The 57,671-nt window shown below is 68.9% G+C and carries 53 protein-coding genes and 3 tRNA genes (1 of these 56 running past the window's edge); 33 read left to right on the top strand and 23 right to left on the bottom strand.

The features are described 5' to 3' along the window. The 3 genes from RF650_RS06595 to RF650_RS06605 all read left to right on the top strand — a co-directional run. The coding region (locus RF650_RS06595; RefSeq protein ID WP_368814314.1) for a transposase at positions 1–151 on the top strand (151 nt) is incomplete at its 5' end. 666 nt (positions 152–817) lie between these two features. Next, positions 818–1,321: a Fur family transcriptional regulator gene (locus RF650_RS06600; protein ID WP_368814458.1), complete on the top strand. Its 504-nt coding sequence runs from the start codon at positions 818–820 to the stop codon at positions 1,319–1,321. A 72-nt stretch (positions 1,322–1,393) separates the two neighbouring features. Further along, positions 1,394–2,920, top strand: coding sequence for a catalase (locus RF650_RS06605; RefSeq protein WP_098054830.1), 1,527 nt, complete (start codon positions 1,394–1,396; stop codon positions 2,918–2,920). Positions 2,921–3,117: 197 nt separating this feature from the next. Here RF650_RS06605 and RF650_RS06610 read toward each other — a convergent pair whose 3' ends face one another. The 4 genes from RF650_RS06610 to RF650_RS06625 are packed head-to-tail and all read right to left on the bottom strand — an operon-like array spanning position 3,118 to position 6,622. Continuing rightward, positions 3,118–4,320: a DUF2334 domain-containing protein gene (locus tag RF650_RS06610; protein WP_368814459.1), complete on the bottom strand. Its 1,203-nt coding sequence runs from the start codon at positions 4,318–4,320 to the stop codon at positions 3,118–3,120. Between the two features lie 50 nt (positions 4,321–4,370). Continuing rightward, a complete protein-coding gene (locus RF650_RS06615) occupies positions 4,371–5,021 on the bottom strand; it encodes a family 16 glycoside hydrolase (protein WP_064846679.1) in 651 nt (216 codons plus the stop codon). Continuing rightward, complete coding sequence (locus RF650_RS06620; RefSeq protein WP_206069185.1) at positions 5,018–6,358, bottom strand: glycosyltransferase family 2 protein; 1,341 nt, start codon at positions 6,356–6,358, stop codon at positions 5,018–5,020. The genes RF650_RS06615 and RF650_RS06620 overlap by 4 nt, the downstream gene beginning before the upstream one ends. A gap of 3 nt (positions 6,359–6,361) precedes the next feature. Next, entirely contained in the window at positions 6,362–6,622 is a 261-nt protein-coding gene (locus RF650_RS06625; protein WP_143467430.1) for a hypothetical protein, read from the bottom strand. 351 nt (positions 6,623–6,973) lie between these two features. On the opposite strand from RF650_RS06625, the gene RF650_RS06630 reads away from it, so the two are divergent. Continuing rightward, on the top strand, positions 6,974–7,987 hold the full coding sequence (locus RF650_RS06630; RefSeq protein WP_368814460.1) for an o-succinylbenzoate synthase: 1,014 nt from the start codon (positions 6,974–6,976) through the stop codon (positions 7,985–7,987). A 60-nt stretch (positions 7,988–8,047) separates the two neighbouring features. Here RF650_RS06630 and RF650_RS06635 read toward each other — a convergent pair whose 3' ends face one another. The 3 genes from RF650_RS06635 to RF650_RS06645 form a co-directional block, all read right to left on the bottom strand. Beyond that, complete coding sequence (locus RF650_RS06635; RefSeq protein ID WP_368814461.1) at positions 8,048–9,364, bottom strand: MFS transporter; 1,317 nt, start codon at positions 9,362–9,364, stop codon at positions 8,048–8,050. A 111-nt stretch (positions 9,365–9,475) separates the two neighbouring features. After that, entirely contained in the window at positions 9,476–10,054 is a 579-nt protein-coding gene (locus RF650_RS06640) for a hypothetical protein (RefSeq protein ID WP_368814462.1), read from the bottom strand. Next, positions 10,051–10,359, bottom strand: coding sequence for a transposase (locus RF650_RS06645; RefSeq protein ID WP_368814463.1), 309 nt, complete (start codon positions 10,357–10,359; stop codon positions 10,051–10,053). The genes RF650_RS06640 and RF650_RS06645 overlap by 4 nt, the downstream gene beginning before the upstream one ends. A gap of 336 nt (positions 10,360–10,695) precedes the next feature. On the opposite strand from RF650_RS06645, the gene RF650_RS06650 reads away from it, so the two are divergent. The 8 genes from RF650_RS06650 to RF650_RS06685 all read left to right on the top strand — a co-directional run bounded on the left by RF650_RS06650 (position 10,696) and on the right by RF650_RS06685 (position 21,385). Then, the gene (locus RF650_RS06650) at positions 10,696–12,921 is read left to right on the top strand and encodes a PhoX family phosphatase (RefSeq protein ID WP_206398570.1); all 2,226 of its coding nucleotides are present in this window, start codon (positions 10,696–10,698) and stop codon (positions 12,919–12,921) included. Positions 12,922–13,164: 243 nt separating this feature from the next. Continuing rightward, positions 13,165–14,877 (top strand): nitrite/sulfite reductase, encoded by a 1,713-nt coding sequence (locus RF650_RS06655; RefSeq protein WP_064846686.1) that lies wholly within the window; start codon positions 13,165–13,167, stop codon positions 14,875–14,877. Continuing rightward, entirely contained in the window at positions 14,874–15,683 is an 810-nt protein-coding gene (locus RF650_RS06660; RefSeq protein WP_242670598.1) for a phosphoadenylyl-sulfate reductase, read from the top strand. The genes RF650_RS06655 and RF650_RS06660 overlap by 4 nt, the downstream gene beginning before the upstream one ends. Continuing rightward, the gene (cysD, locus tag RF650_RS06665) at positions 15,680–16,597 is read left to right on the top strand and encodes a sulfate adenylyltransferase subunit CysD (RefSeq protein WP_239317983.1); all 918 of its coding nucleotides are present in this window, start codon (positions 15,680–15,682) and stop codon (positions 16,595–16,597) included. Before RF650_RS06660 ends, cysD begins: the two co-directional genes overlap by 4 nt. A gap of 2 nt (positions 16,598–16,599) precedes the next feature. Beyond that, on the top strand, positions 16,600–17,940 hold the full coding sequence (locus tag RF650_RS06670; RefSeq protein ID WP_368814464.1) for a sulfate adenylyltransferase subunit 1: 1,341 nt from the start codon (positions 16,600–16,602) through the stop codon (positions 17,938–17,940). Between the two features lie 101 nt (positions 17,941–18,041). Further along, the gene (gene menD / locus RF650_RS06675; protein ID WP_368814465.1) at positions 18,042–19,985 is read left to right on the top strand and encodes a 2-succinyl-5-enolpyruvyl-6-hydroxy-3-cyclohexene-1-carboxylate synthase; all 1,944 of its coding nucleotides are present in this window, start codon (positions 18,042–18,044) and stop codon (positions 19,983–19,985) included. Positions 19,986–20,096: 111 nt separating this feature from the next. Beyond that, the gene (locus tag RF650_RS06680; protein ID WP_368814466.1) at positions 20,097–20,843 is read left to right on the top strand and encodes an SDR family oxidoreductase; all 747 of its coding nucleotides are present in this window, start codon (positions 20,097–20,099) and stop codon (positions 20,841–20,843) included. 53 nt (positions 20,844–20,896) lie between these two features. After that, positions 20,897–21,385: an MFS transporter gene (locus RF650_RS06685; protein ID WP_368814467.1), complete on the top strand. Its 489-nt coding sequence runs from the start codon at positions 20,897–20,899 to the stop codon at positions 21,383–21,385. Between the two features lie 174 nt (positions 21,386–21,559). Here the strand turns inward: RF650_RS06685 and RF650_RS06690 are convergent, their stop codons facing one another. The 4 genes from RF650_RS06690 to RF650_RS06705 form a co-directional block, all read right to left on the bottom strand. Further along, positions 21,560–22,306, bottom strand: a complete 747-nt coding sequence (locus RF650_RS06690) for an amino acid ABC transporter ATP-binding protein (protein WP_064846722.1) — start codon at positions 22,304–22,306, stop codon at positions 21,560–21,562. Between the two features lie 234 nt (positions 22,307–22,540). Further along, positions 22,541–23,335 carry an amino acid ABC transporter permease gene (locus tag RF650_RS06695; RefSeq protein WP_064846689.1) on the bottom strand — a complete coding sequence of 265 codons (795 nt, stop codon included), beginning with the start codon at positions 23,333–23,335 and terminating at the stop codon, positions 22,541–22,543. Positions 23,336–23,426: 91 nt separating this feature from the next. Then, positions 23,427–24,194: an ABC transporter substrate-binding protein gene (locus RF650_RS06700; protein ID WP_368814468.1), complete on the bottom strand. Its 768-nt coding sequence runs from the start codon at positions 24,192–24,194 to the stop codon at positions 23,427–23,429. Between the two features lie 84 nt (positions 24,195–24,278). Next, a complete protein-coding gene (locus RF650_RS06705; RefSeq protein ID WP_098054813.1) occupies positions 24,279–25,703 on the bottom strand; it encodes an isochorismate synthase MenF in 1,425 nt (474 codons plus the stop codon). A gap of 274 nt (positions 25,704–25,977) precedes the next feature. Between RF650_RS06705 and RF650_RS06710 the strand changes: the two genes are divergently transcribed. The 4 genes from RF650_RS06710 (at position 25,978) to RF650_RS06725 (ending at position 30,413) form a co-directional block, all read left to right on the top strand. Continuing rightward, positions 25,978–27,249, top strand: a complete 1,272-nt coding sequence (locus RF650_RS06710; RefSeq protein ID WP_311254069.1) for a geranylgeranyl reductase family protein — start codon at positions 25,978–25,980, stop codon at positions 27,247–27,249. 109 nt (positions 27,250–27,358) lie between these two features. Continuing rightward, the gene (locus RF650_RS06715) at positions 27,359–28,321 is read left to right on the top strand and encodes a polyprenyl synthetase family protein (RefSeq protein ID WP_085108442.1); all 963 of its coding nucleotides are present in this window, start codon (positions 27,359–27,361) and stop codon (positions 28,319–28,321) included. A gap of 95 nt (positions 28,322–28,416) precedes the next feature. Beyond that, on the top strand, positions 28,417–30,198 hold the full coding sequence (locus tag RF650_RS06720; RefSeq protein ID WP_368814469.1) for a sodium-dependent transporter: 1,782 nt from the start codon (positions 28,417–28,419) through the stop codon (positions 30,196–30,198). Beyond that, positions 30,195–30,413 carry a methionine/alanine import family NSS transporter small subunit gene (locus tag RF650_RS06725; protein WP_144998262.1) on the top strand — a complete coding sequence of 73 codons (219 nt, stop codon included), beginning with the start codon at positions 30,195–30,197 and terminating at the stop codon, positions 30,411–30,413. The genes RF650_RS06720 and RF650_RS06725 overlap by 4 nt, the downstream gene beginning before the upstream one ends. A 122-nt stretch (positions 30,414–30,535) precedes the next feature. On the opposite strand, the gene rarD is transcribed toward RF650_RS06725, so the two are convergent. Further along, the gene (rarD, locus tag RF650_RS06730; RefSeq protein WP_368814470.1) at positions 30,536–31,474 is read right to left on the bottom strand and encodes an EamA family transporter RarD; all 939 of its coding nucleotides are present in this window, start codon (positions 31,472–31,474) and stop codon (positions 30,536–30,538) included. A gap of 41 nt (positions 31,475–31,515) precedes the next feature. Continuing rightward, positions 31,516–32,949: a DUF6882 domain-containing protein gene (locus tag RF650_RS06735; protein WP_368814471.1), complete on the bottom strand. Its 1,434-nt coding sequence runs from the start codon at positions 32,947–32,949 to the stop codon at positions 31,516–31,518. A gap of 267 nt (positions 32,950–33,216) precedes the next feature. On the opposite strand from RF650_RS06735, the gene RF650_RS06740 reads away from it, so the two are divergent. Further along, positions 33,217–34,581 (top strand): SseB family protein, encoded by a 1,365-nt coding sequence (locus RF650_RS06740; protein ID WP_368814472.1) that lies wholly within the window; start codon positions 33,217–33,219, stop codon positions 34,579–34,581. A gap of 126 nt (positions 34,582–34,707) precedes the next feature. Here the strand turns inward: RF650_RS06740 and RF650_RS06745 are convergent, their stop codons facing one another. After that, on the bottom strand, positions 34,708–35,184 hold the full coding sequence (locus tag RF650_RS06745; protein WP_064846699.1) for a Fur family transcriptional regulator: 477 nt from the start codon (positions 35,182–35,184) through the stop codon (positions 34,708–34,710). 603 nt (positions 35,185–35,787) lie between these two features. Between RF650_RS06745 and RF650_RS06750 the strand changes: the two genes are divergently transcribed. Further along, complete coding sequence (locus tag RF650_RS06750; protein ID WP_368814473.1) at positions 35,788–37,689, top strand: sigma-70 family RNA polymerase sigma factor; 1,902 nt, start codon at positions 35,788–35,790, stop codon at positions 37,687–37,689. Positions 37,690–37,709: 20 nt separating this feature from the next. Continuing rightward, on the top strand, positions 37,710–38,609 hold the full coding sequence (gene htpX / locus RF650_RS06755) for a zinc metalloprotease HtpX (RefSeq protein WP_035960103.1): 900 nt from the start codon (positions 37,710–37,712) through the stop codon (positions 38,607–38,609). A gap of 230 nt (positions 38,610–38,839) precedes the next feature. Here the strand turns inward: htpX and RF650_RS06760 are convergent, their stop codons facing one another. Beyond that, positions 38,840–39,331, bottom strand: coding sequence for a YajQ family cyclic di-GMP-binding protein (locus RF650_RS06760; RefSeq protein ID WP_035960096.1), 492 nt, complete (start codon positions 39,329–39,331; stop codon positions 38,840–38,842). Positions 39,332–39,598: 267 nt separating this feature from the next. Here RF650_RS06760 and RF650_RS06765 point away from each other — a divergent pair. Further along, positions 39,599–39,680, top strand: a tRNA-Tyr gene (locus tag RF650_RS06765). A gap of 313 nt (positions 39,681–39,993) precedes the next feature. Here the strand turns inward: RF650_RS06765 and RF650_RS06770 are convergent. Continuing rightward, positions 39,994–41,034: an LLM class flavin-dependent oxidoreductase gene (locus tag RF650_RS06770; RefSeq protein ID WP_368814474.1), complete on the bottom strand. Its 1,041-nt coding sequence runs from the start codon at positions 41,032–41,034 to the stop codon at positions 39,994–39,996. A gap of 115 nt (positions 41,035–41,149) precedes the next feature. Between RF650_RS06770 and RF650_RS06775 the strand changes: the two genes are divergently transcribed. Further along, complete coding sequence (locus tag RF650_RS06775) at positions 41,150–41,548, top strand: co-chaperone YbbN (RefSeq protein ID WP_064846723.1); 399 nt, start codon at positions 41,150–41,152, stop codon at positions 41,546–41,548. 217 nt (positions 41,549–41,765) lie between these two features. Here the strand turns inward: RF650_RS06775 and RF650_RS06780 are convergent, their stop codons facing one another. Next, positions 41,766–42,479: a VIT family protein gene (locus RF650_RS06780; protein ID WP_368814475.1), complete on the bottom strand. Its 714-nt coding sequence runs from the start codon at positions 42,477–42,479 to the stop codon at positions 41,766–41,768. 190 nt (positions 42,480–42,669) lie between these two features. Beyond that, positions 42,670–43,668 (bottom strand): DNA-3-methyladenine glycosylase, encoded by a 999-nt coding sequence (locus tag RF650_RS06785; RefSeq protein ID WP_368814476.1) that lies wholly within the window; start codon positions 43,666–43,668, stop codon positions 42,670–42,672. 103 nt (positions 43,669–43,771) lie between these two features. Between RF650_RS06785 and RF650_RS06790 the strand changes: the two genes are divergently transcribed. Next, positions 43,772–45,520, top strand: a complete 1,749-nt coding sequence (locus tag RF650_RS06790; RefSeq protein ID WP_368814477.1) for a DUF2079 domain-containing protein — start codon at positions 43,772–43,774, stop codon at positions 45,518–45,520. Between the two features lie 468 nt (positions 45,521–45,988). Further along, positions 45,989–47,896, top strand: coding sequence for a DEAD/DEAH box helicase (locus RF650_RS06795; protein ID WP_368814562.1), 1,908 nt, complete (start codon positions 45,989–45,991; stop codon positions 47,894–47,896). Between the two features lie 241 nt (positions 47,897–48,137). Here the strand turns inward: RF650_RS06795 and RF650_RS06800 are convergent, their stop codons facing one another. Beyond that, positions 48,138–48,575, bottom strand: a complete 438-nt coding sequence (locus RF650_RS06800; RefSeq protein ID WP_368814478.1) for a hypothetical protein — start codon at positions 48,573–48,575, stop codon at positions 48,138–48,140. Between the two features lie 14 nt (positions 48,576–48,589). On the opposite strand from RF650_RS06800, the gene RF650_RS06805 reads away from it, so the two are divergent. From RF650_RS06805 to RF650_RS06850, 10 genes are all read left to right on the top strand, one after another. Next, positions 48,590–49,006, top strand: coding sequence for an FCD domain-containing protein (locus tag RF650_RS06805; RefSeq protein WP_368814479.1), 417 nt, complete (start codon positions 48,590–48,592; stop codon positions 49,004–49,006). Positions 49,007–49,055: 49 nt separating this feature from the next. After that, positions 49,056–49,127: transfer RNA gene (locus RF650_RS06810), tRNA-Thr, on the top strand. A gap of 53 nt (positions 49,128–49,180) precedes the next feature. Further along, positions 49,181–49,254 (top strand) — tRNA-Met (locus RF650_RS06815). Between the two features lie 309 nt (positions 49,255–49,563). Further along, positions 49,564–50,811, top strand: coding sequence for a Na/Pi symporter (locus RF650_RS06820; RefSeq protein ID WP_206398554.1), 1,248 nt, complete (start codon positions 49,564–49,566; stop codon positions 50,809–50,811). Between the two features lie 36 nt (positions 50,812–50,847). Next, positions 50,848–51,174 carry a hypothetical protein gene (locus tag RF650_RS06825; RefSeq protein ID WP_131332437.1) on the top strand — a complete coding sequence of 109 codons (327 nt, stop codon included), beginning with the start codon at positions 50,848–50,850 and terminating at the stop codon, positions 51,172–51,174. 23 nt (positions 51,175–51,197) lie between these two features. Further along, entirely contained in the window at positions 51,198–52,130 is a 933-nt protein-coding gene (locus RF650_RS06830) for a substrate-binding domain-containing protein (RefSeq protein WP_206398553.1), read from the top strand. Between the two features lie 62 nt (positions 52,131–52,192). After that, positions 52,193–52,642 (top strand): MaoC family dehydratase N-terminal domain-containing protein, encoded by a 450-nt coding sequence (locus RF650_RS06835; RefSeq protein ID WP_064845251.1) that lies wholly within the window; start codon positions 52,193–52,195, stop codon positions 52,640–52,642. After that, positions 52,639–53,121 carry a MaoC family dehydratase gene (locus tag RF650_RS06840; protein ID WP_206398552.1) on the top strand — a complete coding sequence of 161 codons (483 nt, stop codon included), beginning with the start codon at positions 52,639–52,641 and terminating at the stop codon, positions 53,119–53,121. Before RF650_RS06835 ends, RF650_RS06840 begins: the two co-directional genes overlap by 4 nt. A gap of 11 nt (positions 53,122–53,132) precedes the next feature. Further along, positions 53,133–54,266 (top strand): UDP-N-acetylmuramate dehydrogenase, encoded by a 1,134-nt coding sequence (locus RF650_RS06845; RefSeq protein ID WP_368814480.1) that lies wholly within the window; start codon positions 53,133–53,135, stop codon positions 54,264–54,266. A 178-nt stretch (positions 54,267–54,444) separates the two neighbouring features. Next, a complete protein-coding gene (locus RF650_RS06850; protein WP_035960049.1) occupies positions 54,445–54,852 on the top strand; it encodes a PGPGW domain-containing protein in 408 nt (135 codons plus the stop codon). Positions 54,853–54,936: 84 nt separating this feature from the next. Here the strand turns inward: RF650_RS06850 and asd are convergent, their stop codons facing one another. The 4 genes in view from asd to RF650_RS06870 are tightly spaced (at most 33 nt apart) and all read right to left on the bottom strand, a layout consistent with a single transcriptional unit that may run on beyond the window. Further along, positions 54,937–56,073 (bottom strand): aspartate-semialdehyde dehydrogenase, encoded by a 1,137-nt coding sequence (gene asd / locus RF650_RS06855; protein ID WP_368814481.1) that lies wholly within the window; start codon positions 56,071–56,073, stop codon positions 54,937–54,939. Positions 56,074–56,100: 27 nt separating this feature from the next. Next, a complete protein-coding gene (locus RF650_RS06860; protein WP_242670601.1) occupies positions 56,101–56,445 on the bottom strand; it encodes a GNAT family N-acetyltransferase in 345 nt (114 codons plus the stop codon). A gap of 33 nt (positions 56,446–56,478) precedes the next feature. Further along, a complete protein-coding gene (locus RF650_RS06865) occupies positions 56,479–57,225 on the bottom strand; it encodes a dihydrofolate reductase (protein WP_368814482.1) in 747 nt (248 codons plus the stop codon). Beyond that, on the bottom strand, positions 57,222–57,671 hold the 3' portion of the coding sequence (locus RF650_RS06870; protein WP_368814483.1) for a thymidylate synthase. 369 nt of this gene lie beyond the right edge of the window; only the last 450 of its 819 coding nucleotides appear in the window; its start codon lies beyond the right edge, outside the window; the stop codon is at positions 57,222–57,224. Before RF650_RS06870 ends, RF650_RS06865 begins: the two co-directional genes overlap by 4 nt.

The following is a 57,671-nucleotide window of genomic DNA, read 5'->3' on the forward strand; positions in this document are numbered from 1 at the left end:
CGGGCCCACGGAAGCGGTCAATGGCGTCATCGAGACCATGCGTCGCGTCGCCCGCGGCTTCCGCAACTTCGGCAACTACCGGTTACGGGCTCTGCTCGCCGCAGGCGGTCATCGCCCCTGGCGGAGAACCGCTACCCACACTCAGCTGTGAAGGCCCTGATAAGGCCGGTTGCATGATGACCAGAAGGGCGTCGCCGGGGGATCCCTGGCCGCTACTGCTGCTTATAGGTGCCGCGCAGGATGTCTGCGGCACCCCAGATGAAGGAGGCGTGGTTGAACACGGTGGGTGGCTGCCTTACTCGGTGGTGCGGGGGTCTACCGTGCAGTCTACGAGGGGGGCAATGAGAGGCTGTTCTCTTCGCGGCCTTTTGTGAGCTGAAGGTTCTCGGATCTGGTGCCGGCCAACCAGCGGAACCAAATGCGTCTGTTGCACGAACTGGTGACAGTGTGACCTGCCCCTGTTGGAGACCCTCTGTGGGCTCGCGGGTTTGTACCTTGCCGTGAAGCACCCGGACAGGTAGTACGGCCGCCCGCAGTTCGGCGCCGCGGAGGCCGCGGGCGGCGTCGTCGATGGCCCGCGCGAACGGATGCGCCGCTGGACAGCGGGTGGAAACATCTGTGGCGCAGAACGACCAGAAAACAAGGAAAAACCGTGCGGATCGCGGCATGGATGTAGTGGAGAGCGATTGCCGCGGCGCCAGAGGGTGAGGAGGGGGAAGCCGCCCTCCCCGAGAGTTCACCCTCCCGTCATTCCCGCGTCGCCCGGCACACCCCGAAATCTTTTGATGAGTAACTCAAAACATGACATAGTGAAGCTATGACCTCGACCACTCTTACCGATCAGCCCGGGGAACGGGAGAACGGCGGCGGCGCCGTCGTGCCCGTGCCGTGGACCGATCAGATCCGGGCGGCCGGACTGCGGGTCACCAAGCCCCGACTGGCGGTGTTGGACGCGCTCGAGCGCCACCAGCACGCCACCGCGGACGAGGTGCTCGCGGACGTGCGCACGGCATTGCCGGAGATCACGGTGCAGTCCATCTACGTGGTGCTGCACTCGCTCACGGACGCCGGACTGTTGCGCCAGCTGGACCTGGCGAACTCCCCGGCACGGTACGAAACCCGGGTCGACGATAACCACCACCATGCCGTGTGCACGGTGTGTGGACGCATCGAGGACGTGGCCTGTGCCGTGGGGCATGCACCGTGCCTGACCCCCAGCGAGACCCACGGGATGAGCATCCACGTGGCCGATGTCGTCTACCAAGGCGTGTGTTCCGACTGCTCGGCCCAGCGGGCCGGTGCGACCGCGGTGCCCGTCTAGACCCCTGAGCTCCGGGAACCCATCCGGGTCACCGGTTCACCCACCCATCCCAACCCCATCAAGGAGTACGCGATGACGGAACCCACCCCGCACGCCACCGGGTCCACGACCCAGGCCGGCATTCCCGCTGTCAGCGACCGCAACTCGCTGACCACGGGTCGCGACGGAGCCATCGTGCTGCACGACCACCACCTGGTGGAGACCCTGCAGCACTTCAACCGGATGAACGTTCCCGAGCGTCGTCCCCACGCCAAGGGCGCGGGCGCGTTCGGCACCCTGGAGATCACCGAGGACGTCTCGCAGTGGACCAAGGCGGACTTCCTGCAGCCGGGTAAGAAGACCGAGATGCTGGCTCGCTTTTCCACCGTGGCCGGCGAGCTGGGCTCCCCGGACACCTGGCGTGACGTCCGTGGCTTCGCCCTGAAGTTCTACACCGAAGAAGGCAACTTCGACCTCGTGGGCAACAACACCCCGGTGTTCTTCGTGCGCGACCCCATGAAGTTCCCGCACTTCATCCGCTCCCAGAAGCGCCTGCCGGACTCCGGCCTGCGTGACGGCACCATGCAGTGGGACTTCTGGACCAACAACCCCGAGTCCGCACACCAGGTCACCTACCTCATGGGCGAGCGCGGTCTGCCCAAGACCTGGCGTCACATGAACGGTTACAGCTCGCACACCTACATGCTCGTCAACGAGCAGGGCGAGAAGTTCTGGGTCAAGTGGGCCTTCATCTCCCAGCAGGGTGTGGAGAACCTCTCCAACGAGGAGGCCGAGCGCCTGGCCGGTGCCGACGGTGACGTCCACCGCCGCGACCTCTTCGACGCCATCAAGAACGGCGAGTTCCCCAAGTGGGACCTGTACTGGCAGATCATGCCGTACGAGGAGGCCAAGACCTACCGCTTCAACCCCTTCGACCTGACCAAGGTCTGGCCCCAGAAGGACTACCCGCGGCACAAGGTCGGCACCATGACCCTGAACCGCAACCCGGAGAACTTCTTCGCGGAGATCGAGCAGGCCGCGTTCTCCCCGGCGAACATGGTTCCCGGCACCGGCAACTCCCCGGACAAGATGCTGCTGGGCCGCAACTTCGCGTACGCGGACGCCCAGCTCTACCGCATCGGCACCAACTTCCAGCAGCTGCCGGTCAACCGCCCGATCAACGAGGTGCACACCTACAACTTCGAGGGCCACATGTGGTACAACCACTCCGGCGCTCGTCGCGTGTACGCCCCGAACTCCTTCGGTGACTCCTGGTCGGACGAGACCGGTCCCGTGGACAACGGCTGGGAGGACGACGGCGCTCTGGTCCGCGAGGCCTACACCTTGCGTCAGGACGACGACGACTTCGGTCAGCCGGGCACCCTGATCCGCGAGGTCTTTAACGACGCGCAGCGCGCGCAGTTCGTACAGACCGTGGCCGGCGCCCTCGAAGGTGTCGAGGAGCCGGTGCTCTCGAACGCCTTCCAGTACTGGAAGAACGTGGACGAGAACATCGGTCAGCGTATCGAGGAGGCCGTCAAGTCCAACGCCGCCAACCCCGAGGTTCCGGGCATGGGCGTGGACGAGGACCCGACGAGCAACTCCGAGATCAGCGAGTAACGTTCCGGGGGTGAACGGACCCCGGGTGAGTTCGGTGGGCCCGGGCGCGGTGGGATGATCACCGTGCGGGGCCCCCGGCCGCCGAAGGCCGCCCACCCCTGACGTTCACACGCGTGCGAACACCCGGTCAGTGATCCTGGCCGGGTGTTCGCGCGTTCTGGGTCCAGGGTGCCCACCCGGGGGCGCCGACCCGGACGCTACTTCAGCTCCGTGACCGGTCGGAACTCGTACCCCAGCTTCTTGATGCCGGTGACCGTCTTCTTGAGGTACTCGATGTCCAGGTACGGGTGGAAGAAGAAGCTCGCGGTGGATTCGCGCACAGTCAGGTTCGCATTGGCCCGTGAGACCAGGAACTCCGGGGTGCGGGCGGCATGGTTGTTCTGCTCGCCCTCGGGGATGTTGCCCAGGTTCTCGGGGTACACCGTTCCGCCGTAGATATCGCTCACCGTGAATGGGAACTGCTGGTTGTAGGACTTACCGGCTTCGGAGGGTTGCTCCGTGAGGATGCTCGCGTAGTAGTCGCCCTGTTCGTAGCGCGCGTCGTACTCCCGGGCCATGGCCACGTACGAGTTCACGGAACCGCCGTAGTGCGGTGTCTCGAAGATCGTGGGCTCACCCAGACCGGCGTGCTCCATCACGGAGCGTCCCGCGTCCAGGCGGTCCTTCCACCCGTCCACGTCGTCCTGGGCCACGCGGCGCAGGTCCTTCGGGTTGGACGCCGGGCCCACGTCCTCCAGGCGCACCGCGGCCTGCTTCACCGCGGGGGCGTCCGAACCCACGAAGTCGTAGAAAAGATCCGTGTAGACCAGGTACACGTCGTTCGCGTCGATGTAGTCCAGGGGCACCTCGGCCAAATACGTGAGGTTCGTGGAGCGGATGGCCCAGGGGGCCTCCGGGGAACCGTTCGGCATGCACGAGGTGGGCTTACCGCGCTCGGTGCACTGCGACGTCGCCAGGACCTCCACCTTGTCGGTCGTGCCCGTGAACGGGACCACGAGCTCAGGGGCACCCTGGGTCTCCCGGTGCACCTTCTCGCCCTCGTACTCGACCGAGGTGACCTTGGAACTGTCCACCGTGGTCGCGGCGCGGGGGTCCCAGCCGTACTTGTCCCGGAACTGGGCGTTCTGCGCGTCGTCGGGACCCGCGAGGGCCTCGATGTTGCGGCCCAACCACATCACGGGCTTGTCGGTGGAGCGGACGTCGTCCAGGAAGGCCTGGGGGAGCGGGACACGGTGGTCTGCGCCGATGTACACCGCGGCGTCGTAGTTCTCGACCATGGCGTCCGTGTAGTCGGCCACCGGCTTGAGTTCGGTCTTCCCGAAGTGTGTGAGCAGGTTGCCCGTGGCGATCGCGTACATGGCGTTGGTGTCCGCGGCGGCACCGGTGTTGTCGTAGAGCACGCCGTGCGCACCCCGCAACCGTCCGCGCCAGCCCGGCGCGGACGATCCCGTCAGCCCTGCCCCATGATCTCGAAATCGTGGAACAGGACCTTGGCGTCCTCCGTGTACAACCCGATCGCGCCACCTCGGTAGGGAGTCTCCTCGTCCGTGACGGTGGCCAGTTCGGTCCCGTCCACCGTGACCGTCATCCTGGGCCAGTCCTGCGTGATCTCCACCCGGTAGTCCCTGCCCACCGGGAAGGTCCGGTCCCCACCGGAGGCGATGAACCGCTGCGCCCCCGGGTAGGCCGGGTCCTGCTTGGAGATCTCCCAGCCGTTGGGTTTGAGCGCCACCGCGTAGAAGTGGTCGTTGTCGCGCAGGTTCCACTGCACCCAGCCCACTTCCCACGCATTGGGTTCGTCATTGCGGCGCAGTTGCTCCTCGGTGCGCACCGTGACGGCGAAGTCGGCGTCGTCGTAGTTCTCCACCGTGTGCACGAGCGCCCCGTGGGTCACGATGGCGGCCTCGGCCGTGTGGGGTTCCAGCAGCACCTGCCGGTCGTTGCCCTTCACGGTGCCGTAGCCCGTGTACATGACCTGCCAGCGCCCGTGCACCTCCCCGTCCGCCCACGGCTGCACGCGCCACAGGTTATTCATGACGGCCATCACCGCGAGTACCAGCACGATCGTCGCGACGAGTACGACGACGCCGCGTTTCCTCATGCATGGGCCTCCACCGTGAGCTCCCGGGCCGAGGAGTCCACCTGCTCCTGGTTCTCGACCACGCGTTCCGTCTTGGCCCAGCCGTTGTGGCCGCGCACCGCGCGCCACGCGGCCTTCCAGCCGGCCACATACCACAGCACGGCGTAGAGCACGTAGAGGTGGACCAGGCCCACGGCCTTGACCGGGTTCAGACCGCTGTGACGTTCCTGCGACCAGTACACCAGCCCGTAGAGCAGCGCGGGTCCGAACGCGATCAGGTAGGACGAGAGCCACCACCCGGAAACCACGGCGTGACCCGTGACGATCCCGACTGCGAGGTCCAGCACCCAGAAGGCGAACGCCAGGGACAGGAAGGACGTAAGCAGCAAGAGGAACGGGCTCGTCAGGTGGTACAAGAGATCCGCCCGGCGGCTGCCGGTGAGGTCCCGCAGCACCCACGGCACCAGGTTCCAGGACTGCAGGTGGCCCTGGAACCACCGGGTGCGCTGCTTGACCCAGCGCTTGACGTCCACGAGTCCTTGCTGGTGCACGGACGCGGTGGAGACGAACTCGGTCTGCCACCCGTCCATGAGCAGTCGCACGCCCAAATCCAGGTCCTCGGTGAGGCTGCGAGACCACGGGGACACACCCAGCCCGTCGAGCGCGGAGAGCCGGACGAACTGGCCGTTGCCCCCGAGTCCCACGCTGCCCAGGTGTCGGCGGCCCCGCTGGAACACGTGGGTGTAGAGCACGAACTCGAGGTCCTGCATCCGGGCCAGGAGGTTCTGCTGGCGGTTGTTGATCCGCACGCCGATCTGCACCGCGCCCAGGCGGTTGTCCTTGAACAGGGGCATGACGTCGTCCAGGGCGTGCGGGTCCAGACGTCCGTCCGCGTCCATGACGCACACGACCACGTCAGAATGAGACGTCCCGGCGATCAGATCGCTCGTGCGCAGGTACTGGATGGCGGCGTTGAGCGCCTCGCCCTTCCCCTCGCGGGCGTGGGGCAGGGTGCGCTGGAACAGGTGCACGCGCGGGTCCGGGAACGAGCGCACGATCTCGGCCGTACCGTCGTCGGAACCGTCGTCGATCACCATGATCTGGACGTCCGGGTGGTCCAAGCCGACGAGCCGCTCGAGGCTGGGCCGCAGGACGCGTTCCTCGTTGAGGCACGGGATCACGAAGACCACCTTGTGGTGGCCGGGGACGGTGGCGATCTTCACCCTACGGTGCTGAGAGCGCTGCGGTTCGAAGCGGGAGAGCACCAGGATGAACATGCCGTACAGGACGCTCAGGGCCACGAGGACCACGGCGAGCACCAGGATGAGGTCGATACGATGACCGAAGACCAGGATCACGGTTCAGCCCTTCACCTTCAGCGCGTGCCGACCGTGCGCGGGCAGCTCCTGGTACGGCTGGTCCTCGGCGGCGGTCACGGGCGCCATCTCGCGCGGGTGCGCGGCCTGACGGGGCCTGCGCCGGATCTGGTGCCACGTGGTGATGGCGCTCGCGATGGACACCGTGCTGAGGAAGAACAGCAGGTACGCCAGGAACAGCACCATGGCGATCATCAACAGCACGCGGCTGCCGCCCTGCAGGAACGCCTGCAACGTTTCCCCCACGGACGCGATTTCGGACAGCGCAAAGACATGCAACACGAATCCCCCGATTCCCCCTGTGGTGTCGCGATCATCCCCCCGGACTCACCACACCTGTGACCCCTCCAGAATACGTCGGGCACAACTATGCGTTGTGGCACGTAATTGCGACTGCGAACGCTTTGTGGGCCGAGCGGCCCACGGAGGTGTGGGGTCTCCGGGGAAGCCTTCCGGCGCGCAGTGGCATAAAAGGTGCGTTTCGCATGTAAACAGATGCATTTACATAGAAAGTTGTGGGCTCAAACCCTATGAAGTAACGCCAAACAGGGGACAGTAACCGGCGTTGCGATCAAGGCGGACACGTACCCTAGGGCCATGCTCTCTTCGGTGACGTCCATACCCCCACTGTCCGATCTGCTCGATACCGCTCGGGTGGTTTCCCTGCCCATGCGCGTGCGGTTCCGGGGGGTCACCGCCCGGGAAACGGTCGTCTTCCACGGCCCGGCGGGTTGGGGCGAGTTCGGTCCTTTCCCCGAGTACGAGGACGCCGAAGCGGCGTCGTGGTTGCGCGCGGGCATCGAGGTGGCATGGACCGGGTTCCCCGACCCCGTGCGCACCCGGGTGCCCGTCAACGCCACGGTCCCGGCCGTCCCCGCCGAGCGCGTCCCGGAGGTCCTGGCGGGGTACGGCGGCGCGGTGCACGCCGTGAAGATCAAGGTCGCCGAACGCGGACAGAGCCTCGCGGACGACGTCGCTCGCGTCGCCGCCGTGCGCGCCGCCCTCCCGGACGCGCAACTGCGCGTGGACGCGAACATGGGCTGGAGCGAGGACGACGCCGTACGCGCACTCACCACCCTGAGCGAGTTCGAGCTCGCGTACGCCGAGCAACCCGTGGCCACCGTGCCGGGGCTGGCCGACGTGCGCCGTCGGCTGCGGGACGCGGGGAACAAATTGTTGATCGCCGCGGACGAATCCGTGCGCAAGGCGCAGGACCCGCTGGCCGTGGCTCGGGCCCACGCGGCGGATCTGATCGTGGTTAAGGTCGCACCCCTGGGCGGGGTACGCCGAGCGCTGGAGATCGTGGCGCAGGCCGGGCTGCCCGCCGTCGTCAGCTCCGCGATCGACAGCTCGGTGGGGATCCGGGCGGGCGTGGCACTCGCCGCGGCGTTACCGGAGTTGCCGTACGCGTGCGGGCTCGGGACGCTGTCCCTGATGACCGCGGACGTCACCGCCGAGCCCCTGCGCCCGGTGGACGGCTACCTCCCGGTGCGGGACGTGGCGGTCTCCGAGGATCTGTTGACGGAACACGCGGTCACGGGCCCGCGCCGTGACTGGTGGCTCGAGCGGATCTCCCGCACGTACGAGGTGCTGCGGGGCGGGGACGTTTAGACGGCGGAAGGGGCCGACACTACGCATGGGTAGGATCGGCCCCTTCTTGGCAAGTCCGGTTCAGCGACGGGCAGCCGGAGTGGGCTCCTCGGTGGCGGATTCAACCAAAGGAGTATCGATATGGGGCTTCAAGCGCGAGGCCGCGAAGGCTGCTAGAGCTACCACGACCGCAACCCCGATGTAGAGCTGGGTCGGTGACCAGCCGCCGTCGAGGAGGGCGCCCACCAGAATGGGTGCCAGAATGGCTCCCACCCGGCCAATTCCGATACCCCATCCGACACCGGTTGCTCGCACCTCCGGCGCATACGTCTGAGGCGCCACGGTGTAGAGTCCCGCAACACAGCCGTTGATGAGCATTCCCACGACAACACCACTCATGAATGCGAGAGCCGGGATTGATGTAGTAGTAATGAATGCCACCAATAGCACGGCCGCGAGAATAGTGAACACCACGAGCGTGTTGCGCGCGTTACGCCGAATGGTCAGAACACCGTAGATCAGCGAACCGAAGGTTCCACCCATGGTCAGCATCAGGCCCCCCACGATGCCTTGCTGCTCCGTCATCCCGGATTCAACCAGAAGTCTCGGCGTCCACGAATTCGCGAAGTAGAAGCCGAACATGATGACGAAGAACGATACCCATAGCAGGATGGTCGAAACCCGGTACCGGCCACCAAGCAGCTGCGTCACGCTACCCTGTGACGAATTGGTTGTGGCGGGTGCATCCCCCAGGAAAACGTCCCCCTTGAGCCCGATCCGTCGGGCAATTCCAGCCACCTTCTCTTCGGCATTCTTGGGGCGTCGGACACGGTAGTAATCAACAGATTCTGGCAGGATCACCAGGATCAAAACGGCTGCGAACAATGTCACAAGGCCACCGGCAAGGAACACGGAGCGCCATCCGAAAGCGGGAATCAGCTGGGTGGCACCCATTCCACCCAGTGTCGCACCCACCCCGTAGCCGGCGGTGTAGATACTGATGGCCATGCCGCGATTCTTCACATTGGAGTACTCGCTGGTGATGACCGTAACCGTTGCGAGGATGCCGCCCACACCCAGCCCGGTGATGACTCGCCATGCGCCCAGCTCAAGGGCGGAGTTGGCCGTGGCGGAAAGGAACAAACCTGCGGCATTGATGCCAACCGCGACCAACAAGATCTTGCGACGTCCGAAGCGATCAGCGAACGGGCCCAGCAAGAGTGACCCAGCAGCCATGCCGATCAGACCGGAACTCAGCAGCCAGCCCAGCTGGGCTCCTGTGAGTTCGAACTCCTTGGAGACGGAGGTCGCGGTGAAGGCCATTGCCAACACGTCGTACCCGTCGAGGGCGTTGAGAAACGCGGCTAGTGCAACAATGACCCATTGATATGCCGACATCTTGGAAATGTCGATCTTACGGCGAATGTCCAAAACATGCCTTTCAGGGAACGTCGATGGTTACGAGGGCTGACTGTGCGGGGTTTTCCGGAGTTGAATCCGGTCGAGTTGCTACTGCGCGGGAGACGCAGCAGCACATTGTGGCGTTCGGGGCCTTCTGGCGGTCGGAGTGGCCGCATTGACCAGTGCGTTCACCGCGAGGCGGGCCTTCATCCGGGAATCCATGGAGTAGCCCACGATCCGCCCGCAGAACGCGTCCTTGATCGCGCGGAGATAGAGCTTTCCCTCATCAGTCCAGTGTTCCGTGATGTCGGTGAACCACAGCTCGTTGAGATCATCCGCGGTGAAGTCTCGCTTCACGAGCTCCTCGCGAACGGGAGGACCGGGGCGCTTGCCGTTCTTCCCTGGTTTCTTCCCGAAGACCGACCACCACTGGTTGTCTCGGCAGATCCGCCACGCGGTCCGCTCACACATCGCCTCCCCGGCCGCGTGGGCTTCTGCGACCAGGAATCGGGATCCGAACTCGGGGTCATCGCGGTGGGCATCGAACAAGGCGTTCGCGCGGTATGTCTGGACCAGTTCCGAGGCGGTGACCTGGGGTTTCAGCCACCGATAGTAGGGCTGGCGGGAGAGCTTCAAAACCCGCAAGGGCACAGCGACGGGAATCCCGTTGACAGCGAGCTCTCTCACGAGCGGGTAGAGCCTTGTGACGGCAGGTTCGCCTGAGACAGGTACGCAACCGCGCGGCGCAGGACCTCGTTCCCCTGCTCAAGAAGACGAATTCTCATGCGCGCGTCGCGCAGCTCTGAGGACTCCTCGCGGGTTCTTCCGGCACGGTTGCCGTCCTCGATATAGGCTTGACGTAGCCACTTGTGGAGAGTCATTTCGTGAACGCCGTAGTCACGAGCGATCAGCGCGAGCGTGATCCCATCCTCGCGGGCGCGCGCCACACGAACGACGTCTTCGCGGAACTCTCGGGGATATGCAGCGGGCATGGTGCATATCTTTCCAGGCCGCCCGACGGGCAAGCCAGCTCAGATGTCACCCCCCCCCGTACAGCAGTCCCGATCCATGATGAGGGGCCGAGGTGGCTCGAACTTGCCCCAGCACGTCAACGGGGGTTGAAACCCGCCCCTGTATGCAGCCCGAGACCCAAAGTCGCCACAATGCGGCACGCGGCGTGCGGGGCCCCGAAGGTGGTCCGTGACGGACGCGCAATTAACCCGTCGTTCGCCCGGTGGTTGCGTGGCGATCACGCCGTGATGGTGGGCTGAGCAGCGGAACCACTCGCTGACATGCATCAACGCATGTCCCACCCAGGGAGCCACGCCATGACCCAAGCACCCGAACGCCGTCGCCTGTTGCCCATGCTGGGCCACGTCAACGGCAAGCGAAGCCCGCTCACGTGTGAACTCAAGTGCGGTAGCCAGTGCATGACCCCGGACGCGAACACATCCGGCAACGAGTACGTGCACGACGTCATCTCCGCAGCCGTCAGCCGCCGTGCCGCCCTGGGGCTGGGGATGGCCGGGGCCGTGACCGTGGGTGTGGTCGCCGCGACTGCCCAGCCGGCCGAGGCCACCTACGCCTACTGGGGTCAGGGCCGTGCCCGCCTGGACTTCACGCCCATCAAGCCCGTGGACATGACCGTGGACGACCTCTCGGTCCCCAAGGGCTACGACTGGTCGCCCATCATCCGCTGGGGTGACCCCCTGTTCTACGACTCCCCGGAGTTCGACCCCAAGAACCAGACCCCCGAAGCGCAAGCCAAGCAGTTCGGGTTCAACTCGGACTATCTGGACATCATCCCGGACCCGAACGGGCTCACGGGCGTGCTGGTGAACAACCACGAGTACACCAACGAGAACACCATGTTCCCGGCGGGCTACGACAAGACCAACCTGACCAACATGGTCAAGACCACGATCCAGGCGCACGGCATGTCGGTCGTGGAGATCTCCCGCACCAAGGTGGGGGAGCCGTGGACCTATGTGCGCGGTGGCGCTCGCAACCGTCGCATCACGCTGACCACCACGTTCGTGATGGACGGGCCCGCCGCGGGGTCCGATCTGCTCAAGACGCAGGACGACCCCACCGGCAAGCGCGTGCTGGGCACCCAGAACAATTGCTCTGGCGGTGTGACACCGTGGGGCACGGTGCTCTCCGGTGAGGAGAACGTGCACCAGTACTTCATCACCTCCGGCACCGCCGAGGAGAAGCGCTACGGCTTCCCCACGACCATGCCGTCCCGCCGCTGGCCCGAGGTGGAGAAGCGCTTCGACGCCCGGATCGAGGGGTACAAGAACGAGCCCAACCGCTTCGGCTGGATCGTGGAGATCGACCCGCAGAACCCCAACTCCGCGCCCATCAAGCACACCGCGCTGGGCCGCTTCAAGCACGAGGGCGCGAACGTGCGCGTGGGTGACGACGGCACGGTGGTCGCGTACTCCGGTGACGACGAGAAGTTCGAGTACATCTACAAGTTCGTCTCGTCCCGCAAATACCGCAAGGGCGACAAGGCCCACAATATGAAGTTGCTCTCCGAGGGCGACCTCTACGTGGCCCGGCTGCGCGGCAACTCCCAGGCCCCCGAGATCACTGGGACGGGCCAGCTGCCCCGCGACGGCGAGTTCGACGGCACCGGCGAGTGGCTGCCCCTGCTCAAGGGTGGAAAGTCCATGGTCCGCGGCATGTCCGTGGAGGAGGTCCTGGTCTACACCCGCCTCGCCGCGGACAAGGCCGGCGCCACCAAGATGGACCGCCCGGAGGATGTGGAGCCCAACCCCCACACCGGCAAGGTGTACGCGGCGCTGACCAACAACTCCGATCGCGGCAAGCCCGGCAAGGCGGACGTGGACGAGGCCAATCCCCGCACCGGCAACCGTGACGGGTACATCCTGGAACTGACCGAGCGCAATAACCGGCCCCAGGCCACGCGCTTCGACTGGAACCTGTTGCTCGTGTGCGGTGACCCCACCAAGGATTCGGGGACGTACTTCGGGGGGTTCCCCAAGGAAAAGGTCTCCCCGATCTCGTGCCCCGACAACGTGGCCTTCGACAAGGCGGGCAACCTGTGGATCTCCACGGACGGTGCGCCCTCCAAGATCGGCTACAACGACGGTCTGTTCAAGGTGGACCTCCAGGGTGCCAATCGCGGTCGCGTGCAGCAGTTCCTGGCCGTGCCGCAGGACGCGGAGACGTGCGGTCCCGTGATCCACGACACCGAGGGCATGGTCTACGTGGCCGTGCAGCACCCCGGTGAGGACGGCACGTTCGAGCAGCCCCGCTCGTACTTCCCCGACTACGTGCTGCCCACGCGCGCCGGGGCCGGCGAGTTCTCCATGCCGCGCCCCGCGGTGGTCCAGGTCTTCCACAAGAACCGCGAGGACCAGCCCGAGTTCCCCGGTGGCGTGAGCGACAAGCCGGGTAAGGGCCGCAACCAGGACAAGCGCCGCAAGAACGGCAAGAACGGCCCCAAGTACCGCGGGTACCAGGGCAAGAGCAATGCCGAGCTCAAGCGCCGCGCTCGCCAGGCGCCCAAGTCCTTCGAGGGCTGAGCTCGTAGCACCACCGCACGCATGCGCGGGCGGGATCGCGGGGACCGCGGTTCCGCCCGCGTCGTCGTGCCCGGGAACAGCGGGCGACGACGCCGCGGTGTCGGCCGAGCGACGTCGGCCTGTACCCGCGGGTGACCAGGGGGAAGGCCGGCTATGTGACGTGTTTGTGACGGTGAATCGCTGCACTGAGGGCTCGCTCGGTACGTTGGAGCGACTTGCCTCCCCCTCACCCAAGGAGCACCCATGACACCCTCCGCCGACACCCAGGACAAGGCCCCTGCCGCGGCGTCCGGCCGCGTGCGCGGACCCCGCAAGGGTACCGATCTGGGCCAGTGGAAGGTCAGCGGCCGCACGCCGCTGAACCACAACGAGGAGTTCAAAGCGGAGGAGAACTCGCTCAACGTCCGGCAGCGGATCATCGACACGTACTCCAAGACGGGGTACGCCTCGATCCCCGCGGACGACGTCCACGGGCGGTTCCGCTGGTTGGGCCTGTACACGCAGCGCAAGCAGGGCGTGGACGGTGCGTCGACCTCCAAGCTGGACGCCGAATCGCTCTCGGACGAGTACTTCATGCAGCGCATCCGCCTAGACGGCGGACAGCTGACCACGGAGCAGACGCGCGTGCTGGGTGGCATCTCCCGGGATTTCGCGCGCGGCACCGCGGACGTGTCCGATCGGCAGAACATCCAGCTGCACTGGCTGCGCATCGAGGACGTCCCCGAGATGTGGGAACGCCTGGACTCGGTGGGGCTCACGACCCTCGAGGCGTGCGGTGACACCCCCCGCGTGTTCCTGGGCAGCCCCGTGGCGGGCGTCGAGGCGGATCCGATCATCGATCCCACGTCCGAGCTCGAGGCGCTGCGCACAGAGTTCGTGGGCAACCCGGACTACGTGAACCTGCCGCGCAAGTTCAAGACCGCGATCACCGGCAGCCGCACCCTGGACGTGGTGCACGAGATCAACGACGTCAGCTTCGTGGGGGTCAACCACCCGGAACTCGGTCCCGGTTACGACCTGTGGGTGGGCGGTGCACTGTCCGTGTCCCCGCGGTTGGGGGAGCGCCTGGGGGCGTTCGTGGCGCCGGAGGACGTCGTGCCCGTGTGGGCCGGGGTCACTGCGATCTTCCGCGACTACGGCTACCGCAAGCAGCGCACCAAGGCCCGGTTGAAGTTCCTGCTCGCCGAGTGGGGCCCGGAGAAGTTCCGCCAGGTGCTCCAGGACGAGTACCTGGGTCGCGAGCTGCCGGACGGTCCCGCCCCCGAGCGCGCCGTGGGTCACGCGGATCACGTGGGGGTCCACGAGCAGAACGACGGCAAGAAGTACGTGGGCTTCGCGCTGACCGCGGGTCGCCTGAGTGGTGACGCCCTCGTGGCGCTCGCCGACGCCGCCGAGGCCGCCGGTTCCGGCCGGATCCGGTTGACCCCGCACCAGAAGGTCCTGGTGCTGGACGTGGCCCCGGAGAACGTGGATTCCCTGATCGAGGCGCTGCGCCCGTGGGGGATGCACGCCAAGCCCAGCCCGTTCCGCCGGTCCACGATCGCGTGCACCGGGATCGAGTTCTGCAAGCTCGCGTTCGTGGAGACCAAGGGTCTTGCCGCGCGGGTGATCGACGACATGGAGCAGCGCCTCCAGGATGTGGAGATCCCCACCCCCATTTCCCTGCACATCAACGGGTGCCCCAACTCGTGCGCGCGTATCCAGACCGCGGACATCGGTCTCAAGGGCCAGTACATCGGTGAGGAGTACGTGTTCCAGGTGCACCTGGGCGGCGGCCTGGCCTCCCCGGACCGCGAGGAGGGCGGTTTGGGTCGCACCGTGCGCGGGCTGAAGATCACCGCAGATGACCTGTCCGACTACGTGGAGCGTGTCACCCGCACGTTCCTCGACGAGCGCGAGGCTCACCAGAGCTTCGCCGAGTGGGCCCTGAACGCCCAGGAGGATTCACTGAAATGACCAGGACCGACACCGCAGGCAACAGCGGCGCGGCGGACGCGTCGTCGTCGTCCGCTCACACCACGACCATCGAGCAGGACCCCGCGGCCGCTTCCCCCGGACGCACCCGCTCCGTCGAGGAGCTCAAGGCGCTCGTCGAGGAGGCGCAGCAGCGCTTCGGACTGCGGGATGCGGACCCGGACGAGGTGCTCGCGTGGGCCGCCGAAACCTTCGGGAAGAAGCTCGCGGTCGCGTGCTCCATGGCCTCTGACACCGTGGTCCCCGCCCTGGTGAGCAATCACGTCAAGGATGTGGACGTGCTCTTCCTGGAGACGGGCTACCACTTCCCGGAGACTCTTGAGACCCGCGATCGCTTCGCCTCGGACTGGCCAGTGAACGTGCGGACCCTGCTGCCCGAACTGACCGTTCCCGAGCAGGACGCCAAGTACGGTCCCAAGCTCCATGACCGTGACCCGGGCCTGTGCTGCGGGATGCGCAAGGTTGCGCCGCTGGACAAGGCCCTGGCCGGGTACGAGGCCTGGGTGACCGGGCTGCGACGCGAGGAGACACCCCACCGCGCGAACGCCGCGCCCGTGGAGTGGGACGAGCACCACCAGATGGTCAAGCTCAACCCCGTGGTGGATTGGAGCTTCGACCACGTGGTCGATTACGCCGAGCAGAACCTCGTAGTGGTCAACCCGTTGCTGGGCCAGGGTTACCCGTCCATCGGGTGCGCACCGTGCACGCGCAAGGTCGCACCCGGAGAAGACCCCCGCGCCGGTCGTTGGTCCGGTGTGGGCAAGACAGAATGCGGGATCCATCTATGACCACGACCACCTCCGAGTCCGTGACACTCTCCCAGCTGCAGCGTCTCGAGGCCGAGTCCATCCACATCTTCCGCGAGACCGCGTCCGAGGGCGAGCGCCCCGTGCTGTTGTTCTCCGGCGGCAAGGACTCGGTGGTCATGCTTCACCTGGCCGCCAAGGCCTTCTGGCCGGCACCCATCCCGTTCCCCGTGCTGCACGTGGACACCGGGCACAACTTCCCGGAGGTCCTGGAGTTCCGGGATCGCACCGTGGAGCGGTTGAAGATCCGTCTGGAGGTCGCCAAGGTCCAGGACTACATCGACGACGGCCGCCTGGCCGAGCGCCCGGACGGCACCCGCAACCAGTTGCAGACCGTTCCCCTGCTGGACGCGATCGCGGAGGGCAAGCACGACGTCGTCTACGGCGGCGCCCGGCGTGACGAGGAGAAAGCCCGCGCCAAGGAACGCATCATCAGCCTGCGCGATGAGTTCGGTCAGTGGGATCCGCGTAACCAGCGCCCCGAACTGTGGAGCCTGTACAACACGCGCCACCGCCCCGGTGAGCACGTGCGGGTGTTCCCGCTGTCCAACTGGACCGAGTTGGACATCTGGTCCTACATCACCGAGCAGGGCATCGACCTGCCCCCGCTGTACTACGCCCACGAGCGGGACGTGATCAGCCGCGACGGGATGTGGCTCGCCGTGGGTGAGTACGTGAGCCCGCGGGAGAACGAGACCGTGGAGCAGCGCACCGTGCGCTACCGCACCGTGGGTGACATGAGCTGCACGGGTGCCGTGGAGTCCCCGGCCACGACCGCGGAGGAGGTGCTGGCTGAGGTCATGACCAGCACCCTCACCGAACGCGGGGCCACCCGCGCGGACGACCGCGTGTCCGAGGCCGCCATGGAGGACCGCAAACGAGAGGGCTACTTCTAGAGATGAGCACCGAGAACCGAGCAAGCCTGCTGCGGATCGCCACGGCCGGCAGCGTGGACGACGGCAAGTCCACGCTCGTGGGCCGCTTGCTGCACGACACCAAGAACATCCTGGTGGACCAGCTCGACGCGATCGAACGGGTCAGCCAGTCCCGCGGCCTGGACGCCGCGGACCTCGCGCTGCTCACGGACGGGCTGCGGGCCGAACGCGAGCAGGGCATCACGATCGACGTGGCCTACCGCTACTTCGCGACGCCCGCGCGCAGCTTCATCCTCGCGGACTGCCCGGGGCACGTGCAGTACACGCGCAACACCGTCACGGGTGCCTCCACCGCGGACGCGCTGATCGTGCTCGTGGACATCACCCACGGGATCATGGAGCAGACCCGGCGCCACTTGGCTGTCGGGGCCCTGCTGGGGGTGCCGCACCTGATCGTCGCGGTCAACAAGATCGACCTGTTGCCCGATGCGGAAGAAGCGTTCCGGGAACTGAGCGGACAGTTGCACGAACTCGCGGACGAACTGGGTGTGCTGGACCTGCGGATCATCCCGGTCTCCGCGCTGCGCGGCGACAACGTGGTCGAGGCCTCCCAGGACACCCCGTGGTACGACGGTCCGTCCCTGCTGAGCTGGCTCGAGAACCTCCCGGACTCGTCCGAGCTCACCCAGGCGGAACGGTTCGCGCTGCCCGTGCAGTGCGTCATCCGCCCGCAGTCCGCCGCACTGTCCCCGGAGTTCGTGGACTACCGCGGCTACGCGGGCCAGATTGCCTCCGGTTCGGTGGCCGTGGGGGACGAGGTCGCCGTGCAACCGGCCGGGCGCACCACCACGGTCGAGCGCATCGACGTGGCCGGGGCTCCCGCCGAGTACGCCGTGGCCGGGCAGTCCGTGACCCTCGCACTCGCGGACCAGATCGACATCACGCGCGGTGACCTGATCGCGGAACCGGCCGGTGCGCCGTCGGGCACCAAGTCGGTGGAGGCCGTGGTGTGCTGGCTCGACGACGAGAAGCCCCTGCGCGAGGGCCAGCGCGTGCTGCTCAAGCACACCACGCGCGTGGTGCGCGGGATCGTGGGCTCGCTCGACGGGAGGCTGAACCTCGAGAGCCTCGCCGCGGAATCGGTGGAGTCGTTCGAGCTCAATGATATCGGCCGGGTGACCGTGCGCGTGGCCGAACCGCTGTTCACCACTGCGTACACGCAGTCGCACGCGCTGGGCTCGTTCCTGCTCATCGACCCACAGTCCGGTCGCACGCAGGCCGCGGGCATGGTGCAGGACGACAGCGTCAACACCCCGGGTGTGCTGGGTAACCTCCGCGCGGACGCGGGGGAGTGGGCCATCTGAGCCATCCCTGAGTGACCTTTGCGGCCCCGGTCCACGTCGTCGACGACGGCGCGACACCGGGGCCGCTGTGCGTGTCGGTGCCGGTCGGTACGCTCTGGAGCGTGATCAGCCCCAGCCACGTCTCGGCCACCGCCGTCCTGCGCGCCCTCGCGATGCGCGGGATGGAACACCTCGTGGTGTCCCCGGGGTCGCGTTCCGCGCCGCTGGCATATGCCGCGGCCGCAGCGCAGGCCAGCGGCGCACTGTCGGTACACGTGCGGATCGACGAGCGCGACGCCGCCTTCACCGCCCTCGGCATCGCCCGCTCCACGGGCCTGCCGTGCGCCGTGGTGACCACGAGCGGGACGGCCGTGGGTGAGCTGCTCCCGGCGGTCATGGAGGCCTCCCACGCGGGGGTCCCCCTGGTGGTGCTCAGCGCGGACCGCCCGCCCGAACTGCGCGGGACCGGCGCGAACCAGACCACGCGGCAACCCGGGATGTTCGCCAACTTCGTGCGCGCGGCCGTGGACCTGCTACCCCCGGACGATCCGCAGTTGTCATGGCCGCAGCAGTGCGAGGACGTGGAATCGTTGCTCGATCACGTCCTGGCCGCCCTTCCCGGCGATGAGCAGGATCCGCCCGGACCCGTGCATGTGAACGTGGCCCTGCGCGATCCGCTGTACCCCGTGTGCGACGACGACCACCGTCACCTGCGCAGCTGGGCCCGCGACCTCGCGAGTGAGGTGCGGCCCGTGCGTTCCGGGGGTGCCGCGCGGATCCGGGTGCACCCGTGGTCGGTGCTCCTGGAGCCGTTCCTCCCGCCCGCCGAGTCGGTGCGAATCGCGGAGTCGGCGCCATGGAACGAGCCCGTGCGTGTGACTTCCGAGGCCGACGGCGCGGATATGCGTTCCAATGCCGCGCGGCGGGTGTCTTCCGACTCTGAGTCTTCGGCGCCCCCGGCACCCTCGGCGACCGCGGGCACCGCGCATCCCCTCATCTTTGCCGGCGACGGCGCGGGGCCTACCACCGAGCGTTTCGCGCTGGAGCATTCGTTGCCCCTGCTCGCCGAGCCCTCGTCCCAGGCGCGCGCGGGAGAGGCCGCCATCGCGTCCTACGAGAGCGTGCTGGACTCACCCCTCGGTGAGCGCGTGGACTCGGTGATCCTCGTGGGCCGCCCGACCCTGAGTCGCCGTGTCTCGGCGCTGCTCAAGCGCCCCGACGTGCGGGTGATCGCCGTGCGACCCGATCCCTCCCCGTGGTTCGAGCACGGCAGGCGCCCCGAGGACGCGGTGGGCTCGTTCGAGGAGGCAGCGAGCGCCGTCGGACCCGCGGAACCCGGGTGGCTCGAGGCGTGGCGCGAGGCGGGAGCCGCCGCCGACGCCGCGGTGCTGCGGTTCGCGGACGACCAACCCTCGCTGACGCGCCTGCACGTAGCGCGGGCGGTGTGGGACGCAGCGTGCGCGGACGGGTCGGTACTCGTGGCGGGGTCCTCCAACATCGTTCGGGACCTGGATCTCGTGGCCCGCGCCCGGGGGCCCTTGGCGGTGATCGCCAACCGCGGGCTCGCGGGGATCGACGGGACCGTGGCCACCGCGCACGGCGTGGGACTGGGGACGGGGCGGCCCGTGCGTGCCGTCATGGGGGACCTGACGTTCCTGCACGACGCCGGGGGACTGCTCCTGGGACCCGGCGAACGCGTTCCGGACCTGCACATGATCGTGGTCAACGACTCCGGCGGCGGGATCTTCCAGACCCTGGAACACGGGGACCTGGGCCGGGACCCGCGTTACACCGCGACCGTGGAGCGCTTCTTCGGAACCCCCCACACGGTGGGGATCGCGGAGCTGTGTGCGGCGTACGGGGTCCAGTACGTGACCGCGGACACCGCGATCGAACTCGCCGCCGCGCTCGCCGCACCCGTGGCCGGCCGGCGGGTCATCGAGGTCACACTGGACCGGCAGAGCCTGCGGGACTTCAACGTGGCCGCCAGGGACGCCGGTGCGCGAGCGGTGCGGGAGTACCTTGAGGGCGAGCCCTCCGAACGGGAGCCTCGCGCGGGGGAGTGAATGCCACTCGGCGCTCACATGTTTTTCACCGTTCGCCGTGCGTACCGTCCCGGGCCGGCCGCGGCCGTATGCGCCGCCCATGGTGTCCGGGGCGCTCGTTAGCATGGCGTCATGACTGAGCAGAGCACTCACACGACCACCGTCCGCACCGCGCTCGTCACGGGCGCCACCCGTGGCATCGGCCGGGCCATCGTGCAGGACCTCGCACGGGACCACATCGTCTTCGTGGGCGGACGTTCCGCCGCCGACGTCCAGCGGGTCCGCGACGAACTCGCCGGGCTGGGTCCGGGGACCCGGGCGTTCACCGCGGACGTGAGCTCGGACGAGGAGGTCGCCGAGGCGTGGGAACCCCTGCGGGACGAGTTCGAGGGGCTCAACGTGCTGGTCCACTCGGCCGGGATCGCACCGCAAGCGCGAGTGGAGGAGGCCACGCGGGAGCAGTGGGAGCGGATCTTCGACGTCAACGTGATCTCCGCGGCCCAGCTGACCCGGTTGACCCTGCCCCAGCTGCGCGTGGCCGGCGGTGACGTCGTGGCCATCAACTCGGGCTCGGGGTTCACCTCGGGCCCGTCGGCGGCGCTGTACTCCGGGACCAAGTTCGCCCTGCGCGCCCTGACCGACGCGCTGCGCGAGGAGGAACGCGAGAACGGCGTGCGCGTGAGCTCGGTGCACCCGGGGCGCGTGGCCACGGACATGCAGGAGGAACTGCAGGCGTACATGGGCAACGAGTACCACCCCGAGGACTGGATCCGCCCCGAGCAGATTGCCGCGGCGGTGCGCACGGCAGTGGACGCCACGCGGGATTCTCAGGTCGAGGTGATCTCGGTGCGGCCCTCCGGGATGGTGAACCGGGGCTGACCGCGGTTCATCGCCTCCCGCAGGGGCCGCTCATGACGTCGTGATCGGGCGCGGTGATCGGCGGCATGCTCGCCTCCAAGCTCGTGGACCGTTCGGGCCCGCAGCGCATCGTGGCCACCACGTTCTTGCTCGCGGCCATCACCCTGGCGCTTATGACCATCGCGTTCCCGCTGCCGGTGCTGTTCATCGTCATCGCGATCGCCGGTGTGGGCACCCTGGGTACCCAGGTGCTGATCTACGGCTTCACGTCCAACGACTACACGACCAACGCACGTGCCGCCGGCGTGGCCTGGGCCTCCGGCTCCGGCCGCCTGGGCGGGATCTTCGGCCCGCTCATCGGCGGGTGGCTCCTGGCCGCCAACCTGGGAGGAGCCACCGCGTTCTACATCTTCGGTGCCGTGGCCCTGTTCGGTGCGCTCGTGACCATCCTCGTCCCGAGTCAGCGCACGGTGGAACAGGCCAAGGCCAAGGCCGAGGAGATCCTCGAGACCCAGGACATCCCGGGGTCCGCCACCGACATCCCTGTCACGGATCGCGTCTGATCCACCGATCCGGTCGGGCACCCGCTCGGCACCCGTGTTCCACCACGACGGCGCCGCTGTTCTTCCCGAACAGCGGCGCCGTCGTCGTGTGCTTCCACGCGGCGTCGAGCGCCCCGCCCATTGCTGCGGGATCACGGGGGCGGGGCCCCCGTTGCACGGGAGTCGGCGGGCGGATTACTCCGGGGTGTCCACCGTGGTGGGGTTGAGGACCCGGGAGAGGAACGTGCGGGTGCGCTCGTGCTGGGGTGAGCCGATGACCTCGCGGGCGGGGCCCTGTTCCACGACCACGCCGCCGTCCATGAACACCACGCGGTCGGCGACGTCGCGTGCGAAGGACATCTCGTGGGTCACCACGAGCATGGTCATCCCGTCATCCGCGAGTTGGCGCATGATCGCGAGGACGTCGCCCACGGTCTCGGGATCGAGAGCGGAGGTGGGCTCGTCGAACAACATCAGATCGGGGTCCATGGACAGCGCCCGGGCGATCGCCACGCGCTGCTGCTGACCGCCGGAGAGCTGGGTGGGCCGCTGGCCGGCCTTGGCCTCCAGACCCACGCGTTCCAGGTTCGCCAGGGCGATGCGCTTGGCCTCCTCCTTGGAGCGCTTGAGCACCTTGACCTGAGACACCGTGCAGTTCTCGAGCACGCTCAGGTGGGGGAACAGGTTGAACTGCTGGAACACCATGCCCACGCGGCGGCGCATGGCGTCCACGTCCAGATCTGGGTCCGTGACCGTGAACCCGCCAACGGAAATGGTCCCGGACTGCGGGGACTCCAGGAGGTTGAGGCAGCGCAACAGGGTGGACTTGCCGGAACCGGAGGGCCCGATCAGACACACGACCTCACCTGTGGCCACGTCCAGATCGATCCCGCGCAGCACTTCGAGGTCCCCGTAGGACTTGTGCAGCTCGCGCACGTGCACCGCGGCGGAACCGGAGTGGCCCCGGCCGGACGCGGCAGCGGCGTCGTCGGAGGACGCGCGAGATACACCCGGGGGCCGGACAGCGGAACGGCCCGGACCGGTCGCGGCAGAGCTGGGACCTGCAGTAGAGGCGGCGTCGTGCTGGGAACCCCGGGCGGGATCCGCCCCGGGGGTCGCCGACGGGTCGGAGGATGCGGGATCGGGGGAGGCTGCGGAAGTGGACACTGGGAGCTCCTAGGACTTCTTGACCCGGTCGGTCTTGGTTTCGAAGTGGCGGGACAGAAGCCCCAGCGGCACGGTGATGATCAGGTAGCAGATGCCGGCCACGACGAGCGGGGTCAGCCCGGCACCGGCGTCGGAGATGCCTTCGCGGCCGAACTTGGTGAGTTCGTACTGCTGCACGCCCATGCCCAGCAGATAGACCAGGGAAGAGTCCTTGGTCAGCAGGATGACCTCGTTGGTCAGCGGCGGCAGGACGATGCGCAGGGCCTGGGGGATCACGATCGTGACCATGGCGCGGGTGTGGGACATGCCCAGGGAGCGGGCAGCCTCGTACTGCCCCGGGGGCACGGCCTGCAGACCTGCGCGGAGGGACTCGGCGATGTACGCGGCGGCGACCACGCCGAGCGCGATCATCACGGTCACGTAGTGGTTGAAGCGGAAGCCGAAGGCCAGGGGGATGCCGTAGCCCAGGGCCAGGAACACGAGCAGCGCGGGCACGCCGCGGAAGAACTCAATGTAGAGGGTCGCGATCCACCGGTAGGGTGCCACGGAGGAGAGCTTCATGAGCGCGAGGACCACACCCAGGGTCAGGCCCACCACGAAGCCCAGGACCGTGTAGATCAGGGTGTTCTTCAGCGCCACGGTGATGATCCCGGGGAACTGGTTCAGTGCGACCTCGGGGTTGAACACGCGCTGGTAGAGCACGTTCCAGTCCGCGAGGAACACGAGTGCTACCAGTACGACGACGAGTACGGCGTACTGGATGCCCCGCGACAGCTTGGCTCGCTGCCGGGTGGTCATGGCCATGGATGTCTCCCTGTCCGTGGGTTGCCCACATATGCGTGCCGGGCGGTGTCACACCGCCCGGCACGGATGTCCTGCTCTCGGGGAGTGGAGCCTACAGGCCCATCCACTCCTTCTTCATCTTGTCCATGGTGCCGTCGCTCGTGATGCGGTCCAGGGTCTTGTTCACGGAGTCGAGGATCTCGGTGTTGCCCTTCTTCACGGCCACGCCCAGGTTCTCGTTGGTGTCCACGGTCTGCACGACCTCGAGGTCCGGGTTGTCCTTCGCGCGCTTGGACAGCGTGGAGATGTTCCCGGACACGGCCTGCACGCCACCGGACTCGAGGGACTGGAACATGAGCTCCACGTCCTCGAACTGCTGGGTCTTCAGGTGCTTGTCCTTGGCGAACTGCTCACCGGAGGTGGCCTGCTGTACGCCCACGGTCTTGTCCCCCACGGAGTCGAAGCCGCGGATCCCGGAATCCTTGGTGGTCAGCAGGGCGATCTGATCGTTGAAGTACGGCTTGGAGAAGTCCACGGACTGCTTGCGGGCGTCCGTGATGGTGATCCCGGAAATGGCGGCATCGCACTGGCCGGTGTCCAGCGCCGCTCCGGACTCGAGGGTCTCGAAGTTCGCCTGCACCACGTTCTTCTCCCGGCCCAGGTCCTTGGCGATCTCGTCCCCCAGGGACATGTCGAAGCCCACGATCTTGCCGTCCTTCTCGAACTCGAACGGCGGGTACGGAGAGTTGGTGCACACGGTGAACGTGTCGGAGCCACCGGCCTGGGAGCCGCCCCCGGAGGTCGATTCACAACCGGTCAGTGCCAAGCCTGCGGCGGAGAGGACGGCGAGCGCGGGAACGAGTCGGCGCAGGGTTGACATGTGTGCTCCTCGGGGAGATGTGGGGTTCCGGGTGAAACTCGTGGCGATTTTACTACGGGGTGCCCGGATCGGCCCGGAATCCCTTTACTCCCGGTCCCACCGTGCGGGCAGGGACTCGAGCATGGGGCGCAGTTTCGCCCAGGTCTCGGCGAGCTCGGCACGCGGATCGGATTCGGCCACGATCCCGCAGCCGGCGCTCACGCGCGCCCGGTGCGCGTCCAGCTGCACGGCGCCGCGCAGGGCGATGCCCCACTCGCCGTTACCCGCGCCGTCGAGCCAGCCCACAGGGCCGGCGTAGAGCCCACGGTCCATGCGTTCGAGGTCCTCGATCACGGCCCCGGCGGTCTCGGTGGGCGTCCCGCACACCGCGGCGGTCGGGTGGACGGCCTCCGCGAGTTCGAGGGCCGAGGGCAGGGTCCCGTCCACGCCCGCACGCAATTGCGCGGTGACGTCCGACGCGAGATGCCACACGTTCGGCAGCGCCAGGATGAAGGGGTGCTCGCCGCCGGAGACCTCATCCGCGTACGGGGACAGCCCCGTGATCAGAGAGTCCACGGCGAAGCGGTGTTCGCGCTGTTGCTTCTCGGACCCGCCCAGCTCGGTACCGGCGAAGTCCTCGGGGTTGGCGCCGTCCGGCAGGTCCTGGCGGTCCAGGGTCCCGGCGAGCACACGGGCCGTGGCGGTGCCGCGATGCACCCGGATGAGCATCTCGGGGGTCGCGCCGAGCAACCGGCCCGCACCCTCCCCGTCGTCCGGGCCCTCCTGCTCGGAGCCTTCCTGCTCCGGGCCCAGGCGTACGCAGTACGTCCAGCACGTGGCGAAGCGTTCGCTCAACCGCCCCAGCACCGCACCGAGTTCGATGGGCCGCCCGGTGTCCACGACCACGTCCCGCGCGAGCACGAGCTTGTCGAGCTCCCCCGCGCGGATCATCCCCACGCCGTCCGCGACGGCCTCCATCCAGCGCTGTTCGTCCAGGGTCCCGGGCACGGCCGTGGGGTACGACGACGCCGCTGCGTCCGGTTCCTCGGGCCGCGCCACCGCGGGTGCGGCGCGCACGAGGCGACGCCACGCGGCGTCGACGTCCTCGACCGTGGGTTCGGACGGTCCGGTGGAGATCAGGGTGAGCCACGCGCCATGGGCGTCGGTGCCGATCACGAGCTCGGGGACCATGAGCCCGGAGTCCACCGTGGAGGACGGCGCGAACGCGAACGCCCCGAAGGCCAGCAAACCGGTGCCGGGGCGCTGCACGGAGTCATGCACGGTCGCGTCCTGGCGAAGCTCGTCCCACCACACGCGCGCGGAGGTGAACCGGGTCCCGCCCCGCACGCGGTAGGCCGCCACGCGACCGAGGCCGACGATTCCCTTGCCGCGCATGATCCACGTGGCCGGGTCCGCGCTGCCCAGCAACCGCCGGACGTCTGGGTTGCGGGCGAACTCCGCGGCCGCGGGAACTTCGGACAGGGGAAGGGTGAGCGCACTCAGGCGGGGTGCGGGGAACTCGGGTGTCATCGCCCTCAAGCATAGGACGCGCGCGTGGGCGCGGCGGTGTCGGTCGGGTGGGACCGGGACCGGCCCGGCTTCCTGCCGAGTCCGCGGGCGGAGCGACGACGGCGGGCACGGTGTACATGGCGAGGCCCGCGCCACCGCACGGATGGCGGCGGCCGCGACGACGGCGGGGACAGCGGCGTCGGCGGGCGATGACACAATGGGCGGGTGGTCCGTCCAGCACGCGGGCGAGCCGACATCACAAGGAAGAACACAGGAAGCGGAGGGCCGCGGCGCAGTGAAGGTCTTGATCAGCGGGGGAGGCCCCGCCGGTGCCACGGCGGCGTACTGGTTGGCGAGCCAGGGGATCGCGGTGACCGTGCTCGAGAAGAGCGGTTACCCGCGGGAGAAGGTGTGCGGGGACGGGCTCACGCCGCGGGCCGTGCGCCAGATGCAGCTCATGGGCTTGCCGCACGGCGCCGCGGAGGGTTATAAGGCCAACAAGGGACTGCGACTCGTGGCGTCCGGGCGCACCGTGGAGGTCCCGTGGCCCGAACTGACCGATTTCCCGTCCTACGGACTCGTGCGCACGCGCGCGGGTTTCGACGAGGACCTCGTGCGGCACGCCCGGCGTGCCGGTGCGCACGTGATCGAGCACCGCACGGTGCGGGACGTGCTGCGTGATGACACCGGGCGGATCGTGGGCGTGCAGGCAGCCGTGATGGACCCGGCGACTGGGCGACGCACCTCCGAGACGGAGGAGCACCGCGCGGACCTCGTGCTCGCCGCGGACGGCAACTCGACCCGCACCGCCGTGGCAGCGGGTCTGCACCGGCGCACGGATCGGCCCCTGGGCGTGGCCGTGCGCACGTACTACCGTTCCCCGCGCTCGGAGCTCGACTGGATGGAGGGGTGGCTCGAACTCGCGGACGGCACGGACCCCGAGCGCTCCCTGCTGCCCGGCTACGGCTGGGTCTTCGGTGTGGGGGACGGCACCGCGAACGTGGGCCTGGGCATCCTGGACACCTCGCCCGCGTTCGGCAAGCTCGACTACCGCGCGGTGCTGCGTGACTGGGCCGCGTCCATGCCCGCCGAGTGGACCTTCGACCCGGAGCACCAGGTGGGCCGGGTGGGTTCGGCCGCGCTGCCCATGGCCGGCAACCGCACCCCGCACTACGTTCCCGGGCTCATGCTGCTCGGGGACTCCGCGGGGCTCGTGTCCCCGTTCAACGGGGAGGGGATCTCCAACGCCATGGAGTCCGCGCTGTTCGCGGCGTCGTGCATCGTGGATGCCGCCGAGGCCAACGGGCCCCAGCAACGGGAGAACGCGCTCGCCCGCTACCCGCAGCTCGTGCGCGCCGAATGGGGGGCCCATTTCACGCAGGGCCGGGCGCTCGCCGAGCTCATCGGCCACCCGGCGATCCTCACCGCGGCCCTACGGGCGGGGATGAGTGTCCCGGCCATGATGCGCTTCGCGGTGCGGGTCATGACGGAACTGTCGGACCGGCCCGCCCGGACTGTGACCGATCGCGCGATCGCGGTGCTGGACGCACTGACCCCCGCGAGCTGAATTGTCGATAGAGTGGTGGATCGTGACTGACCCCAGCCGCCCGAATGATTCCCTGCGCTTGCCCGAAGGGTTCGAGCTCATCGCCCAGGACTCCCACCTGGGCCCGCTCATGCTGCGCAGCCTTGATCGGATCGAGCAGCGGCTGGCAGAGTCCGTGCACTCCGCGGACCGGATCGCGGACGTCACGGCCCGGCACCTGCTCGACGCCGGCGGTAAACGGGTGCGGCCCCTCCTCACGCTGCTCGCGGCGGAAGTGGCTGGTGAGGTCACGGACGAGGTCATCGAGGCCGCCGCGGTCGTGGAACTGACCCACCTGGCCTCCCTCTACCACGACGACGTCATGGACTCCGCCCCCATGCGCCGGGGCGTGCAGACCGCGCACACGGTGTGGGGCAACACCGTGGCCATCCTCACCGGGGACATGATTTTCGCGCGTGCCTCCGCCATGGTCTCCGCCCTGGGCCAGGAACCCCTCATGATCCAGGCGACCACGTTCGAGCGCCTGGTGATCGGGCAGCTGCAGGAGACCACCGGTCCCGCCCCGGACGAGGATCCCGTGGCCCACTACATCAAGGTGCTCTCCGGTAAGACCGGTTCGTTGATCGCCGCGAGCGGTCAGTACGGCGCCCTGCTGGGCGGGGGGCCCCGCTCCGTGGTGGATCTCATGGTCGTCTACGGCGAGAAGGTAGGACTCGCGTTCCAGCTCGCGGACGACATCATCGACCTCACCGGCCACCCGGACGTCTCCGGCAAGATACGCGGTACGGATCTGCGCGAGGGCGTGGACACCCTCCCGGTCCTGCTGTTGCGCCGCGACGCCGCCGGCTCCGACCCGGCCGCCGCGGCCTCCGCGCGCGAGCTGCTCGAGCTCGTGGACGGGGACCTGTCCGACGACGCCGCCCTGGCCCGCGCCGTCGAGGCCGTGTCCGAGCACCCCGCGGCTGCGGAGGCGTGGCAGATCGCCAACGACTGGGCGGACGAGGCCATCGCGGCCCTCGAACCGCTCGACGATTCCGTGGCCAAAGCGGCACTGATCGAATTCGCGCACGGCGTGGTGCATCGCAGGGGCTGAGTTCTCAGTAAGCTTGGCGCATCCGTAATCCACTTGCGCGCCATGAGGGCTTCCGCGTGCGCGCCGATGGGATTCGTCCCGCGTGAGGTTCATCCATGTCCACAGACACGACACGTGGTCGCGCCGCGAAGGAAGCATTTTCCGGGCGCACCATGTTCATCTTCGCCGCCATCGGCTCCGCCGTGGGGCTCGGCAACATCTGGCGGTTCCCGTACGTCGCGTTCGACAACGGCGGCGGCGCCTTCATCATCCCCTACCTGGTGGCCCTGCTGACCGCCGGTATCCCGCTGCTCATGCTCGACTACGCGGTGGGTCACCGCTACCGCGGGTCCGCCCCGCTGTCCTTCCGACGGCTGCACCACAAACTCGAGACCATCGGGTGGTGGCAGCTGGCCATCTGCGTGGTGATCGCCGTGTACTACGCCCTGATCATCGGATGGGCCATGCAGTACACCGTGTTCTCGTTCAGCAAGGCGTGGGGGGACGACCCCGCGACCTTCTTCATGAGCGACTACATGCGGGTCTCGGACGAGGTCACGATCGGCTTCGACTTCATCTGGCCGGTGTTCATCACCACGGCCATCGCGTGGCTCGTGCTGCTGATCGTGCTGATGATGGGCGTGCAGAACGGGATCGGGAAGATCAACGTGGTGTTGATCCCGCTGCTCGTGGTCATGTTCTTGATCATGGTGGGCATGGCCCTGACGCTGCCGGGTGCCGCCGCGGGTCTGGATGCCCTGTTCACCCCGTCCTGGTCCGCACTGGGTGATTCCTCCGTGTGGGTCGCGGCCTACGGGCAGATCTTCTTCTCCCTCTCGGTGGGTTTCGGCATCATGGTCACCTACGCGTCCTACCTCAAGCCCCGCTCGGACCTCTCCGGCTCCGCGCTCGTGGTCGGTTTCGCGAACTCGTCCTTCGAGATCCTCGCCGGTATCGGCGTGTTCGCAGCACTCGGCTTCATGGCCTCGGCCTCGGGGACGGAAGTCGCCGACGTCGCGACGTCCGGGATCGGTCTCGCGTTCATCGCCTTCCCGGCCATCATCTCCCAGGCCCCGTTCGGCACGCTGATCGGTGTGCTGTTCTTCGGTGCCCTGGCGTTCGCCGGGTTCACGTCCCTGATCTCCATCGTGGAGGTCATCGTGGCCGGTTTCCGCGACAAGCTCGGGCTCTCGCGCCCCGCGGCCGTGGCCATCGTGGTCATCCCGCTCGCCGCGATCTCCCTGTTGTTCTTCCCCACGACCACGGGGCTGAACCTGTTGGACGTCGTGGACGCGTTCGTGAACAACTTCGGCATCGTGGCCGCGGCCCTGGTGTCCGTGCTGTTGCTCACCGCGGGCTTCTCGGCGCTGCCCACGCTGCGTGACCACATCAACTCGGTCTCGTCCTTCAAGCTCGGGCGCACGTGGATGATCCTGGTGGGCGGTGTGACCCCGGTGATCCTGGGCTACATCCTCATCGACCAGCTCACCGAGACCGTGTCCCAGGGCTACAACGACATGCCGCAGTGGTTCGTGAACACGTTCGGGTGGGGGATGGCCGTGGCCCTGATCGTCATTGCCTACCTGCTGTCCCGACTGCCCTGGTCCCGGCGCACCGCGGAGGCCTTCACGAGCCCCGCCCCCGCCATCCAGGACGCCTACGTGGACCGCGGCACCCTCGCGCGCCACAAGCCCCTGTCCCACTACCAGGACACCGCGACCCGCACCCCCGCACTGGGCCAGGACTTCTCCCTGCGCGCCATCGAGGACGGGACCGTGGTGCAGCGTCAGGCCCCGTGGACGCACGCCGGATCGGGTCACACCGACCCTGTCGGCGACGCCGCGGGCCGGTCGTCCGCCCAGGTCCAGCCCCGCCGCTCGGAAGGAGAACTCTCATGAGCACCATTTCCGTCGTCATGATGATCGTGGCCATGGTCACCGTGTGGGGTGGGCTGTTGCTCGCCCTGATCAACATCAAGCGCTCACCCGAGGAGGTCGACGAGCTCGACACCCCGTCGGAGGGCTCCCGTGAGGACGCCGCGCACCGCGCGGCCACCGACGGTGACCCGGGATCCCGGGTGAACGCCGGCGCGGCTCCCGAGTCGCGGATCTGATTCACGCGGTCCCATGAGAGAAGGCCACCCCTGGCCAGGGGTGGCCTTTTCTCATTCCGGGCCCCGGGTGCGCGTAGCGGCGGGGGATCGGGTGCTTTCAGCGGCGGTGAGACCTGGTGCGCTCAGCGGCGGGGGAGACGGGGCGCGCGGGGTGCGCGGACGGCGTCGAGCACGAGCAGCACCACGGCGAGCCACACGAGGCCGAAACCGACCCAGCGCTCCGGGGGCATCTCCTCGTGGAAGACCAGGACGGCCAGGATGAACTGGCCGATCGGTGCGATGTACTGCAGCATGCCCACGGTGCTCAGGGGTAGCCGGGCGGCGGCGGCGCCGAACAGCAGGAGCGGAACAGCGGTGATCACGCCGGAGGACAGCAGCAACAGGAAATGCCCGGTGCCCTCGGAGGTCAGGGTGATCTGTCCCTGGGCGCCCAGCAGCGCGACCGCCACGAGCGCGAGCGGCGTGATCATGGCGGTCTCCCCGGTGAGGGTGATCAGCGCGGGATAGCGCGAGCCCACGCGGGACTTGACCAGGCCGTAGAAGCCGAACGTGAAGGCGAGGCCCAGTGAGAGCCACGGCACCGCGCCGTAGAACACGGCCATGATCACCACGGCCAGCGCACCCACGGCGATCGCGGTCCACTGCAGGGGGCGCAGCTTCTCGTGCAGCACCAGGACACCCAGCAGGATGGCCACGAGCGGGTTGATGAAGTACCCCAGGGACGCCTCGAGGGTGTGCCCCGTGGTCGTGGCGACCGTGTACAGCAACCAGTTCCCGGCGATCAGCACACCGGCCACCGTGAGCGCGAGCACCGCCGAGCCGTCCCGCAACAACCGGATGAACCGGCCCACGGAGCGGGTCACGGCCAGCATCAGCAGACAGGCCACCAGGGAGAAGACGATGCGCAGGGCCACGATCTCGTACGCCGTGGCCGGGGCCAGGACCACGAAGTACAGGGGCAGCAACCCCCAGATCCCGTACGCGGCGAACCCGTAGCCGAAACCGGCCCGGGCCCTCTTCTGCTGGTGAGGGCCCGGGCCGGAAGTCGCGTTGTCAGTCACCGTCCGATCCTATCCCCGGTGACCGCCGCGTCGGTTCGCGATCAGAGGTCGAAGAAACGGCTCAGGAAACCGCGCTTCTTCTTGCCCTTCTTCTCCGCCTGCTCGTTGGTCTCGACCTCCTGGCCGTCCACCACGGCGGGGGCGGAGATGTCGTCCTCAGCAGCGCCGGGGCCGGCGACGGTCTCGCGGGCGACCACCGTCTCCCGCTCGGCCCGCTCGCCGGCCACGGTGTCCTCGGAGACGTCCCGCAGGACTGGCTGCTCCGTCGCGGGTTCGCTCGGTTCCGGCGCAGTGGGTTCGCGCGTGTCCCGCGCCGCGTCCTCGTCCTGCATCCCCGGTTGGGCCGCGGCGAACTCGGGGTCCGGGATCCGGGACATGGCCGTGGTGTTGGGGTGCGGGGAGGCCTGTGGGCCGGCGGTGGCCACATCCCCGGAGGGACCGGGCAGCACCGTGGTCTCCACGCGACCCGGCTCGGCGGGTCCGGAGGTGGGTTCCTGGTCGAACGGGCGGTCCGGGTCCCGCACCTCGCTCGCGGGGACGGCCACGTCCCCCTCGGGCTGCTCGGGCTCGGGCGCCTCGATCTCCTCGCGGGACAGCTCGCTGGGCAGCGGCTCCTCCCGCTCGGACGTGGACGACGCCGCTGCGGCGGCTTCTTCACGCTCGCGCCGCTTGCGTTCGGCGGACTCCACGCGCTGCTGCTCACCGAGCTGCTCGGCCTGGGCCACCGCGGCACGGCGGTCCTCGAGCAGGGCTTCGCGGTGGGTCTGCGCCTGGTGTTCGAGCTCGCGCAGTTCGTCCTCGCCCACGGAGGGCTCAGCGGGTTCCACGCCCGTGATCTGGTGGTCGTCGAACCAGAAGCGCTGAGCGCCGTCGTGCACGGTGACCACACAGGTGGCGTCCGTGTCCCACTCCACGTGGGCGCCGCGCAGCTTGGCGTAGCTGGCTACGGCGAGGTTGTGGTCCACGGCGGTGTCCGTGGTCAGGGACTCCCCGATGACCTGCATCATGCGCTGCTCCGTGAGTCGGGGCAGCTCGAACTCGGGGCCGTCCAGCAGCAACCACGCCGTGATGTGGCCACCGGCGCGCGCGGGGTAGTGGGCGTAGAGACCCGTGACGGCCTTGGCGGCCAGGGTCAGCCGGCGGGCCAGACCGTCCTCGAGGGGCAGCTCGTCCGTGGTCAGCTCGGAGACCTCGTGACGCTCACCGGCCTGCTTGGCCTGCACGGCGGCGGAGACCACGCGCGGGTTGAAGTGCCCGAGTTCCTGCCACGACCACACGAAGGACCCTCGGGACGCCGATTCGGTGCCCAGCAGGTAGGGGGTCAGGGTGACGGGAGGCGTGGTTTGCAGGGTGAACGACGGCGCGGAAAAGTCCACGTCCCACTCCGCGCCCTGGGACAGTTCCGCCAGCACTGCCTGGTATTCGGTGGAAAGGAAGATCGACGCGTCGATCAACTCCTGCAAAGTTTTCGTCATGGGTCCAGGCTAACAACTGGCGAGGACGCCAGCGCGCGCCGGACGGCACGTCGGTGCCTGTGAGGCCCCTGTATCCGCCCGCGGCACGTACTCGACAACGACGCCGCGGCCGCACCGAGCGACGTCGTACCCCGCGGCCGTGTTGGGGCCTCGCACGCGAGCGGTTCGTTAGGCTGGGGGCGTGCGGCGCCCGGCAGCGACCGGGGGAGATCGCGCGATCTTACAGCGAGCGGACCCGTGGCTCACGGGTCGAAGGGACACCACACCATGACCTCTGAGCCTCGGCCCGAATCGACGACCTCCGCACCCGGTGAGCGTGAACTCGTGACACGGGTGGGCGAATGGGTGATGTCCGTCCTGCGCACGGAACCGGGCTGGGACACCATGCTCGTGGAGTTCAAGCCCCAGGGCGGGCGGGTCCATCTGCGGGTGGTCGAGAACAGGGACGGCTCCGTGATCCCCGGGGCGGCAGGGCCCATCAAGCAGGACAGCCCGGTGCTGGAGACGATCGCGCAACTGCAGCGCAGCTGCGCGGTGCCCGGGCGGGGGAGCTGGTTCACCGCGTCCGTGAGCATCGCCGCGAGCGGGTGGCCCGAGCCTACGCTGCACACGAGCGCGTCCTACAATTTCCGGGAGCTGCCCCGCCCCTACGCGGACGAGGGTGCCTACACGGGCCGGGACGTGCTGGCTCAGCTGACTGAGTTCCCGCGTACCCAGGAGCGCACGCCGCTGTGGGCCCTGGAACTGGCCGATGTGGCCGGGGTCGAGCTGCCGTTCGCACCGACCTCCGAGGACGACTCCCACGGGGACGTGCACCCCCGGTTGCGCGCGGCGGCCGAGGCGTTCACTCGCGAACCCGGGGAGCGGACCCTGGCCGGGGCCCTACGCGAGGCGTTGGCCGGGACCGTGCTGCTGGACATCTCCGGATCGGACCTGGTCCCAGGGGAGGACGGTCAGCCCGTGGGGCCGCAGTCCCACATCCGGGTCCAGGCGGTCGCCCAGCCCGACGGTGGTCGCGCACTGGCCGTGTATACGACCGCCGAGCAGGCCCGCGAGATGTTCACCCGCAGCAACAAGAACCCGGATCTGGCCGAACCCGTCCTGCTGCGCCAGCGCGCGAGCGCGATGATCGAGATGGTCGTGCAGGACACCCAGTACGACGAGATCGTGGTGGACCCGGCGTCCGAACACGCCCTGCGGATCCCCCGCCAGCAGATCGAGTGGGTGGGCCGCTCACCCCACAACGAGGCACTCAAGCAAGCGCTGCTGGACAATGCCATGGCGGACGTCCTGGGGGCCCTGCTCAACCCGAACGGCCACCTCATGCTCGGCACCCGGGACGAGGGGGAGAACGCGATCCCGGTCATGGTCCAACCCTCCGAGGAGGGCGCCGCACCGGACACCCTGCTGGTCTTCACGTCCGCGGCGGAGGTGGCCGCCCTCGACCCGGCGCTCACGGTGCGCTCGGCCCCGTCCCGGAAGATCCTGGAGTTCGCGCTCGAATCGGGTGCGGCGGCCATCTGCCTCAATGCCATGGCCCCCGTGGCCACCCTGCCCACAGCGCAGCTGCGGGAGATGCTGGAGCTCGTCACGCAGCGAGAACAGGGCGTTACCTCGCAGCCTCGCGACTGAGAGGTCGGTGGGTCGGAATTGCGGCGCATCTCGTCCGCAGTTTCCACACCCGCGGGGCGTGTCCAGGGGTGCGCCAGGGCTGTATGTCAGGGGCCGCGCGTCAGGGAGCCGGTGTCAGAGCGTGGCTCAGCGGGCCTCGGTCGCGCTCGCCGCGAGCTCTTCCTGGCAGCGGGGGCACACACCCCGGTAGACGACCTCCGCGGCTAGCAGCTCGAAGCCGTGGTCCTGGGACGGCGTGAGGCATGGGGCATGGCCCACGGCGCACGGCACGTCCTGGACCACTCCGCAGCGCACGCAGTACGCATGGTGGTGGTTGTCCCCGGTGCGGATCTCGTAGCGCGCGGGGGATCCGGGCGGCTCGAACTTGGACACCATCCCGATCGCCGCGAGGTCCGCGAGGACCACGTAGACGGACTGGACGGACATGTTGGGCAGCACGGAGCGGACCTGCTGCACGGTGTCCTCGGCGGTGGCGTGTGGAACCGCGGACACGGCGTCCAACACGGCAAGACGTTGTCTGGTGACCCTGCGCCCGTGCGAGCGCAGATGCGAGGTCCACGCATCCCGCGACGGGTGCGGTGCAGCCTGAACGGTGGTCTCCATGGGGTCCATTCTATTCTTATTCTGAGCCACTCACAATAGTTGCACTCACGGCGCTCCCGCGCTGTCAACGCCGCCGTCCCCGCCGACATGCCCCCCCGCGGCCCCGGGTCACCGCCGTGGTGCGCTCGCGGCCCGCCCGCCGCGTGGGGCCGTCGCGGTCCGGGACGGGCCCGCGGAAGGCCGCGCGCAGCGGCGTCGTCATCCGTGGCGGGACCCGCGAAAAAAGTTTTCGGATCTCGCGTCATGATTTCCGATCCCGTGCGTCTACGTAGTGGATCCCGCGCGGGCTGCGCGGGATCCCGGACGGTCCGATCGCTCTGGGACCGGCGAACCGGTGCCGCGATCACCACGGGGACACATCGCGCGGCACGCGGCGGGTGAGAGCGTCTCTTTGCCGGACGGGCTGTCCGGCGCGGGGGAGGGAGGTGGCACTAGGAGACGGGGGCGGGACCGGCGCGGGGGCGCCGGTCCCGCCCCCGGCCATGACCGGGCCGGCGCGGTGACAGCGGGAACGCGGGGGAGGGGCGGGGTCGCGACTGCCGCGCAGCGCCCGCGGCTGTCACAATGGAGGTACCGAGTTACTTCCAGTGGGCAGAGAGCGCCATGTCACACAGAGCAGTTCCCGGCACCGGGGACCACCCGGGCCAGGGCGGCCAACGCATCAGCGACGAACACCTGTTACGCGCGGTCCGCGAGGGTGACTCGCATGCCTTCGCCACGCTCTACGAACGGCACCGCGGGGCGGCGCTGGCCGTGGCCCGCATGCATTCCCGCAACGAACCGGAAGCGGAGGACCTCGTCTCCGAGGCGTTCACGCGCGTGTTTGCGCTGCTCAAGGAGGGCAAGGGCCCCCGGGAGTTCCTGCGCGCCTACCTCGTTACGGCCGTGTCCCGGCTCGCTGCGGACCGCGCCAACGAGCTGAGCCGCACGCGTCCCGTGGACCCCCAGCCGGACGGGCCGCTGGATCGTGTGCAACTGTTCGAGGACACCGTAGTGCGCCAGGCGGACTCCGTGGTGGTGGCCCGCGCGTTCGCGTCCCTGCCAGAGCGCTGGCAGGAAGTGCTGTGGTACCTCGAGATCGAGGGGCGCAAGCCGCGTCAGGTGGCCTCCGCCGTGGGCATTCAACCCAACGCGGTCTCCGCGCTGGGCACGCGCGCACGGGAGGGACTCCGCACCGCCTACATGCAGGAACACGTCTCGGCGCGGGCCCTCGAGGAATGCGGCGAGTATTCACGACAGCTCGGTGCGTTCGCGCGCGGTTCCCTGACCCCGTCGCGCACCAAGGTCGTGCAGAAGCACCTGGACCGCTGTCCCCGCTGCACCGCCGAGTACCTGCAGCTCCAGGACCTCGGGATCGGGATGCGGGGTTGGCTCCTGCCCGTCCTGGCCGGGCTTCCGTTGTGGGCCGGTGCGGGCGGTCGGCTCGTGGACGCGCTCGCCGGCACGTCCCTGGCGGGCTTCGGGGGTGCCGCGTCCCAGGCTCCGGGAGTCGCGGGGATCCCGGCTTTCGACGGCGCGGCGGGGAGCGCCACCGCAGCGTCCGGGGGTCCGGGTGCCGGTGGCTCCGGGGCCGGCGCGGGCGCCTCGTCCGGGGCCGTGGCGGCAGGGCAGTCCACGGGGATTGCTGCGTTCGCATCGTCCGGTATGGGCCTGGCGATCGCCGCGGTCGGCGTCCTGGTTGCGGCCGCCGCGGCCGTGGGGATCGTGGCCGTGTCCAACTCGCCGGACGATCCCTCGGGCGGTGCGCCCGCCGTCGCCGTCCCCCCGGATGTGAACTCTTCCGACGGCGACGCCGCTGCGTCTGGCGCCCGCGGTTCTTCCGAGACACCCGCAGCCGGTCGCGACGACGATGCGGACGGCAGTGATTCCCGCGATGGGGATTCCGCCGGTCGGGACTCGGACGGCGGTGCCGCCGATGGTGGAGATTCCGCGTCCGTGGCTCAGGGGGACTCGGGCGGTTCCGACGGTGGAGGGGCCGTGGCCCTCGGCGATTCCGACGCGTCCCGCCCCAAGCAGGCCCGCGAGGACGTCCCCCAGGGACAAGGCCCGGACGGCCAGGCGGGCCGCAATCAGGGTGACTCGCAAGGTCGCTGGCCGGGCGGTGCGCCACTGCCCGGGGACCCGGGTGCGCCGGGCAACGGAGCGGGCGGTGCGACGTCGTCCTCTGCCCCCGACCTCGGCACCGATCCGGACGTCCCGCCCACGCCGTCGCCGAGCCCGCCCCCGGGTGACGCGGACCCGGGAGGGAACCCCGCGGACCCGGGCGAGGGACCCTCCCCCGCGCCGTCGGACGCTACGCAAACACCGGTCCCATCCCCCTCGACGGGGGTGGCACCACCGCCCCCGACGACCACGGACCCCGGCTGCGAGATGTCGCTCGGACTGGGAGGGTGGGAGATCATCTGCCTCGACGGGCTGCCCCCGCTGCCCACATTTCCTCCACTGCCCGCGCCGCCGTCCGCATTGGTACCGTCGGTATCCCTCAACATTTTCTTGTCCCGCTAGACCCCACAGGAGAACACTGAATGCACCGCCATTACAACGGACTGAAGACCGTGCTGCTGTTGGGCGGTATGTGGGTGGTGTTGCTGGCGATCGGCTGGATCATCGCCGGGGCCACGCGCAGCTCGTTCTTCATCATCCTGTTCGCGGTGATCGGGCTGATCGGTACCGCATACAGCTACTGGAACTCGGACAAGCTCGCCATCCGGTCCATGCGAGCGGTGCCCGTGAGCCCGCAACAGGCACCGGCCATGTACCGGATCGTGGAGGAGCTCTCCCGCCGGGCGGAGCAGCCCATGCCGCGGCTGTACATCGCGCCCACCATGAGCCCCAATGCGTTCGCCACCGGACGCAACCCGGACAACGCCGCGGTGTGTTGCACCGAGGGGATCCTGCAGATGCTCGACGAACGCGAGCTGCGCGCGGTGCTCGGCCACGAACTCATGCACGTGTACAACAGGGACATCCTGACCTCGTCCGTGGCGGCCGCGGTGGCGGGACTCATCACGTCCGCCGCGCAGGTGCTGCAGTTCGCGGCCATCTTCGGCGGCGGGCGCGGTGACGACAACCGCGGTGGCAACATGCTCGTGGGGTTGCTCATGGCGTTCCTCGCACCCGTCGCGGCCACCGTGATCCAGCTCGCCATCTCCCGCACGCGCGAGTACGACGCCGACGAGGACGGCGCCAAGCTCACCGGCGACCCCCTTGCGCTCGCCTCGGCACTGCGCAAGATCGAGGGCGGCGCGTCCCAGCGGCCCATGAACCCGGAGGACCAGAAGGTGGTCAACACGTCCCACCTGATGATCGCCAACCCGTTCCGCGGCGGTGCGGTCTCCGGCCTGTTCCGCACCCACCCCTCCACTGACGACCGCGTGCAGCGGCTGCAGAACATGGCGCGCAACGGCGGGTTCTACGGCCGCTGACGCGGCGTTCGGGTTTCGACGTCGCGGTGGGCGTCGCGTGCGACCGGCCCGTCGCGTCGTCCCACGACTGCGGCCCGCGTGTCCGCCGTCGTGCCCGGGGGGCGAACCCCGTACGGAAGAAGCCGTGATCCCCGCTCGGGGCTCACGGCTTCCTGGTCTGCGGATGCCGACCGGCGTGTGACGGGCGTGGGGCCGACGCGGTGCTGGCGCAGCGCCGGGGCCGGGTCACGTCAGCGGTAGTTCACGAACTGCAGGTCGACCTCCACGTCCGATCCCTTGAGTAGCGCGATCACGTCCTGCAGGTCGTCACGGGACTTGGACGAGACGCGCAGTTCATCACCCTGGATGGTGGCCTTGACACCCTTGGGGCCCTCGTCACGGATGAGCTTGGTGATCTTCTTGGCCTGGTCCTGGGCGATGCCCTCCTTGATAGAGCACTCGATGCGGTACTCCTTGCCGGAGGCGTAGGGCTCGCCGTCGTCCAGGGACTTCAGGGAGATCCCGCGCTTGACCAGCTTGGACTGGAAGACGTCCAGGACGGCTTGGGCACGCTCCTCCGAATTGGCCTTGATCAGGATCTTCTCGCCGGAGAAGTCGATATCCGCGCCCACCCCGCGGAAGTCGTAGCGCTGGGCCACTTCCTTCTGGGCCTGGTTCAGGGCGTTGGACACTTCCTGCTTGTCGACCTTGCTGACCACGTCGAATGATGATTCCGAAGCCACGGTTGTCCTCCTGGGTGTGTTGGATGCGTGATGTCACCCACCAGCCTAATTGCCCGCGATGAGCGCATTCGTGCCGGAACCGGGCGGATCGGTGGTGATCGGGCTCCCCCCGCAGTTCGCGGTCACCCGCGTGGGGGCACCGATGTCACGCTCCCGGCCGTTCAGGGGTTCTGGGGGCACCCGCGCTGATTTGGGGGACGGGGGGTGTGCTGTGTAATGTTGAGGTGCTCCCGCACGGCGGGGGTGCAATGCGTTTTGTGCGCTCTCGGCAGGTTACCCGAGCGGCCAAAGGGGGCTGACTGTAAATCAGCTGGCACTGCCTACGGGGGTTCGAATCCCTCACCTGCCACTCACGGGGATGAGCGATCATCCCGAAGGGGCTCCCCGGATGACATGATCCGGGGAGCCCCTTCTTTCGTCCTAGGGCCCTGCTGCAGTCGCGACTTCCCTGCCAAGCTCTGCCGCGCCCTGCTCCGCGGCTCATCCGCCCTCTGTGCCGACCGCATCGAATTCCTCGTGGAGCACAAGCAGCTGAGGGCGCCCATTTCTGCTTTAGCTCAGTAAAAGCCGCAGGATGGGGCATGATGTGTCGGGGCGGAGCCCATGGATGTGGGCAGCGGGGTGGGTGGCAGGTGCGGGAGTTCCGAGCAGCGCGGGTGGGCTCAGCGCAGCGCCGGGAGGACCTCTCGACCGAGCAGTTCCACGGTCCGCAGCGCCGCGTCGTGGGGCAGGCCGTTCACGTCCACGCGCACGAGCGCCCGATCCAGCTCCAACGTCTCGCGCATGGCCCGCAGTTTGGTGACGACGTCGCTCACACCGCCCACGAGCAGCGCACCCTCCGGCCCGCACTGTTCGCGGAACTCCTCCGGTGTCCACGCGGGGTCGTCGACGCTTGCGGCGCCGAAGGTTCTCGTGCTGGCGGCGAAGTGCGGATAGGCGAGGGTGAGGGCGTCGGGGGAACGGGCGTCGTCGTCGTCGGACACCACGAGGCCCGGCAGCAGCAGGCCCACCGCGCCGCGCGTGGAGTGCCTGAAGCCGCGCAGCGCCTCCCGGTACGCCTTGACGTACGGCACGAGCTGGTCCCAGCGGCCTTCCATGACGTTGAGCATCACGCCGATCCCGTGTCCCGCGGCCCGCAGCACCGAACGCGGCGAGCCCGACGACGCCGCCCACACCGTCTCGCGCGTCCCGCCCACGGGCGGTGGCAGGGTGACGCCCGCGGCCTCGGGACGGTGGACGCCCGCGAGATCGGTGGGGCCGGGGGCGAGCAGCTCGAGCAGCTGGTCCAGGCGTTCCTCGAAGATCTGCTCCTGGTCGAGCGGATCCACACCGAACAGCCGCAGATCCCGGTCGGTCCCGCCCTGGCCGGCCACGAGCTCGGCGCGGCCACCGGAGACCGTGCCCAGGCTGCGCAACTGCTCGGCCACGCGCACGGGATCCACGGTGGTTAGGACGGAGGCGGCAGCGCACAGGGTGACGCGCGGGGCGTGGGAGCTCAGGGCGGCCAGCAGCTGCAACGGATCCGGGTTGACGTGCTCCGCCCCGTGGCCCTCACCGACGGCCACGATGTCCAGGCCCACCCGGTCCGCGGTGCGGGCCAACTCGGTGAGCTGCAGGAACCCCTCCCGCGGACTGGGAAGCTCACCCGTGTCAGGGTGGGGAGCGCGTTCCCCCCACGTGGCGATACCGAGTCTGAAGGTCACGGGTGGCTCCTCACGGGTGATTCCTGGGAATGCTGACGGCGCGGCGCCCAGGGCGTTCCTTGTGCCCGCAGTGAACGTTCTGGAGCTCGGCGGAACGGGGTCCTACGCTGGTTTCATGGCTACTGTAGACATCACCCAAGACACCCTGGGCCAGACCATTTCTGACAACGACATCGTGTTGCTGGACTGGTGGGCGGACTGGTGCGGACCGTGCAAGCAGTTCGCACCCACCTACGAGGCCGCCTCCGAGAACAACCCCGAGATCGTATTCGGCAAGGTGGACACCGAGGCCGAGCAGGGCCTGGCCGCCGCCGCCCAGATCTCCTCGATCCCCACGCTCATGGCGTTCCGCGAGGGCATCATGGTGTTCTCGCAGCCCGGCGCGCTTCCCGCATCCTCGCTCGAGCAGGTCATCGACGCCGTCAAGAACCTGGACATGAACGAGGTCCGCGCGGAGGTCGAGAAGCAGGCCGCCGAGGCGGAGACCGGCGCCGCGGGGGATCAGCAGAACTGATCCTGAGTTCCACGGCGTATGTAGACCCGGTAGTGGCGCGCACTTCTCGTCATACACAGATGATGTGATGCCCGCGCCACACGGCACACGCCCATGAAACACGGAGGGCGGCTCCCGAAGGAGCCGCCCTCTCCGTATATCCGGTCTGAATGCCCGGGCCGCTTGTCCGGCGGGATGTGGGACCCCGCCGCCCGTCAGTCGTTCTTCACGCGGCCCGTCACGCCGCGGAAACCCCCAGCAGGGAACCGATGAGGAAGGTCGCACCCAGAGCCAGCGCACCGCCCACCACCACACGGGTCGCGGCGCGGGCCACGTGCGGGGTGTCACCCAACCGGGCACCGAGCGTCCCTGTGAGCGCGAGCGCCACGAGCACGGCCACGAACGTGACGGGGATCCGCCATGGGGCGGGCGGGAGCAGGATGGCCAGCAGCGGCAACAATGAACCCAGCAGGAACGCCGCCGCGGAGGAGATCGCGGCACCCCACGGGCTGGGAATGTCATCCGGGTCGATCCCGAGTTCGGCATCCAGGTGGGCACGCAACACGTCCTTCTCGGACAGTTCCACCGCGACCTGTCGGGCCGTGGTCTCGCTCAACCCGCGATCCCGGTAGATTTGCGTGAGTTCGTCGAGCTCGGCCTCCGGCATGGCCTGTAGCTCCCACTTCTCCTTCTCGATGAGAGCTTCCTGCGAATCCTTCTGACTCGACACGGACACGTACTCGCCCAGCGCCATGGACAGTGCGCCGCCGATCACGGCGGCCGAACCGGCCACGAGCACGGGCGTCGTGGCCGCGGTGGCCCCGGCCACGCCGACGACGGTCGCGGCCACGGACACGATGCCGTCGTTCGCGCCCAGGACCCCGGCGCGCAGCTTGTTCATTTTCTCCCCGGACCTTGTCGCGTGCGGTTCCACCGCGGTGTGCTGTGCCATGCAGATAGTTTGCGTCGCAAATGAAAGCCCCGCCAGGAAGGCAAGCCAAACCTCAATCGGGCCGGGGCCGCGGGGAGCAACACGCGCGGCACGCGACATCATGCCCCGCCCGCTCTTTGGGGCGGCGCCGCTCTGGAGTAGCCCATTCGCCGCGACGGCGCCGATCCAGGGGCGAGCCCATCAAACCCCGTCAGTGATGACGATGATCCTGGGGTGTGAGACGGGGGCCGAACGCGGGTTTGCGGTGCCCACTGGCCTTGATGAGCCGCACGACCCGCTGCCGGTGACCCCGCCACGGTTCGAGCAGTTCGAGCATGCGCTCGTCCGATCCGGGGGCGCCGTCGAAGAACCAGCACACGTAGTCGGCCAGGTGGAAGTCCCGCACGCTCACGCCGTCCGGGTCTGCATGGGTGCACTGGGTGATCTCCGCGGCCGTCCACACACCGATCCCGCTGATCGATTGCACCGCGGCGCGCACCCGCGCCGGATCCGGCTCCCGGCCAAGGCGCTCCAGGGCCGACGCCCGCTGCACCGTGCGCATGACCGTTGCGGAACGGGCGGGGTCCACGCCCGCCCGGTGCCACTGCCAGGACGGCACCCTGCGCCACTGCTCGGCCGTGGGTGGCACCCGCATCCCGCGCGGAGCGGGCCCGGGTGCCTCCTCACCGATCCAGCGCAGCAGCGCCCGGTACGCCCGCACGGCCTCGATCGCCGTGACACGCTGTTCCAGGATGGAGACGACGGCGCGGTCCAGGACGGTGCCCGTGGCCGGCAAGCGCATCCCCGGGTGGTCGTGGCGCGCCCTGACGAGCCGGTGCGGCAGCTGCGCAAAACCCGCCGAGGACTCGAACTCCTCCCACGAATCGCCGTGGCCCACCCACCGGGGCGCGGACGGCAACCACTGCTGCGCGCCCGGACCCCACGCGTCCACGACGACGTCCCGGTCCAGGGGGTTCTCACCCGCGACGCGAGGTGGGCGGGAGAACCGCGCACTCACCGGCAACCCGCTCGAGCGCGTGGTGATCCACACGCAGTCCTCGTTCAGGATGCGCACCGTGGGATCGTCCGCACCGCGCCCGAGCACCCGCAGGGTCTGGCCCAGGTGCACGGGCCCGGGTGGCGTCCAGTGCAGCCGGGTGGGGGAGTCCCCCGAACCGGTGATTCGCGCTGTCCGCACCGTGGTGGTCATGCGAAGATGATGCCACGGGTCTCCGACACCCTCGCGCGCACCCGGCTGGCATACTGGGTCCGACAACCCCGCCGCCCGGCACAGGCACCCCGGAGGGAGGATCGTGGCCCGTTCCCCCGCATCGGCCGACCCCGGGCGGACTCGTCCCGCATGGTTGCTACCCGTCCTCGTGGGAGCGTTCACGACCGCGGTGTACTGCGCGTTCTCCTGGAGCCAGTGGATCCGCTGGGACGTCCCCTCGTGGGACAACGCGATCTTCACGCAACTGCTCTCCGCGTACGCCTCCGGACACGCACCGATCGTGGACATCAAGGGCCACGGGTTCAATCTCCTGGGGGATCACTTCCACCCGCTGCTGATCGTCCTGGCACCGATTTACGCCGTGTTCCCCTCCGCACTCACCCTCATGATCCTGCAGGACGTCCTCTTCGGGAGCTCCGCCGCCGTCGTCACGCGGTGTGCCCTGCATGTCCTGCGCCCCGCCCCGGCCGTCGCGATCGGCGTGGCGTACGCGGCGAGCTTCGGACTGCAGAACGCGGTCGCGGTGCAGTTCCACGAGATCGCGCTCGCCGTGCCGCTGCTCGCGCTCGGTTTGTGCGCACTGCGGGAACGGCGGTGGCGCGCGGCCGCCCTGTGGAGCGTGCCCGTGGCCCTCGTCAAGGAAGACCTGGGGGTCACGGTCGCGGTGATCGGGGCGCTCATGCTCGGTCACGCGCTGGTCCCGTTCGCGCGTGGGTGGAGCCGTGCGGTACGACGCCGCTGGGCCGAGTTCCGCGCCTACACCCACCGCGGCGCAGGGCGCAGTGCCGCGCACGTGCACGGTACTGAGGATCGTGTCACCGCGGATGCCCGCCACGATGGGGACCGCGGCGCCGGACAGACATCGGCGGATCCCGCGAGAGCGGTCCTGCGGGATCCGGCCGCGCGGTGGGGCGCAGCACTCATGGTGTGGGGCGTCCTGGCCTCCGCGCTCGCGGTGGGGGTGATCCTGCCCGCGCTCAACCCCGCGGGGGAGTTCGCGTACTCGGACAAGATCGACCTGGCACTTCTGCTGCGCGATCCCACCTCCGTGGTCGTGTTGCAGGTCGTCCCGGTTGAGAAGTTCGTCACGTGGCTGCTCCTGCTGCTGATCGGCGCCGTGGTGGCGGTGCGCTCACCCCTCGCGCTGGTGGCGCTGCCCACGCTCGCGTGGCGCATGCTGTCCCCCAACCACGGCTACTGGGGTCCGGGGTGGCACTACAGCGCGGTGTTGATGCCCGTGGTCTTCGTGGCGCTCGTGGACGCCATCGATCGGCTCCGCAACGATGCGGATCGCGCGCGGAAGGCGGGGAGCGACGTCGTCGTCCGAGACGGCCCGGCGCGCCGAGGAACCGCGGGGGATCATGCCGGGAGCGGGGCCTCGAACGGACGCCTCACCCATGACCGCTTACCGTTCCTCCCCGGCGAGGGTGCGGTGCTGCGCACCATGGCGCGCGCGGCCCCGTGGGCGGCGCTGGTCGTCGCGCTCGCGGTGGGCACCCAGCAACCGCTCGCGCAACTGGCCACCGCCGAGGCATGGCAACCCGATCCGCGTCACGACGCCAAGGTCGCCGCGGTGGAGCGCATCCCGCACGGGGTGAGCGTGGCCACGGACCTCTCGCTCATGAACGGGCTCGTGAGCACCACCCGCGTGCATTGGATCGGCAACGGGGACGATCCCGCCCCCGAGTACGTGGTCGTGGACCGGCTCGGCGGGACGTGGAGCGGCGAGCCACCAGCGGACGTCACGGGCTACGCGCGGGACATGTACGGGGTCGACTACACGGTCGTCAGTGACGAGGCGAACATCGTGGTGGCCCGCAGATCGGCCTGACATGGCCCGGCCGTGCGGTAGGCTAGTGGTTTATCATCCCGGTTTCTTGTCTGTCGTAACCGTTTCGCCGTAGCGGGCATGTCGGTCCAGGACTTCAGCGGTAGTACCGCGCGCACCGGTGACAATCACTCCACTCCACCGAAGCGAGGTTCTTCCGTGTCCACTGACTCCCTGTCCCAGAACGAAAATCCCCACAACGAGACCCCCGAGCACGAAACCCCCGAGCGCGACGCCGCTCCCGCCGTGACCGACGCCCCCGACAACCACGACGTCGTCGTCGACGCGCAGCGCACCGACAGCGGCGAGGCAACCGAGCCCGCCGACCAGCCTTCCGAGGCCGAGCAGACCGCCCGGGACGACGACGCCGCCGAGCCGGCCGAGCAGCCCGTCGAGAACGACTCTGCCGAGAAGCGCGCCGAGAACAGCTCCACGGAGAAGCCCGCCGACGCCGAGAAGTCCGAACCGAACCTGCCTACGTTCGCCGAACTGGGCGTGGACGCGCGCGTGCTGGCGGCACTGGACGAGGTGGGCTACGAGTACCCCTCGCCCATCCAGGCCGCGACAATCCCCGCGCTGCTGAGCGGCCGCGACGTCGTCGGGCTCGCGCAGACCGGTACGGGCAAGACCGCCGCGTTCGCGGTGCCCGCACTGTCCAAGCTCGCGGAGCTGTCCGACCTGCACGGCCCGCACCGCAGCACGCGCGTGCTGGTGCTCGCGCCGACCCGCGAACTCGCGCTGCAGGTCGCCGAGGCCTTCGGCTCCTACGCGACCCACCTGGACGACTTCACCGTGCTGCCCGTGTACGGCGGCTCCTCGTACGGTCCGCAGCTCGCGGGCCTCAAGCGCGGCGCGCAGGTGGTCGTGGGAACCCCGGGGCGCGTGATCGACCACCTGGCCAAGGGCTCGCTCAACCTGGACGACATCGCGTACGTGGTGTTGGACGAGGCGGACGAGATGCTGCGCATGGGCTTCTCCGAGGACGTCGAGAAGATCCTGGCGCAGACCCCCACGGAGAAGCAGGTGGCTCTGTTCTCCGCCACTATGCCCAAGGCCATCCGCCGGATCGCGCAGCAGTACCTGCACGACCCCCAGGAGATCACGGTCAAGGCCAAGACCACTACGGGCAGCAACACCCGGCAGCGGTACATGCAGGTCATGGGCCCGCACAAGCTGGACGCCATGACCCGCGTGCTCGAGGTCGAGGACTACGACGGCGTGATCGTCTTCGTGCGTACCAAGGCCGCCACGGAGGAGATCGCGGACAAGCTCAAGGCCCGCGGCTACACCGCCGCCGCGATCAACGGTGACATCCCACAGAACCTGCGCGAGCGCACCGTGGACTCGCTGCGCGACGGCAAGATCGACATCCTCGTGGCCACGGACGTTGCAGCCCGCGGTCTGGACGTCGAGCGGATCTCCCTGGTGGTCAACTACGACATCCCCCACGACACCGAGTCCTACGTGCACCGCATCGGCCGCACCGGCCGCGCGGGGCGTAAGGGTGAGGCCATCCTGTTCATGACCCCGCGCGAGAAGTACCTGCTGCGCGCGATCGAGAAGGCCACCCGCCAGCCCGTCGAACAGATGCGCGTGCCCTCCACGGACGAGGTCAACCAGACCCGCAAGGAGAACTTCGCGCAGCAGATCGAGGAGACCATCGACTCCGAGGACCTCTCGCTGTTCCGTGAGCTCGTGAAGCAATACGAGTCCGAGCACGACGTCGACGCCGTCGAGGTCGCCGCTGCGCTCGCCGTGATCGCCCAGAACGGCCGCCCGTTCCTCCTGGAGGACCTGCCCGAGCTGCCGCAGCGCAAGCGGGACCGCGAGCGCCGTGACGGCGACGGCCCCCGCAATCGCCGTTCCCCGGGGGACGAGGCCGGGATGAAGACCTACAAGCTGGCCGTGGGGCACCGCGATCGCGTAGTCCCCGGCGCCGTGGTGGGTGCCCTCACGCACGAGGGCGGTCTCAACGGTTCGCAGATCGGTGCGATCGACATCCGCCCCACGTTCACGCTCGTGGGTCTGCCCGAGAACCTCCCCGCGGGAACCCTCGACAAGCTGGCCAACACCCAGATCAACGGTTCGCCCATCCGGATCCAGGAGGATCGCGGACCCGGTGGCGCGCGCGGGGGCAAGCCCTTCCGCGGCGGTGACCGTGGACCCCGCAACGACCGCGGGGGCTACCGCGGGGACCGTGGTGACCGCGGGGGATACCGTGAGGACCGGGGCGGCTACCAGGATCGCGGTGGGTACCGCGAGGATCGTGGCGGTTACCGCGACGATCGCGGCGGCGGTCGTTCCCGTGGCGGATCCTACCAGCAGGACCGGCCGCGTCGGAAGAACCGCCCGGACAACGGCGGCTACTCGGGTCGCTGATTCGTCGGTTCACTGCCTCACCGTGAGCCGCTGACTCGCGGATTCGCCGGTTCGCTGCGAGCCACTGAGCCGGCCGACTGAGCAGGACCGGCTTAGCCGGGACGGTCGCTGACGTGGTCGGTCATCGGCGTGGCCGGTGAGTGACAGCACACAGGGCCGTGGCCGGGACGATCGTCCCGGCCGCGGCCCTTTTCTGCTTCTCATGTTCCCGTGAGGTGTGAGGTGCGCTGACGCGTGCGGCTCAGGCCACCGTGATGATCTGCAGGTCCTGCCCCACGGTCACCGCGCCGTCGTAGCCGCGGCTGGCCAGCCGGTGCCACTCCACGGGATCGATGGTGCCGCCCGTGTTCTCGATGTGCGAGAGCACCAGGTGGTCCACATGGGAGGCCTGCGCCACGGGTCCCACGTCCTCGACCATCACGTGGGACTTCTTGTGGTGGTCGATCACTTCTTCCGTGAGCCCCACCCCGGGTGGGATCTGCAACGCCTCGTGCACCAGGACGTCACTGTACTTCGCCAGGCGGATCAGGGTCTTGCTGTGGGTCGTGTCCCCGGAGAACGTGACCGACCCGTGGTTCGTGTCGAAGCGGAACATATAAGCGGGGAACACCGGCCCGTGGGGGACCAGTGTGGCCGTGACCTTGACCCGATCGTCCTCCATGGCCGTGAACGGCCGCATGAGACGCCACGTCCGTGGCCGTGCGGATCCGTGACGCCCTGGACCCGTTGCTGATCGAGGACGCCCTCGAACACTGCTCCAGGGCGGGGCTCGCCCAGATGCGCGCGGACATCCGGTGCATGGCCACCGCGGTGGAGGCCCAGGACCCGGTGGCCTTCGTACGCTCCAACTGGCAGTTGCACGCGAGCATCGCCCGGATCAGTCCCAACGAGCTGCTGCGCTCTGTCTACCTGAGCCTGTTGGACGTCGTGGAGGTGCACACCGCCTCGGTGCAACCGTCCCTGGAGATGTCCCTGGACGAGTACATCCGTTCGCGCCTGGACCTGCACCGGGATCTCGTGGAAGCGGTCGGTCGGGCGGGCGCACCCGAGGCCCGACGGCTCATCAAGGAGCACGCCGTGACGGGTGAATCGGCGCGGCTCGTGGGGTGAGGGGCTTGTTTTTGCGACCCGCTCATCTCCTGTTAGAGTATTCCGCGTTGCCCCGATAGCTCAGTGGTAGAGCGCCATCTTGGTAAGATGGAGGTCCCGGGATCGATTCCCGGTCGGGGCTCTCATGATGAGAACCTGCGGCTCCTTGTGAACCGTGGGTTTCATCCATGATGTGGCGGTGTAGCTCAGCTGGTTAGAGCGCACGACTCATAATCGTGAGGTCGACGGATCGAGCCCGTCCACCGCTACCGTTCAGGCGCCGTTCCCCTCGGGGAGCGGCGCCTTCGTCGTCCCCGGGCACAATTGGTCCGGGACAGCCGGTCCCGCACGACCCGCTCCTGAACAGTCCGGTTCCGCGCGACCCACTCCCGAGCGGCCCGGGAACGGGCGACCCGCTCCCCGATTGCTTAGCCACCCGTCCATCAGGTCAACTCGCGGACGGGCCCGATTCACCTCGCGGCCGCTTGGCCCTGTTCCACTCGAGGAACAGGGCGCCGCACTCCGGAGCAGCCTCCGGGGCGGGCGGGCACGATCGGACGTCGGAGGGGCGAGGCACCATGGCGGGCAGCGGATCATCACTGGCACAGCGACCCACCGAGAAGGACGCGCAGTCGGGTTCCGAGAAGGACGAGCAGACACACAGCATCCTGGCGCGCCTGCCGGTCTCTGAGCGCACGCGTAACGTCCTCGAGTGGTTCCTGGTGGCCTTCGGCATCTACGTCCTGATCACCGCGGTGGGGTTGATCGGTGATGGTTTCAGCGCCGCCACGGGTGGCCGCGCGGAGGAGCTGTTCGGTTTCGCCGAGAACCCCTTCGTGGGTCTGGCCATCGGCATCCTGGCCACCGTGCTCACGCAGTCCTCGTCCACGACCACCTCGATCGTGGTGGGCATGGTCGCGGGTGGCCTGCCGCTGGGCACGGCCATCCCCATCCTGATGGGCGCGAACGTGGGCACGACCGTGACCTCCACGCTGGTCTCCCTGGGTGCGGCCGGTGACCGGGAACAGTTCCGGCGCGGCTTCTCCGCGGCGTCCGTGCACGACATGTACAACCTGCTAGCCCTGGTGATCTTCCTGCCGATCGAAATGATGTTCGGTCTGCTCGAACGCGTCTCCACGTGGTTCGCCGGGGTGACCGCCGGTACGGACGGCGGAGCGGTCTCGTCCGTGTTCGGAACGTTCGGGGACGTGGTCTCCGCGATCACGGATCCCGGCGCGGACCTGATCGGCGGCGCCCTGACGTCCTTCCTTCCCGAGGTCTGGGCGGGGATCGCCATGATCCTCGTGGGCGTCGCGCTGATCCTGCTGGTCATCCGCATGATCTCCCAGCTGCTCAAGCTGCTCCTGGTGGGCCAGGCCGAGAAGATCTTCCACTCCGCGATCGGCCGCGGTCCCGTGTCCGGCGTGCTGGCGGGCCTGTTCATCACGGTCCTGGTGCAGTCGTCCTCCACCACGACGTCGCTCGCGGTGCCGCTCGCGGCCTCCGGCAAGTTCCAGCTGCGCCAGATCTTCCCGTTCACGGTGGGCGCCAACATCGGCACCACGATGACCGCGATCATCGCGGCGTTCGGGTTCTCCGGGATCGAACGCACGGCCGGGATGACCGCGGCCACGGTGCACCTGCTCTACAACGCCTTCGCGATGATCGTGATCATGGGGATCCCCTTCCTGCGTCCGATCCCCGTCAAGGCCGCCGTGTGGATCGGGGACCTGGGGGCCCGCAACAAGCTCTACGTGGTCATGTGGGTGCTCGGCGTGTTCGTGGCCGTCCCGGGCGTGATGATCCTGCTGACCTCCGTCTTCTGACCGCGAACCCCATCGAGCGCCGAGGAGAGCGAACGCATGAACCCCGAACAGTCGTCCACCACGGACGAGCGTGAACTACTGCAACTGATCTCCGACGCCGAGGAACGGGTCGCGCGACTGCGGGAGGAACTCGAGCGGCGTCGTCGCTGGCGGGAGGCGTCCGAGGAGATGGCGGCCCAGCACCGCGAGATCGACCGGCTGGCCGCATTGCTGGAGGAGGCCCGGGTGGACTGGCGCGCGGTGGGCGCGTTCGTGCGCGGTGCGGTGCGCGAACAGCGCGCCGGTCGCCCGTGGGACGAGCGGACCGACGACGTCGCGGACGGCAGCGCCGCGCGCACCGGCCGGGAAGCGGGGGGGAAGTGATGCGCGCGCGTCGACCGTCCGCAGTGGTCGCCTGCGCGGTGGCGGCGGCGTTCGTGGTGACCGCGTGCTCCGAGCAATCCGCGGGATCCGCCGGCGCGGCCGGGGAGCGGGACGCCGTGGTGATCACCGGATCGGCCACGATCGAGCCGATCACCCGGATGGCCGTGCGGGAATCGGGCACGAACGCGCAGATCTCGTCCGAGGGCAGCAACGCCGGGTTCGAGAAGTTCTGCGCGGGTGAATCGGACATCAACAACGCCTCGACCCCCATCCCGGGCCCCGAGGACCCCGTGGACTTCCGCGCGGCGTGCGCGGACAACGGCGTGGAGTACGTGGAACTGCCCATCGCCCTGGACGCGATCGTGCTGATCGCCAACGAGCAGAACGAGGCCGTCCGGGACATCACGATGGCGGAGCTGCGGCGGATCTGGGAACCGGGATCCTCGGTGGACACGTGGTCGGACGTGCGGGACGGCTGGCCGGGCCAGGAGATCGACCTGTTCGGGCGCAGTGGAGGCTCCGGGACGTTCCTCGAGTTCACCCAGAAGGTCAACGGGGAGCCCGGGGCCATCCGCGAGGACTACGAGCACAGCGCGGACCTCGCGCAGGTCGCGCACTGGGCCGCCGAGGCGCCGTACTCCCTGGCCTTCATGGGGGTCGGCAACTACCTGGCCGCGCCCGAGGAGGACCGCAACCGGGTGACCACGCTGCCGGTGGACGGCGTCGCACCGGACCGGGAGTCCGTGGTCTCCGGTCGGTACCCGCTGGGCCGTGAGCTCTACGTCTACGTCTCGCGCGAGGCGCTTGGGAAGAACCCCGCGGTGGAGGAGTACGCGCGCCACCTGCTGGAGCACGGTCAGGAGATCGTGCCGCGCGCGTTCTTCTACCCGCTGTCCGACGACGCTTACGCGCAGGCCCGGGCGCGGCTGGACGAGCGCGTGCTCGGCCCCCGGTAGTTCGTCCGGGCCCGCTCGCCCAGTACGCTGGGAGAAATTCTTCCCAGCGATCGAGGAGAGTCATGGCCATATCCGCAGACGTGGTGGGCAGGACCTACCCGTCCATCCCCCCGTACCTCGTGGGCCGCGAGAAGATCCGCGAGTTCGCGAGCGCCGTCCACGCCACGGACGCCGCCCACCACGACGTCGCCGCGGCGCGCGCTGCCGGGTACGCGGACCTCGTGGCCCCGCCCACGTTCGCGATCATCGTGTCCCAGCGGGCCGACGCCGCCCTGGTCAACGATCCCGAGGCCGGGATCGACTTCTCGCGCGTAGTGCACGCGGACCAGCGGTTCACGCATCACCGCCCCGTGGTCGCCGGGGACGAGCTGACAGCCGCGGTCACGGTGGACAACGTGCGTCCCCTGGGATCCGGGGCCATGGTGACCTCTCGCGTGGAGATCACCACGGTGTCGGGGGAGAAGGTGGCGACCACCGTGTCGTCGTTGTTGGTACGCGGGGAGGACCAGTGAACATCACGTTCGACGAGCTCGAGAAGGGCCAGTTCATCGGGGAGCGCCGCGTGGAGGTCTCGCGCGCGGACCTGGTGCGTTATGCGGGCGCGTCTGGTGACTTCAACCCGATCCACTGGAACCAGGACTTCGCGCAGGGCGTGGGCCTGCCCAACGTGATCGCCCACGGGATGTTCACCATGGGTGCGGCCGTGGCGCTGGTGACCGAGTGGGCCGGCGATCCCGGCGCCGTGGTGGACTACCAGACCCGGTTCAGCAAGCCCGTGGTGGTGCCCAACACGTTCGAGGACCGCGTGGTCCCGAGCACCGCGCTGACCGTGAGCGGGGTGATCGGAGTCGTGGATCCCGAGGCGCGTACGGTGCGCGTGGACCTCACCGTGACCGCTCCGGACCTCTCCGAACCGGACACGGATCCGGCCACGGCCAAGGAACTCAAGGTGCTCGTCAAGGCTCAGGCGGTTGTGAAGTTCCCGCACTAGAGTGGTGCCTCATGAACGCACCACGTCTGTCCCAGCTCACGACCACGGCCGTGGGGGGCCCCGCCGAGAAGGTCGTGGAGGCGACCACGGAAGCGGAACTCGTCGACGCGGTCTCCCACGCCGACGACGCCGGTGAGCGCGTGTTGATCGTGGGCGGCGGCTCCAACATCCTCGCCTCCGATCAGCCGTTCGCGGGAACCGTGGTGCACGTGGCCACGCGCGGGATCACGGTCACGGACGAGGACGGCTCGGCCGACCGCGACTCGGAGACGGCGCTCGTGGACGTCGCCGCGGGAGAGCCGTGGGAGGACACCGTTCGGGAGACGGTGCAGCGCGGGCTGGCCGGTCTGGAGACCCTGGCCGGGATCCCGGGCACCACGGGTGCCACGCCCGTGCAGAACGTGGGCGCGTACGGCGCGGAGGTCTCCCAGTGCATCGTGCGGGTGCGGGTGTGGGACCGGGAAGCCCGGAAGGAGCTCACGTTCGGTTTCGCGGACCTGGAATTCTCCTACCGTGACTCCCTGCTCAAGCGCAGCATGACTCACGGTTCACCGCGCTACGTGGTGTTGTCCGTGACGTTCCGCCTGCGCAGGCAGGAGCAGTCGATGCCCGTGCGCTACGCCCAGTTGGCCGCCGCTCTCGGGGTCGAGACGGGCCAGAGCGCACCGCTCGCGACCGTGAGGGACACCGTGCTGCGACTGCGAGCGAGCAAGGGCATGGTCCTGGACCCCGAGGACAGGGACACGTTCAGCACTGGGTCCTTCTTCACCAATCCGGTGGTCCCGGAGGACGAACTCACGGATCGGATCCCCGCGGACGCCCCCCGCTACCCGGTCCTGGACGCCACGGGACAGGAGGTTCCCGGCGCGGTGAAATTCTCCGCGGCATGGTTGATCGACCACGCCGGTTTCGGCAAGGGCTTCGGACTGCCGGGCACCCGCAACGAGCTGTTGGACCTGGACGGCGGGGAGGTCGCCGGTGGGCGGGCGGCGCTGTCCGGCAAGCACACGCTGGCCATGACGAACCGGGGCACCGCTTCCGGGGAGGACGTCGCCGCCGTCGCGAGCACGGTACAGCGCGGCGTGGAACAGGTCTTCGGCGTACGACTGGCCCCCGAGCCCGTGTTGATCGGGCTGTCGCTCTGACGAGCGCGACCCATGGGACGAACGGAACAGTCGTGATGATCGGGGCGAGCGGCGTCGGCACGGCGCACCGCATGTGCGGGACGCGCGAGCTGAGCTGGGCCGGCAGTGCGCCCCGCACGAACGGGACACGCGGGACAGGTTGCGCCGGCGCGTCGCACCACCTGAGTGGGACGCGCGCATGAGTTCCGAACTGCACGAGGAGATCGAGCGCGGCGAACGCGGGGGCCGGGTGCACCGGGCGGTGCTGCGGCTGCGCGCGTGGTCCGAGCGCCACCCCGTGCTGCGGGTCCTGCACAAGGCCACCGTGATCGTGCTCGGCGGGGTGTTCGTGCTCGCGGGGATCGTGATGCTCGTGACGCCCGGGCCCGGGTGGCTTGCGATCTTCCTGGGGCTGGGGATCTGGAGCACCGAGTTCGAATGGGCCCACCGGCTGAATCAGCGGATCAAGCGGCTCGCGCTGCGTGCGTGGCGATGGTGGGCCAATGTCATGGCGCAGTGGCGCTATCGGCGCGCCCGGGACAAACCCCCCACATTGGTGCAGGGGCCGCGGCACATGCGTGCCACGACCCCTGACGATCCTCGCTAGGCGCGGGAAGCCCCGCCGCACGGACGGATTAACGCGCGCGGATCACAACGCGCGCACCGAAACGCCCGGATCAGGACCCGTTGATCAGAGGGTCCCCGTGGCGATCTTGAGCATGCGCCGCACGGGCTCCGCAGCGCCCCACAGCAACTGGTCACCCACGGTGAACGCGGAGATGTACTGCGGGCCCATGGACATGGTGCGGATGCGGCCCACCGGGATCTGCAGGGACCCGGAGGCGGCCACCGGCGTGAGGTCCCGCATGGAGTCCTCCTTGGTGTTGGGCACCACGGTGGCCCACTCGTTGTCCGCGTCCAGCAGGCGCTCGATCTCCGCGACGGGGACCTCTTCGCGCAGCTTGACGGTCAGCGCCTGGGAGTGGGAGCGCATCGCGGCGATCCGCACGCACAGCCCGTCCACCGGGATGGTCCGGTCCCCGGAGCGGCCCAGGATCTTGTTGGTCTCCGCCTCGGCCTTCCACTCCTCGCGGGACTGCCCGTTGCCCAGATCGGCGTCGATCCACGGGATCAGGGACCCGGAGAGCGGGACCCCGAACTGGGTGGTGTCCAGTTCACCACCGCGCTGCTTGGCGAGCACGGCTCGGTCGATCTCCAGGATTGCGGAGGCGGGATCCGCCAACGGGTCGGCCACGCTCGCGTGGATGTCCCCGAACTGCTGGATGACCTCGCGCATGTGGCGCGCACCGCCACCGGAGGCGGCCTGGTAGGTCATGGACGTGGCCCACTCCACGAGTTCGTTGCGGAACAGTCCGCCCAGGCCCATGAGCATGCACGAGACGGTGCAGTTGCCGCCCACGAAGTCCTTGACGCCGCGGTCCAGGGCGGCGTCGATGACGTCCCGGTTGACGGGGTCCAGCACGATCACGGCGTCGTCGTTCATGCGCAGCGTGGAGGCGGCGTCGATCCAGATGCCGTCCCAGCCGTTCTTGCGCAGCTCACCGTGCACGGCCTTGGTGTAGCCACCCCCCTGGGTCGTGACCAGGATGGGCAACTTGGAGAGCGCCTCGAGGTCGTGGGCGTCCTGCAGCACACCAGGATCCCCGGCGCCCCCGACCGAGGGGGCCGCACCCCCCGCATTGGAGGTGGAGAAGAACACGGGATCGAGCTGGGCGAAATCGTTCTCGGCGCGCAGGCGGTCCATGAGCACGGAGCCCACCATGCCGCGCCATCCGATGAAACCTACGGCGGCGGGTTGTGAAGTCATGCGCCCCAGTCTAACGAGGCACCGTGTTCAGCCCCGAGTCCGCGGGTCCGGGGCGGTGGCCAGCAGCTCCCGGTAGGACGGGAAGCGACGCATGTAGTCCTGGATGTAACTGCACGTGACCCGGACCTTGAGGCCGCGCTGCCGGTAGTCGTCCAGCACGCGCGTGACCAGTGTCCGCGCGTATCCGCGGCGGCCGAAGGCCTCCGAGATGATCGTGTGCTGCAGGTCCACGGTGCCGTCCTCGAGCACCTCCACGCCCAGGAACCCGATGTACTGCTCCCCGTCCCACAATTCGTAACGTGAAGCGTCGTGGTTGGGGACGACCTTCAGGTCTGGGCTGTTGTTGATCTGCGGTGTGGGTTCAGTCGTCACGGCGGGGACCTCCATCTCGAGCTGTGTGTCCCATCACGCTATCCCATCGCCCCTGGTCACGGTCCCGCTCGCGGCACCGCGCGTGTATTCGTCGATCCGGTAACGGACCCCCTTGGCGGACTCGGCCCAGTCCGCGACCTCGCGCCGCGCCCACTCGTCGTCGAGGTGTGGGGCGTGGGTGTCGCCGGTGACGTCCAGCTCGATGGTGGTCACGAGCGCCCGGGTCAGGGGCAGCGGAGCGTACGCGGCGGCCTCGCGCCACACCCCCGGGCCGCCGATCACCCAGATCTCGCGCGCGGTCCCCGGCACGAGGGATGGCCCGTCCGAGGATGCAGCGTCGGTGCGCGACGAGGTCCCGGCGGGCGCGGCGTCATCGGCGCCGGGGGCCGGGGGCAGCAGGCGCAGCGCGAGGGCCACGGCGGCGTCGTACGAGTCCACGGCCCACACCCGTGAACGGTCCGTGGGCACCGAGTCCGGACGGGAGGTGATCACGATGTTAGGCCGCCCCGGCAGGGGCCGGAATCGCTCAGGGAAGGACTGCCACGTGCGCCGACCCATGATCACCGGGTGCCCCACGGTGGTGCGGGAGAAGAACCTCAGGTCCTCGGGCACGTGCCACGGGATGCTGCCGTCCGCCCCGATCACGCCGTCCGGGGACTGCGCCCAGATCCCGCCCACGGCGACGTTGCTCCCGCCGTTCGGGCGCCGCTCACCCTTTGCGGGAGCCACGATCGTGGCGAGTGCGTCCGAGCCTTGCCCGTTCACGACGTCCCCGTTCATACCGCCACCGGGGCCTTGATACCGGGGTGGTGCTGGTAGTCGAGCACCTCGAAGTCCTCGAACTCGTAGTCGAAGATCGACTCCGGACGCCGGCGCAACTGCAACCGGGGGTACGGGTAGGGCCCACGCGCGAGCTGGGTGCGCACCTGCTCCAAATGGTTGGAGTAGATGTGACAGTCACCCCCGGTCCACACGAACTCACCCGGGACCAGATCGCACTGCTGCGCGACCATCACGGTGAGCAGTGCGTAGGACGCGATGTTGAACGGCACGCCCAGGAACAGGTCCGCCGAACGCTGGTACAGCTGGCAGCTCAGGGCGTCCGGACCGTCCTCGCGCGGCTGCACGTAGAACTGGAATAGCGCGTGGCACGGGGGCAGCGCCATCCGGTCCACCTCCGCGGGGTTCCACGCGGTGACCATGTGCCGGCGCGAGTCCGGAGTGGT

The organism is Kocuria sp. CPCC 205297, assembly GCF_040981035.1.
Classification (GTDB): domain Bacteria; phylum Actinomycetota; class Actinomycetes; order Actinomycetales; family Micrococcaceae; genus Kocuria; species Kocuria marina.

Coding starts and splice junctions, on each gene's coding strand:
- RF650_RS06600 (WP_368814458.1), top strand. CDS start 818: ATGACCTCGACCACTCTTACCGATCAGCCCGGGGAACGGGAGAACGGC.
- RF650_RS06605 (WP_098054830.1), top strand. CDS start 1,394: ATGACGGAACCCACCCCGCACGCCACCGGGTCCACGACCCAGGCCGGC.
- RF650_RS06615 (WP_064846679.1), bottom strand. CDS start 5,021: ATGAGGAAACGCGGCGTCGTCGTACTCGTCGCGACGATCGTGCTGGTA.
- RF650_RS06630 (WP_368814460.1), top strand. CDS start 6,974: ATGCTCTCTTCGGTGACGTCCATACCCCCACTGTCCGATCTGCTCGAT.
- RF650_RS06635 (WP_368814461.1), bottom strand. CDS start 9,364: ATGTCGGCATATCAATGGGTCATTGTTGCACTAGCCGCGTTTCTCAAC.
- RF650_RS06645 (WP_368814463.1), bottom strand. CDS start 10,359: ATGCCCGCTGCATATCCCCGAGAGTTCCGCGAAGACGTCGTTCGTGTG.
- RF650_RS06650 (WP_206398570.1), top strand. CDS start 10,696: ATGACCCAAGCACCCGAACGCCGTCGCCTGTTGCCCATGCTGGGCCAC.
- RF650_RS06655 (WP_064846686.1), top strand. CDS start 13,165: ATGACACCCTCCGCCGACACCCAGGACAAGGCCCCTGCCGCGGCGTCC.
- RF650_RS06660 (WP_242670598.1), top strand. CDS start 14,874: ATGACCAGGACCGACACCGCAGGCAACAGCGGCGCGGCGGACGCGTCG.
- cysD (WP_239317983.1), top strand. CDS start 15,680: ATGACCACGACCACCTCCGAGTCCGTGACACTCTCCCAGCTGCAGCGT.
- RF650_RS06670 (WP_368814464.1), top strand. CDS start 16,600: ATGAGCACCGAGAACCGAGCAAGCCTGCTGCGGATCGCCACGGCCGGC.
- RF650_RS06680 (WP_368814466.1), top strand. CDS start 20,097: ATGACTGAGCAGAGCACTCACACGACCACCGTCCGCACCGCGCTCGTC.
- RF650_RS06695 (WP_064846689.1), bottom strand. CDS start 23,335: ATGGCCATGACCACCCGGCAGCGAGCCAAGCTGTCGCGGGGCATCCAG.
- RF650_RS06700 (WP_368814468.1), bottom strand. CDS start 24,194: ATGTCAACCCTGCGCCGACTCGTTCCCGCGCTCGCCGTCCTCTCCGCC.
- RF650_RS06705 (WP_098054813.1), bottom strand. CDS start 25,703: ATGACACCCGAGTTCCCCGCACCCCGCCTGAGTGCGCTCACCCTTCCC.
- RF650_RS06715 (WP_085108442.1), top strand. CDS start 27,359: ATGCTGCGCAGCCTTGATCGGATCGAGCAGCGGCTGGCAGAGTCCGTG.
- RF650_RS06720 (WP_368814469.1), top strand. CDS start 28,417: ATGTCCACAGACACGACACGTGGTCGCGCCGCGAAGGAAGCATTTTCC.
- RF650_RS06725 (WP_144998262.1), top strand. CDS start 30,195: ATGAGCACCATTTCCGTCGTCATGATGATCGTGGCCATGGTCACCGTG.
- RF650_RS06735 (WP_368814471.1), bottom strand. CDS start 32,949: ATGACGAAAACTTTGCAGGAGTTGATCGACGCGTCGATCTTCCTTTCC.
- RF650_RS06740 (WP_368814472.1), top strand. CDS start 33,217: ATGACCTCTGAGCCTCGGCCCGAATCGACGACCTCCGCACCCGGTGAG.
- RF650_RS06745 (WP_064846699.1), bottom strand. CDS start 35,184: ATGGAGACCACCGTTCAGGCTGCACCGCACCCGTCGCGGGATGCGTGG.
- RF650_RS06750 (WP_368814473.1), top strand. CDS start 35,788: ATGTCACACAGAGCAGTTCCCGGCACCGGGGACCACCCGGGCCAGGGC.
- htpX (WP_035960103.1), top strand. CDS start 37,710: ATGCACCGCCATTACAACGGACTGAAGACCGTGCTGCTGTTGGGCGGT.
- RF650_RS06775 (WP_064846723.1), top strand. CDS start 41,150: ATGGCTACTGTAGACATCACCCAAGACACCCTGGGCCAGACCATTTCT.
- RF650_RS06780 (WP_368814475.1), bottom strand. CDS start 42,479: ATGGCACAGCACACCGCGGTGGAACCGCACGCGACAAGGTCCGGGGAG.
- RF650_RS06785 (WP_368814476.1), bottom strand. CDS start 43,668: ATGACCACCACGGTGCGGACAGCGCGAATCACCGGTTCGGGGGACTCC.
- RF650_RS06800 (WP_368814478.1), bottom strand. CDS start 48,575: ATGCGGCCGTTCACGGCCATGGAGGACGATCGGGTCAAGGTCACGGCC.
- RF650_RS06820 (WP_206398554.1), top strand. CDS start 49,564: ATGGCGGGCAGCGGATCATCACTGGCACAGCGACCCACCGAGAAGGAC.
- RF650_RS06825 (WP_131332437.1), top strand. CDS start 50,848: ATGAACCCCGAACAGTCGTCCACCACGGACGAGCGTGAACTACTGCAA.
- RF650_RS06835 (WP_064845251.1), top strand. CDS start 52,193: ATGGCCATATCCGCAGACGTGGTGGGCAGGACCTACCCGTCCATCCCC.
- RF650_RS06845 (WP_368814480.1), top strand. CDS start 53,133: ATGAACGCACCACGTCTGTCCCAGCTCACGACCACGGCCGTGGGGGGC.
- RF650_RS06850 (WP_035960049.1), top strand. CDS start 54,445: ATGAGTTCCGAACTGCACGAGGAGATCGAGCGCGGCGAACGCGGGGGC.
- asd (WP_368814481.1), bottom strand. CDS start 56,073: ATGACTTCACAACCCGCCGCCGTAGGTTTCATCGGATGGCGCGGCATG.
- RF650_RS06865 (WP_368814482.1), bottom strand. CDS start 57,225: ATGAACGGGGACGTCGTGAACGGGCAAGGCTCGGACGCACTCGCCACG.